The sequence below is a fragment of the Candidatus Finniella inopinata genome (genome assembly GCF_004210305.1).
Classification (GTDB): domain Bacteria; phylum Pseudomonadota; class Alphaproteobacteria; order Paracaedibacterales; family CAIULA01; genus Finniella; species Finniella inopinata_A.
Genome location: NZ_SCFB01000004.1, coordinates 57,672 through 105,000, shown reverse-complemented (window position 1 = coordinate 105,000; position 47,329 = coordinate 57,672). Strand labels below are relative to the sequence as shown.

The following is a 47,329-nucleotide window of genomic DNA, read 5'->3' as shown; positions in this document are numbered from 1 at the left end:
ACGGGGCGTCGGGCGATAACCTTCTGGATTTGTCTTACCATTGGCAAGATTCTCTGCCGAATGCCTTTTTTGCGGCCCCCAATGCGCCCGAAACTTGCGAAGTTAATCCCTTTGGTTATCAGTGGTTTGGCCTGCCTGACCTGTCGCCTGTAAATATACGCCTGGGCCTTGATCGCGCGACGCCGGTGTTACAAAATTACCTGCAACAGCTGATGACGACATATCAGTTGGCCCCGCAAGATGTGGCGGTTGTTGGATTTTCCCAAGGGGCAATGATTGCCCTTGATATGATGTTTTTAATGCCAACTTTGGCGGGCGTTATAGGGTATTCGGGTGTGTTTTTGCCCCCAAAGCGTCCTTCCTCTCCCCCCCAAACCAAGGCGTTATTGGTTCACGGCACCCTTGATATGGTTGTGCCTTATTCTGCGCTTATCCAATCGCAATCGGCTTTGAAAGACTATGGTGTTTCTTTTGAAACCCACACGTGTCACGGGCTTGACCACAGTATCAGCCCTGATGGCATTCAGGTGGGGCGAGCCTTTCTAAACCAAGTTCTATACCCAGCAAAAGGAGCAATGTATGCGTAAAAAAATTGGTCTGATTGGCGGCGGCAATATTGGCGCCACGTTGGCTCATCTTATTCTTCAACGGAACTTGGGGGATGTGGTGTTGGTTGATATTGCTGAGGGGGTAACGCAAGGCAAAGCCCTTGATCTTTATCAAGCCGCAGCCATTGATGACCTGAACGGGCATATTGTAGGCACCCAAGATTACAGCGCCCTGAAGGGGGCTGATGCTGTTGTGGTAACGGCTGGCGTTCCCCGTAAACCAGGGATGAGTCGGGATGATTTACTTCAAATCAACAGCCAAATCATCAAAGAAATTGGTCAACAGATCCGTCAGCATTGCCCCAAGGCGTTTGTTGTGGTGGTGACGAATCCTTTAGATGCGATGGTGTGGCTGATGCAAAAAAGCAGTGGTCTGCCCACCCATCAGGTGGTTGGGATGGCGGGAATTTTGGACAGCGGTCGGTTTCGACATTTTCTGGCCGTGGCTTTAGGGGTAGCGGTTCAAGATGTGAAAACCTTTGTGCTGGGTGGGCATGGGGACAACATGGTGGCCTTGCCTCGACATACAACCGTTGCGGGCATCCCTTTGCAGACATGGATTGATCAAGGGAAACTGTCGTCACAACAGTTAGACGACATGATCAAACGTACTCAAAATGGCGGTGCTGAAATCGTGAACCTAATGAAAACAGGCTCGGCCTATTACGCGCCTGCCAGCGCCGCATTGCAAATGGTGGAGGCTTACCTGTTTGATGAAAAAAGGATTTTGCCTTGTGCTGCGTTTTTAAACGGCGAATATGGCGTAAAAGATATTTACGCGGGCGTGCCTGTTATGATTGGAGCCGGCGGTGCCGAAAAAGTGATTGAACTGGATCTGAACGCGGTTGAGAAACAACAATTCGAAGCCTCTGTGTCGTCGGTGCAAAAACTTGTTGATGACCTTAAAGCATTGGGCTTTTAATGAATTTACACGAATACCAGGCCAAGCAAATATTGGCCGACTTTGGCGTTCCCATACTTTTCGGGAAGGTCGCATACACCCCCGACCAGGCGGTTGAAGTTGCCCAAACTCTGGGTGGAGACCTGTGGGTTGTAAAGGCCCAGATTCATGCCGGAGGACGGGGGAAGGCAGGGGGGGTGCTTTTGGCCCATTCTTTGGCCGAAGTTAAAGACTCTGCCCACACCCTTTTAAACCGTTCCTTGGTGACAGCCCAAACCGGCCCGCAGGGCGAATTGGTTGAATGTGTTTATGTGGAGCAAGGATGCGCCATTGAACGGGAACTTTATGTAAGCCTGAGTCTGAACCGACGTGCTGGCCAATTATGCCTGGTCGCCTCGGCATCTGGGGGGGTTGCCATTGAAGAGGTTGCCCATAAAAATCCCGAGGCCATTGATCAAATTCTGATTGATCCGTTTTTGGGGATACAGCCCTATCACTTGCAACGGTTGGGGAAAAGTTTAAGCTTGCCGACTGACATTCTTGAACCCTTCCTTAAAAGTTTGTATCAAGCGTATATCCAATTTGATGCCAGCCTTATAGAAATTAATCCGTTGGCCGCCACCAAGCAGGGAAAGCTGGTGGCCCTGGACGCCAAGATGGCCATAGACGATAATGCGGCCTATCGCCAACCGTTTATTAAGGAATGGGAGCGGACTAACCCCTTACCAGCTGAGGAACAAAAAGCGCAAGACTATGGGCTCAGCTATGTCAAGCTTTACGGGGATATTGCCTGCATGGTGAATGGTGCTGGGCTTGCCATGGCAACCCTTGATTTGATACAAGGCCATGGCGGTAAGCCGGCGAATTTTCTGGACATTGGGGGCAGTGCTGACCAGGAACGTGTTGAGGTTGCTTTTCAACTGATCACAGCCGATCCAAAAGTTAAGGTGGTCTTTATCAATATTTTTGGAGGCATTATTCAGTGCGACATGATTGCAAACAGCATCGTGGCGGCGGCTCAACAAAAGGCATTCGATAGGCCGATTGTTGTGCGATTGGAAGGGGCGCATTCTGTGGAGGCCAGGCAGATTTTAGCGACGTCAGGACTTGCGATCGTCCCCGTAAGTAATTTGGAAGAGGCCGCCCAAGAAATCATGCGGGCCACAAAGGAGCACCCATAATGGCTATTCTTGTTGATCACAACACGCGGGTTATTTGCCAAGGGTTTACAGGCAAAAACGGCACTTTCCATTCTAAGCAGGCCTTAGACTATGGTACCAAACTGGTGGGGGGAGTCTCGCCCGGCAAGGGTGGACAGGTCCATTTGGGATTGCCAGTTTTTGACACGGTTTACGATGCCGTTAAAGCCACCCAGGCGGAAGCCAGCGTCATTTATGTGCCGGCAGCTTATGCGGCCCAGGCGATTTATGAGGCGGCGGAGGCTGGTATTAAGCTGATTGTCTGCATTACGGAAGGCATTCCAACCTTGGACATGATATCCGTCAAACGGTTTTTAAAGGGCACCCAATCACGACTGATAGGGCCCAATTGTCCCGGTATTATCACGCCAAATGCCTGCAAGATCGGCATTATGCCGGGATCCATCCATCAGCCTGGCTCGATTGGGGTAGTGTCCCGTTCTGGGACCTTAACGTACGAGGCTGTTTGGCAAACAACCCAGGTTGGATTGGGTCAAAGCACCTGTGTTGGCATCGGTGGCGACCCTGTCAAAGGTACAAGTTTTGTGGATGTCTTAGAGCTGTTTTGGCAAGACCCTGACACGAAAGGGATCCTGATGATCGGGGAAATTGGGGGTGACGAGGAACAACAGGCAGCCAAGTTTATCAGTCATCAACGAAGCCACGGTCGTTCTAAACCGGTGGCTGCCTTTATCGCTGGTGTGACGGCGCCGCCGGGGAAACGCATGGGTCATGCTGGCGCGATCACAGCGGGAGACCAAGACACGGCCGCGGCAAAGATTGAGGCGTTGAGACAACATGGTGTTCTGATCGCCGAGACCCCGGCTTTACTGGGACAAACCATGCTGACAGCGATGAAGGGATAAAGATGGATTTCGATCGATACCGCCCGGAAACTTTGTTGACCCAGACTAATCGTGATTATTTAATCGGTTTGTATCAAGAGTATAAAAAAGACCCTGCGTCGGTTTCCAAGGAATGGCAACAATGGTTTCAAGAGTTTCCTTTGGAGGATATCGTATCGGAACAACTGCCAACCTGGCCAAAACTGCCAGACGCTTCTATTTCAGATGACCATGCCACTTATGCTTATCGTCAATGGGGTCATATCCTTGCCAAGCTGGACCCTTTGGGGTTAGAAAATCCTAAGTGTTTGCCCGATCTGCAAACGCCCCACAACTTAGAAAAAATATACAGCCAAACCATTGGCCTGGAATTTATGCACGTTGAGAACAAGGCGGAGCGCCTGTGGCTGCAAGATCAGTTCGAAAACAGGATGGTTTCTTTTACCGACTCTCAAAAACTGGGATTCTTTGATCAGTTGCAAAAAACAGAACTGTTGGAAAAGTTTCTGCAAACGAAGTTTCCTGGGGCCAAACGATTTAGCATCGAAGGGAACGATACGCTTATTCCTGCCCTTGAACATAGTCTAGGTCTGGTTACTCAGCGCGGTACAAAAACGGTTGTCATCGGCATGGCCCATCGGGGGCGTTTGTCAGTGATGGCCCATATTCTTAAGAAACCCCTTCCTCTTATTTTTGGCACTTTCAATGATCGCAGTCCCCATGATGACTTTCCAGGCAGCGGCGATGTTAAATATCATCAAGGGTATCAATCGCAGCGTGATGTTAATGGCCAACCCTTAGACTTAACCATTCTGTCCAATCCGTCTCATCTGGAATCCATTGTGCCCATCGCCATGGGTCGCGCCCGTTCTTTGCAAGGCCAAAATAATAATGCTCTGGCCATTTTGATCCATGGCGATGGGGCATTTTCAGGGCAGGGAATTGTTTATGAGTCACTGCAATTATCACAATTGCCGGGGTATCAGGTGGGTGGCAGCTTGCACATCATTTTGAACAACCAAATTGGTTTTACGACAACGGCGCAAGAGGGGCGATCGACGCGATACTGCACAGATGTTGCCAAAGCCATGGGATGTCCCATTGTGCATGTGAATGCCGATGATGTGGAAATGGTGGTTTGGGCGTTTGAGATGGCGATTCAGTATCGTTATCAATTCCACAAAGATATTGTGATCGATTTGGTGGGGTATCGCCGCCATGGTCATAACGAGGGGGATGAACCCAGTTACACTCAGCCGGTGATGTATAAGGCGATTGCTGAAAAACTCACGGTTTCCAGCCTGTATGGACAGCAGTTGAAAGATCAAGGTCTTTCAATACCCGATCAGGAGGCTTATCGTAAAACTTTGCAAGAAGGTTTAAAGGAAAAACCTGATTGGAAGTTACCTTCATTGCCACTGCAGGCGCAATTGCGTGATGTTGATTTAACCACACTAAAAAAACTCGGTTTGGTAATTCATACAGTTCCAAATAATTTCCAATGTCATTCCAAACTGGAACGGATCCTGGTCAAGCGACGTGAACAGATTGAAAATGAAAAACCCCTGGATTGGGCAACGGCTGAAAGTTTAGCGTTTGCCAGTTTATTAGACCAGGGGAACCCCGTGAGGTTGGTGGGGCAAGACACCAAACGAGGTACATTTTCCCAGCGGCACGGGGAATGGGTGGATATGCAAACCAACGCTCCCTATATCCCCCTGAAATCGTTAGGGGCCTTTGAGTGTATCAACAGCCCCCTGTCAGAGGCCGCTGCGCTTGGGTTTGAATATGGGTACAGCCTGGCCCTGAAGGGTTTGAAAATCTGGGAGGCTCAATTTGGTGATTTCGTGAATGGAGCACAGGTTATCATTGATCAATACATATCGGCCGCCTATGGCAAATGGTTGCAGCCGTCAAATTTAGTTTTGTTATTACCCCATGGTTATGAGGGGCAGGGGCCTGAGCATTCCTCGACACGTCTGGAACGGTTTTTACAACTTAGCGCTGAAGAAAATTGGCGAGTGGCTGTTTGCTCAACGCCAGCTAACTATTTCCACCTGTTAAGGCAGCAGGTTGAAAGCCAGAGACCCTTAATCGCGTTGACACCAAAGTCATTATTGCGCAACCCCGAAACTGTCTCGTTGTGGAACGACTTTGGTGATATTTTTCACCCTGTGATAGATGACCCGTTTTTGCCGGCGGCTCAGGCTGAGAAAATTATATTTTGCACGGGAAAAGTTTATTACGATTTGGCCGCCCATCGCCAACAACGCCAGGACACAAAAACAGCCATCGTTCGCCTGGAACAGCTTTATCCCTTTCCTGGACAAGAGTTGGCGGACTTGTTGAGAAATAGTCAGGCCAAAACTTGGGTTTGGTGCCAAGAGGAGCCGCAGAATATGGGAGCCTGGTCATTTGTTGCACCCTTGTTAAAAGCCCTAAATCCTGATGTTACCTACGCCGGTCGCCCATCCGCTGCCTCTCCTGCCACAGGCTTCGCCGGTCGCCATGCCAGGGAACAGGCGCAACTTGTTGAGGCGGCTTTTAACTGAGTTGGCTGTAAAACTTGGCTAGCTGCCGATAGTGATCAAGGGTCAGGTTTTCAGGGCGTTCTTGAGGCGGGACGTTAATAAGGGCCAGGACCTCTTCTAATTTTTCCTCTCCAAACAACGGCTTTAAACTTTTACGAATCATTTTGCGCCGTTGGCCAAAGGCCCCCATCGTTACCTTTTCCAAATAGGGCACCAAACTTTTGGCCTCGTCTGACAACACCTTTGGATGAAGGTGCACAACAGATGAAAAGACTTTGGGGGGAGGCGTAAAGGATTGAGGCGATAAATCAAACAGCCTCTCAGCCTCACAAAGATATTGGCATAAAATTGACAAACGACCGTAATCGCCGCTGCCTGGGGGCGCCACAATTCGTAAGGCAACCTCTCTTTGAAACATCAGAGTTAGAGAATGCAAGCCGGCTAGATTTTTAAGCCAATTCAACAATAATTGTGTGCCGACATTATAAGGCAAATTGGCGATTATCTTAAGGGGAGAGGGGGTTAATGTTTGGGGGACGACTTTTAAGGCATCGGCTTGTACCAGGGTCAATCTGCCCTGGCTGGCCTCAAGCAATGGTTGCAGGGCCGCTACACAGTTTCGGTCGCGCTCGACGGCATATACGTGATCAGCACCCGCTTTTAACAACGATCGTGTTAAACCGCCCGGTCCTGGACCTATCTCGATCACATGAAAACCTGTCAGAACCCCCGCAGCCTTCGCAATGCGATCGGTAATGGACGGGTCCAATAGAAAATTCTGGCCCAATCGTTTTGATAGCTTTTTATCCCCCAACAAGCCGTGATCCTTGATGACTTGGCTTAGAGAGGGAAGAGTGTCGATTTTCACTTTATCTACGTCTTATCCTCTATAAACGCGATACTGTGAATTTTATTAAATTCCCGCGCCGCTATTTTGCCGAATTTTTCCTGTTCCAACATATTCCTAATGTCATCGGTCGTCGGCAATTTGAATGTGGGCGCCGTTTTGCTGCAAACCATGGTCACGATCAAATGTTCAGGGGTGCGAATCGGCTGCAAGCATTGACCAACGGGGGCTTGGTGAAACAGTTTTTGTAAAGGTGCCGGTAAAGACTTCATGGGCATTTGCGGTGACGTTTCACATTGATACTCATATTCCTGGGCTTTTTCCTCTAATTTCTTATGGTCCTTAATTTCCTTCATCTCTGCAACACGCGTTTCAACCAGCTGATAGTCTTCCTCGGTAATGTTGTCGTGATAAGGAATCAAAACCTGCTTATAGGTGATTTGTGTTTGTCCAATCGGGGCCTGGTTCGGTTTTTTCATGTCTTTCAACAAAATAATTTTATAACCCATACTGGTACGTATGGGAGACGTAAACTCCCCTGGTTTTAATTTGACAACATGGGGTTCAAGGGCTGGATCCATCTGTCCACCCGCAAACCACCCCATGTAGCCTCCGGAAGCTGATGTTGTGCTTTCCGAGAATTGCTGCGCCATAACATGGAAATGAGCCCCATGTTGCAGCTGTTGGTGAAGCTTAGCTGCTTCTTGAGCAATGGCACTTTGCTTCGCGGGGGAATCTACGCTTAAGGAAATTTCCATTAACTCAAACTGTTCCTTGTTTTCATTATCTTCCAATTGTTTCAGTTTATTTTGAATCTCAGCATCGCTGATTTGGACAACACCACCAAAGGCCTCACGAATGGTCCGCGCCCAAGAAATTTGCGCCCGCAAACGATCCTTTAAGGTTTGTATGTTGACCCCTTTGTCTTTAAACATCTGGGTCATTTCTTCGAGGGTCATGTTGTTTTCTTTGGCAATATTTTTAAGCGCATGCTCTACCTCAGCGTCAGATATAAAAACCTTTTGCAATTTGGCGGCTTGCAGTTGAATCTTTTCATCAATCAAGCTTTTCTTAACTTGATTCTCGACCGTTTTAAGCATTTCAGGAGTGTTCTCAACACCAGACGTCATAAGGACCAAGCGTGCGCGATCTTGTATGTCTTGAAATGTGATGACGTCTTTGTTAACTATAATTGCAATTCTAGCCCCGTCTTGATCAGTTGGGCCCTTCTGTTTTTTGCTGGGAGGCTGCGTCGTTTCTTGGGTCTGACTGTCAGGCGCCTTTCTTTTTTCTGCTTGGGACTCACCAATTAAGGTTAAGGCCGAAAAAATACTGAAAACTGTTAAAATTTTATAATGCATGGGGATCCTAAGTTGTCGTATACAAGCTAATGTTCCTATTTTCTGGTTGACTTCTTATAACAGAAATCGTCCTATAAATTCCAACACTTTATTGGTTTGAACTATTTAATGAATATATTATTTAGGTATATTTTTAAAAAACTTTTTAATGTCACCATAGGTTTAAGTTTTATTTTAATTGGAATTGTCTGGTTAACGCAGTCCCTTCGCTTTATTGAAATTATTGTTAATCACAATATATCGCTTAAAACTTACCTCTCTTTAATTATTTGTTTGATCCCTGATTTGTTGTCAACCATTTTGCCCATTTGTCTGTTGATTTCAGGCCTTTATACCTACCACAAATTAAAATCAGATCACGAATTGCACGTTTTTTACGCCATTGGTTTAAGTCCCTCCCAAGTTGCACGCCCCTTATTGCTATTGGCTTTTCTTTTGATGACATCGGTTTTTGTGATCAATATTTTCGTCGCGCCCCTTTCTTTTCAACATTTTCGCCGCCAAGAATTTCAAATTCGCAATCAATTTTCTTTATCTTGGATTCGCGAGGGGACTTTTAATCAGGTCAAGGGTATCACCACCTATGTACGGGAACACACAAGGAATGGGGAGCTGAAGGGGGTTTTTATCTATAACCCTCAAAATCAAAAAACCACGCTGCAATCGAACAAAGGGGTTCCCTACACGATTATTGCGGAATCAGGGGCTGTTGAAAAAAATAAAGACGGGTTGTTTCTTATTTTAAAAAAAGGAATCCGACAAGAGCTGAATCCTGTAACGCAAAAAATCGCGCTGTTTTCTTTTGATACTTTGAAATATCACGTTCCGACTGATCAGGATGCCAACGCTGTTCGTCTAGCAAAACCTTATGAAAAGCCATTGGCAGAGCTTTTTAATCCCCCAGAAAATACAGACCCGCGAAGCGTCGCCAAAATGCGTGTAGAGGGTCATCAGCGGCTTTTGCTGCCATGGATTACTATTATGAATGCCTTTATAGCAGGGGCATTCACGTTGTTAGGCAGCTTCAATCGACGAAAGGGCCGCTATAAAATCTTTTTGGCCGCAACCGTTTCCTTGTTGATTCACACAACTGTTGTGACGCTTTTGAACCTTAGCGTTGATCACCTTTACACTATAAAACTTGCCTATGGTGCTATTGCCCTTTCTATCATTGTGTTTATGGTCATCTTGAAGGTTAATTTTTCTGGATTGTTGAGGGGGCGGAATAAATGATTTTATTTTTGATCTCCACTCTTAATCGATATTTTTGTCGATATTTTCTTTTTTGGTTTGTTGTTTGTTTGTCGGTCATTTTATGCATTGTCAGTCTATTTGAAAGCATTGAACTTTTAAGACGTGCGATGGCAAAGCCTGATGTTCCATTGTCCCTGATCATTGAGATGGTGGTTTTAAAAGTCCCTTCTCACATCAATACTCTGTTACCCTTTGTTAGTTTTTTTGCCGTCATCTTAAGTTTGTGGCGATTAAACCAGAATCAAGAATTGCTGGTAGCAAGGGCGGCAGGGTTGTCGATATGGCAACTGATTATTGGGCTTAATATTGCTGTCATATTCCTTCATATTACCTATTTATTTATTGTTAATCCCGTCGGTGCTGCTATGGCTGGTCGTTATAACAGATTAGAGGAAACGTATTTTTCCAAAGGGAATAACTCGCTTACCGTTTCATCGAATGGTCTGTGGCTTTGTGAAAATAATGATCAGGAGAAAACCATTATTCACACCCAACATTTTGACCTTGCTGAAAACTGGTTTGAAAATGTTACGTTCTATGTTTTCAATAAAAACGAACAATTCATCGGTCGCTACGATGCAAAAAAAGCCATCTTGGAAGATGGTGAATGGAAACTAACAGGGGTTTCTTATTGGTCAAAAGAAAATGAACAAAGCCAATTTTACCCTTCTTTGTCTCGTCCTGCCACAGTATCCCTTGATAGAATTGAGGAGAATTATGCGGCCCCTGAAACTTTATCTTTTTGGCAGATTCCAGATTTTATTAAAACCCTTAAGAAAACGGGGTTATCAGTGCGTCGTTATGAATTGTATTGGCACAAACAAATTGCCAAAGGTGGCCTGATGGTGGCCTTAACTTTCTTGGCTGTTTTGTTTTGTCTTTACCCAAAGCGATATCGACAAGGATCATCTTTGCTGGGTTTGGGTATTTTATGTGGTTTCGTGATTTATTTTTTAAGCGATATTGTTTACGCTTTAGGAATGGCTGAAAAGATTCCTATGATTTTGTCTGTATGGTTAGTTCCCCTGGTGACAAGTATGTTAAGTATTGCCTGGCTGTTGCGCGTTGAGCATGGCTCATGAGTATACCCCTTCGTACACTCCGGGCGCTGACCCCTTATTTTCGCATTCAGATTCTGAAATTCATTGGGTGTGGCTGGTTGTTTTTTGTTTGGATAGGCTTCAACATTGCTGTTGCAAAAGAACCCATTAATCAGATGCCTTTGTATCTAGACGCCGAAAAAATTGTCTATTCCCAAAAAAAAAATACAGTCACAGCCACAGGCAAAGTTCATATTCGCCAATATGTTCCCGATGCTAAAACCTGGCGTCACATTTATGCTGAAAACCTTTCCTATCAAAAATCTTTTCTGACCCCTGGAAAGATTTCTGCCTGGGGCAAGGTATGGTTGTATGAGCCCAATGGGGATGTGTGGCAAACAGATTCCCTTGAATTTACCGATCGATTTGATGAAGGTTTAACAAAGAACTTAAAACTTCTGACCCAAGACCAAAGCCGTTTATCCGCTTCAAAAAGTCATCGATCTGGTCCTGAAACGCATTTTGAGGATGTGGACTATTCCCCCTGTAAAGTTTGTGCCTTGGACCATTGTCAACCTGAACAGACGAAAACACCTTTATGGCAATTAAGGGCTGCTGAAGTTACCCATGATCAGGAAAGCCAAACAGTAACTTACCGCCATGCCCGACTTGAAGTTAAGGGTGTACCTGTTCTGTATTCCCCTTATTTTTCCCACCCAGATCCCAAAGTTAAACGCAAATCAGGGTTATTATTTCCCGTTTATGGTGTCAGCAAGGATTTGGGTATGATGCTAAGCGTTCCTGTTTACTACGTTATTGCGCCGAACAGAGATCTAACCATTACACCCATCTTTACCAGCAAACAAAGTGGCATCATCGCTGCTGAATACCGGCATCGTTTTCACGATGGTGAGGCTAAATTTGCGGGCAGCTATACACGTACACAGAACTTACCGAAGGTCATCAATCCACCGCTTAACGCGCCAAGACCTCCCAAACCAGATCGTTGGCACATCGCCGGAAAAACCCGTTACGATATGAATGAACGACAAAGGCTAGGACTTGATATTAACCGTGCCAGCGACACGACGTATCTTAGCCGCTATCCCATTAATCGACAGACGCCAAATTTTATCCAGAATAAAAACCTAACCTCATCGCTGACTTTTGAACAGTTTGAAACCAATACTTATTTTGGGGTCAGGAACTATATGTTCCAAACTGATACCCCAAAAACGACACCCTTTGTGGCCCCTATGGCCAACTTCCACCATCAGACTACCCCTGATAAAATAGGTGGTGCTCTCTCTGTTGAGGGGAATTTTTTATCCGTATCTCGTCAGTCACCTGTCCCAGGACAGCAGGCGACCCAGATGCAACGGATGTCCGCTGGCGTCTATTGGAAGCTGCCTTACATAACAGAGGGCGGGCACCTTATCACGACAAAATTGGGGACACGTGGGGATGGTTATTACACCCGCCATTATCAATCAAATAAGAGTGTCATAGGCAATGTTCCGCAAGAAAAAACTACAGGGCGCCTTCTTCCTCAGGCCAGCCTGGATTGGCGTTATCCGCTTACCACTACGGTGAATCAAGTCAATTGGTTGGTGCAACCTATGGCGGCGATCTTGGCTAGCCCAATTAGTAAAAGCACTAAAAACATTCCAAATGAGGATTCCACAATTTTTGAACTTGATGATACCAATTTGTTTCAGGCCAATCGCTTTAATGGAATTGACCGAACAGATTCGGGGTATCGGGCGGTATATGGATTGGACAATGAATTGCTGTTCACCCAACAGCGAAGTATATCCCTGTTTATGGGCCACAGTCGTCGTCTTGATAGACGCCAAGTGGTGCCTGTTAGTATGGGGGAGGACAAGAAGCAATCGGATTTTATTGGCTGTCTAAGAGTGAAGCCTGTTTCGTGGTTGATGGCACGTTACCGGTTAGCGTTGAATCCAAAGCTGCATCGGACCCGGTATTCAGAATTGGGTTTAAGTGTGGGAAATCGCCTTTTAAAGTTGGATATAGGACATGCCTTTTTAAACAAAACGGCCACCTTGAATGGTAGGGAACTTTCTCAGATCAATTGGCAGCTCAGTACTCAGGTTTTGGATAATTGGGCGCTGTCCTTTGCGCAGATTAAAAACTTGAAAAAAGGGCAGGGTGGAAATGCGCTGGCCAGTTTCGTTTTTGCCAGTTATAAAGATGAATGCTTCCAATTGAATGCGGGTGTTTACAAAACATCTTATGTGGATCGGGATATTCGTCCCGACTCTGGGTTTTTGTTGCAACTGGTTTTCAGAAATTTAGGGTCCTTTACACCCATGACAGCGCCCAAGTATCCGGGATCGATGCTAACGGCATTCTAAAAAACATCTTTTGAAACTCTACTCCACTGGACAATTGCTGCGTCACTCCGCTACTCGAATGCTCATGTACCCTTATTACACTCCGCTTCTGCGTTGCGTATGATCCTTGCACTTGCCTCACTGGAGCGAGTTTCGAAAGATGTCTGATTCTGTAGCTAATTCAAATGATTTTGCGAGTTTTTCTGTTGGATCTTTTTTTCATGAACGGCGCTTTAAAATCCTTCCGTAGCTGGCTATGCGCGGATTCTTCACCTTGTTTCTGTACAAAAACTCTTCCATAAAATTCCCGCAAAATCATTTGAAAGTGGTATAGTCTTTAAAAGTTTGAATACTGGGGCCAGTTTAAATGGTAACCAAAAGATTATGATGGCTGTAGCATTAGTGGAATCACCTCTGGAATCACCGACTCTCTCTTATTTGCAAATTGGCAAAGATGTGATCACGGCCGAGGCTGATGCCTTGCACGATTTGGCGAAGTCGTTGGATCGTTCTTTTGAACAGGCGATTACTTTGATGGCCAAAACCCAAGGTCGTTTGATCGTCAGTGGTATTGGCAAAAGTGGCCACATTGGCCGTAAAATAACCGCGACCTTCGCCTCCACCGGTCAGCCAGCCTTGTTCGTGCACCCAGCAGAGGCAAGTCACGGTGATTTGGGTATGATTGCCAAAGGCGACGTTTTGCTATTGATTTCTTATTCTGGTGAATCGAAAGAATTAACCACGATTGTCGATTATTGCCGTCGGTTGTCATTGCCGATCATTTCGATTACGGGGGGAGAACAATCAACCCTGGCTCGTTTTTCGTCGGTTTCCCTTGTGTTGCCAAAAGTATCAGAGGCGTGCCCGATGGGATTGGCGCCTACCACGTCAACCACAGTAACCCTTGCCTTGGGGGATGCTTTGGCTGTTGCTTTGCTGCGGCGCCGTGGGTTTTCAAAACAACAGTTTCATGCTTTTCACCCCGGGGGCAGCCTGGGGCAACAGCTGCGTCGCATTGCTGACTGTATGCATCAAGGGGCCAAGATTCCTTTGTTGCACGTATCGACATTAATGGACGAATGTTTGGTTAAAATGACGGCCCATGGGTTTGGATGTGTCGGTATTGTGGATGATCAGGAACATTTGGTTGGTATCATTACTGATGGTGACTTGCGCCGTCATATGAATCCGGGGTTGTTGACGCAAACCGTTGATCAAATTATGACCAAAAACCCCCTGACCATTTCCCCCGATTGCTTGGTGGTCGATGCCTTGGCCATTTTTGAACAAAAATCCATCACCAGCTTGTTCGTTTTGGATGATACGAAAACAATCGTGGGAATTGTGCACCTGCACGATTGTTTGCGAAGCCATGCGGCGTGATGGTTTAAGCCGGACCTAAATTTATTTTTTTTCTGCTTTGCCTTCTTTCTCAACGCTAAGTTGTTGGACAGCTTCTGTTGGGGCTTGGATTAGGCTCGTCATGCTCTTGGCAAATTCTTGTTCAAGAGATTCTGAACTTACACTTGTATCTTTATATAGTTCTCGGCTTGTAGCTAAAAAGAAATCGATGTTGTTTGTCAAAGAACTTCTAACAAGTTGAAGGCTTTTTATGGCAGTTGCTCGGCCTTCTGTGGGGTCGAGCGTAAGTGCCTCAAAGCTAAGGTTTGAACCTGCCCAGCGAAGCAACTTCAGGTTATCGCAAGCATTTTTATATTTGTGGTGAAGGGTTGGGAATGAATAATGCCAGCTTTCCCCTCTTTTGGAGGTTACGATAACATCGGTAAAGCGAGGGGTAGGTTTAACAATCGCCCTTTTAACGTCTTCTTTCGTAAATGTGCCAGACATATAGTGATTCAAAAAGGGTTTGGCATTCTCTGGTTTATCAACGATCTCTGTGATGATCTCGTCATTTGTCCTAAATGGTTTTCCATCTATTGGAGACGTGCAAAATGGGTCAAATTCGTTCTCCCACGACTCAATATCGCTTAAACTGTCCTTAGCATTCTTAGCCATTTGGGCTAAAAGGTCAGGTAGGATCTTTTTTTCAAAACATCCTGTCCAAGCGGTAGGTGTTTCACGGACCATCCAAAACAGAGCACTTAAGTTCCTATAATAGTCGTTTTGTGCCATAGGGGCAGTCTCTGAAATAGCTCGTCGATCCAAAGCCCTTAACAAAGATCTAAAACTGTTCGTCACAAGTTTATAATGGCCGGCCACTTGTTGCACAACAATGGGCATTGCTTCTTCATAATCGGCCCCTTTTGACACGGCTTCATCTAACAGGGTTCTTGCATATTGCCTTAAAGCACGACGCCGACCGTCGATAAGAAAATGCAAGTAGTCATGAACCGTAAAGGTTATGGGCGCCATTTTTACGCCATGGGCGCTTGTGGATTGGTCTGGTTTTGGAAGGGCAATGGGGAAATGGTCATCAAATTGGCAATCTAACAAGTAATGGATACCTAAATAGTTTTCGCCGGGAAGGGGAATATAATGTTGGATGGGTAAAATTTGCTCTAATTGTGTATGGAGTGTTTTATAAACCTCACTTGCTAAATTTGGCTGATAATAATCGTCATCATAAGCCTTTTTATATTGAATTTGATTTTTGTATTTCTCAATTTGTTTGACTGTCTGCATGTCAGATTTCCAGGCTTGGCCTAGCATGACTCCCTCGATCAATTCTTCAGCCGGCTTATAAAGATGTTTATATAAGTCCTTTTCATCATCACTGGGGGTGCTTTGAGCACCTTGTATCCTTAAGGCTAGCATGAGAAGCTCATTAGCTGAAACTGCGTTTTTGGCAATATATCTTTCCAGGTCTTTTAGAATAATATCTTTTCCATCAAACTTTAGAGAACCCACGTATGTCTGGAAAGCCTGAGCATAAGCGATTAGAAATCCATATGGATTGCTCTCCAAAAAGTCTGGTTGTGAAATAGTTGAAGGTTTTTTTCTTTCATCTTCTAAAAAAGCACACAAAGATTTTTGTGCTGCTCCTGGGATAGAAGGATTATTTTCCCCTGTGAAAAGCTTAGGGTGCATCGCTCGAATTCTCACCTCAATTTGCGTTAATGGCCTACTTGAGCAAGAGGATACACCAGAAGAACCATTAACATCATCAACAGCAGAACTAAAGCACGGTGTAAGAGATGTTGCCAAAAGAGCAATGGCTAGAAAAGAATGTTTTTGCGATAATGAAAACATAAGGATACTCCAAAAATACCATAATTATAGACGCTAACATGCTATCTGATGTCGCGCCAAGATCATTTCAAGGTCAATTTTCGGATTTTTTATATTTGTATAAAAGACGTTTTTCGTTTATTCATTGACTGTTTAAATTTTATCCCTATATTTGGGCCTTAGTGAAACAAAAAAATAATTGTTAGAAGCCTGATTGTTAGGTTTCCTTCGGCTAGTGATGGTTATGATTAAACCCCCCGCAAATAATATTGATAAAGTCAAATTAAAGGACAAGCGTGAACGCACAGCGTCGTCTCGTCAGTGGTTGTTGCGCCAATTAAACGACCCTTATGTTCACAAGGCAAAACACATGGGCTATCGCTCACGCGCGGCCTTTAAATTGCTGGAAATTGATCAAAAATTCAAACTGTTGAAGCCCGGCATAACCGTCATCGATTTGGGTGCGGCACCTGGTGGGTGGGCCCAGGTCGCCACACAAAAAGTCATAACGACTAAAAAACGGGGGCTTATTGTGGCCATCGATTTGCAAGATATCAAACCCCTAACCGATATTACATTTTTACAGGGGGATTTTTTGGATGAAGCGGTTCAGGCCCAGTTGCAAACCCTTTTGCCCGATAAAGCCGATGTGGTGCTCAGTGACATGGCAGCCCCTGCCTGTGGCATGACGGATGTGGATCATATAAGAATTATGGATTTATTGGAAAACGTTTATGAATTTTGTTTGGTCAGTTTGAAGCCGGGTGGGGCCATGGTGGCGAAGGTTTTGCGCGGCGGGGCTGAGAATGTTCTGCTGCAAAAATTGAAGAAAAGCTTTACCAAGGTCGTGCACTTCAAGCCCCCTGCCAGCCGCCAACATTCGTCAGAGATGTATGTGGTTTGTTTGGGGTTTAGGGGCGCTGCCTGAATGATCAAAGTTTTTAGGATGGGTTTGGCAATTGTGGCATTTTCCCCCATTGGTTGTTTTGCGGAAATCATACGGACTAACGATTTTTCTGTCGTAGAAAAGACCATGCAGTGCGCTGACCAAGAGACCCTGGTTATCTTTGATGTGGGTGAAGTGTTGATTGTGCCAACAGATGCCGCGCTTCATCCAAAGCATCGCCCCTATTTAAGGCAAAAAATTGATGAGGCAAGTGACTGTGGAAAAGATGCTGAAAAAGATGCCCTTTTGTGGAGTTATATCCAAAGAGATCAAAAACCAAAATTAGTCGATTTGCAAATGCCCCTACTAATTAAAGGTTTGCAGGCGAAAGGCATTCAAACCATCGCATTAACGAGTATGGTAGGCGGGGCTTTCGGCGTAATTGCTTCTATGGAAGAGTGGCGTTACCAACAACTCAAATCATTTGGCATTCAGTTTGAGAAGACTTGGCAAGGTCGTGACCAAATTTCCTTGGGTTTGGATGGCGTCAATTTTTATAAAGGCATTATTGTGGCTTGGTTTCACAAAAAAGGTGACGTCCTTAAAGAATTCTTAAAACATCACAACTTCAAGAAGATCATTTTCATTGATGATAATGTTAATCAAATTGAATCAGTTGCCGCCATTGAAAAAGAATTGGGTTTGAATATGACTTGTATCCATTATACAGCCGTTATGGATAGGCCTTCTGAGGTTCTCAATCAAAACCGTGCAGCATTTCAATTTGAAACTTTATTGAAAGAGAAGAAGTGGCTTTCTGATAAACAAGCAGATGAACGAATGAAATTTTTAGAAAGATGAAAAGAATTTAAGGGAAAAGCTTAGTGTGCTGACCAAGTTATCAAAATCCCACAAATTTGTAATGAAGCCAAATCGTCTTTGGTATAATCGTTTTACACTATCCATTAGGTCCAATCAGAAAAATTAGGTAAAAATCGGTAACAATAAATCTAACACGCTATGATTACAGAAATGACAAAGAGAGAGATGGCAAACTGAATGTGTCAGGGACATTCGCCTGAATCTTCTTTTTCTTGAAAAATCCAACTTATAATTTAACATCTTTTGAATAATCTAATTTTGGATTTGTTTTTATAATGCTCAGTATTCTGGTATTAATATCTTTGTTACCATTTCTTTGCGACATTGCAGACCAAAGTACAACTTTACAAGATATTAGTCTTTCTAAAGAAATAGATCTATCTTTTTTGGATAATTGGTTTGAACACTCCACAATATCCTTATAATCAGGAGGTGAATCCTTTTCGTCTGTCAGTTTACCCAAAATATCAGCTATTGTGTCACGATTAATCATTTCAAATGCAAGAGTCCTAATTTCCAAAGGCTCTGAAGCTAAATACGTTAAAATGTTAATGAGATATTTATCGTCCCCAGTTCCTTCAAAAGCTGCCCACAAATAATCCGTATTATCTGGTATTGGTTTAAAATCTCCTTTTTTTGCAAAATCAACGAGACTTATTTTATCAATGTCGATAATAGATAACGCCTTTTTTGGGGATGAAAAATTATAATTAAGCTCCTTTAATACGTCTTTGCCTCTTATTGTTACCAAAGCATTGGCTAATATCAATTTAACATCTTGAGAATATCTGTTGAATTGTATGATAATTTTTTCTATATGGGTCGGGTTTCTTTGTAAAAAGGCGGTCAGAAGAATATTCGTTATATTATCAATATGATCTTTTCCGTTTTGATCCCTTATCTTATTATTTTTTGTTTGCGCTATTTCCAAAACTAACTTTTCGAATTCAATGAAGGATGGTTTCAGGTAAAGAGATAGTTCAGCTGCGTAAAGTGATATAGTAAACAATGCGCACGTTACTAAAGTGGATAAGAATTTAAGCATAACGCCCGATCAGAATATAATTAAAATACGACTCACATTATAAAATTAGTGTACGGCGGTCAAATGTTGTTTCTTTTTTGTTAGGGCCACACCTTGGAGTTTTAGGGAAGGAAGAGAAAAGAAATTTGGAGGGCTTAATAAAAAGAGTAAATTTTATTTGGAACAAACCAAAAACTTAAACGAATTTTATGAACCTTTAATCTCCTCTATTTTTTTTGGTAATGCTTTTTCGTGACACCCAGCAAGGATAAAAACAATGGTTGTTATTTTAATGTAACAATAAGTTACTTCCAGTAAGTTTTCTCCCAAATCGTTTGACAGATACGCTGCCTAAGAACTAGACTTAAACCATGACATTATTTTTCATCATTCTCTCTTCTCTACGACTAGGCGGCTGCTGCCGTCATACATAGTTTATACCCTTTATTCCCATATCCTTTTTTTAATATTTACGACGAGTAGGTGATGTATGTCTAAACAGTTAGCCCGTACAGTCATTACCAGCATGACTGGTAATTTGTTCGAATGGTACGATTTCGCTTTATTTGGTTATTTTGCCCCTATTATTGGCAAACTTTTTTTCCCCAGTTTTGATCCGATCAGCCAGTTACTGTCTGCCTATGGTGCCTTTGCCGCTGGCTATTTAGCGCGGCCTTTGGGCGGGTTATTCTTCGGTTATATTGGCGACCGTCATGGCCGAAAAAAGGCATTGGTCTTAACAATTCTTTTTATGGCGGTGCCCACAGCTTTGATCGGTGTTTTGCCAACCTATGAGCACATTGGGGGCGCAGCGCCTGTTATTTTGATTCTTTTTCGCTTGCTTCAAGGCATATCCATGGGTGGTAACTACGCAGGCTCGATCACCTTTACAACCGAACACAGCACCAAAAACCGCCGTGGATTGGTTGGCAGTTTCACCGTTACCAGTTGTTTGTTGGGGTTGATGTTGGGGTCGGCAATGGCCGCCTTATTTTCCAGCATTTTAACCGATGCCCAAATGGAAGCCTGGGGATGGCGGTTGCCCTTTTTGGCCGGTATCTCTATTTGTGTGGTTGGATATTATTTACGTCGTAGTGTGGCAGAATCCCCTGTATATGAACAGGCCGAGAAAACCGGAAATCTGAGTCAAACGCCGGTTAGGGATGTATTCAAAAAACATGGCAGCAGTTTGTTGACGCTGGTTCTGGTGGTGATGTTGCACGACCTTAGCTTTTATATTTTGTTTGTTTACATGACAACCCATTTGACGGAATTTTTGCACCTCAGCAAAAGTATGGCCTTTACGATTAATACCATCAATATGGTTTTTGTCAGTTTGATTACCATCGGGTCTGCCTGGTTATCGGACATATATGGTCGGAAAATTGTGATGGGAACGGCCGCTGTTTTATTTATTGCGGGCACCATCCCTTTGATGATGGTCGTAAACCAAAGCGATCAGATGCTGTATATTTTCTTGGCTCAGGCACTGATGGCGGTGGGAGTCGGGGGATATTTTGGGCCGTTGCCCGCATTGATGGTTGAAACGTTTCCGACGGCCGTTCGAAATTCAGCCGTCTCGTTAACAACCAACATCAGTGGGCCTTTGTTCGGTGGGACAGCGCCGCAAATAGTCATTGTTTTCATTACTCTGACGGGGTCTAACCTGGTTCCAGCCTTTTATTTAACAGCGGGGGCGGTTGTTGCATTGATTGCTCTGACCCGGTTAAAATCCGTTTACACTGATTAGGTTGTGTGACTCATTAATGTTGGAGAAAAATCATTCCCTTAACCATTTTTTAACCATTTACATAGTAATCTGGTTTTGGTGGTTAGTTACACCTGAGATTGGTCGGGTGCGCGAGGGGATATATAAAATCCTTTTCTTGTTATTAAAAGCAAGGGAATTGCCTGGGATAAAGTCTTGGAACCGGTTTCGAGACTTTAGCCGAATTCTCACAGGTTTGGAAGCCTGTGGGAAGATATGCCCAAAGGTCGACAGATTTTGGGGCACAGGGAGAGTCGTGTCGTGGTTGAGTGGCGGGGCGGGCGCTGCGGAATTTTGGGGCGGGCCCCTTCTTGGGCGCAGTACGTTCGCGGTTTGGTTAAACGCTTTACCAGCAATTTTCATTGTCGGGTCTTCTGAAAATGTCGAATAAGAAAATCCTTTACCTTGTCGCGGACGATCGCTATTTCTGCAGCCATCGTCTGCCCTTGGCATTAAAGGCTCAGCAACAAGGTTATCAAATTAGTGTTGCAACCCCCGCAAAAGGTGATCACCTGGAAATTCAAAAGGCTGGGTTAGATTTTTACCCGATTCCTTTTGATCGAGGGGGGCTGAACCCCTTGCGTGAACTGAAAACTTTGGGACAGATTTTTAAACTGTACCGTCAGCTTCGCCCCGATATTGTCCACCTGGTGGCTTTAAAGCCGGTTCTTTATGGCACGCTGGTTGCTTTATTTGCGGGCGTTCCCAGAATCATTGCCGCGGTGGCTGGATTGGGTGCAATTTTTAGTCAAAAACACTGGCTACAAAAACCGGTTAAGCTGACTCTGCGTTGGTTATTGCGCTGGTCGCGTGTGCGCGTGATTGTTCAAAACCCAGAGGATGCAGAGGTGATTCAAAGTCTTGATCCACGCGTCCAAGTTCACCTTATTTTGGGGGCCGGCGTTGATACGTCGGTTTTTTTTCCCGTAAGTGAACCAGCTGAACCCGTTACGGTCGTTCATGTATCGCGGTTGCTTTGGACAAAAGGTGTGGGGGAGTTTGTAGCAGCGGCCCGGTTATTAAAAGAACAGGGGCATCATCTACATTTTCGATTGGTGGGTGAACCTGATCTTGAAAATCCTGATGCCATTCCGCTTTCTGTTTTGCAAGGATGGAACAGGGAAGGCATCGTTGAATGGTTGGGGTATCAAAAGGATGTTCCCAAACTATACCAGCAAAGTCACATCGCCGTCATGGCCAGCTATTATCGTGAGGGCATCCCAAAATCGCTGATAGAGGCGGCGGCGTGCGGCAAACCCATTATTACGTGCGATATGCCTGGTTGCCGTATCATCGTGAAAGATGGTGTGAATGGATACCTAGTCCCTCCAAAAGATTCCGAAGCATTAGCCGCGAAGATTTTAGATTTGGCCTTAAACTCTGATCGTCGGTTGGCGTTTGGAAAGGCAAGCCGCGATTTTGTCATGCAACACTTTAACCAAGACCTTGTTTGCCAGCAGACGCTGGAATTATACCCTGCTAATTCTTGAATATGTCCTTATTTTATATAATAAGCGGCATCAATATTAACTAAATATTAATACAGTATACTTCATAATACTCCTCATAATAATACATATTAATGGGTGTAAAAATGAAAAAAATATTGTGTTTTTTTTGTGTGTTTCTTTTATCGGTTGATCTTCATGCTTCTTCAAGTTCTTCGTCTTCAGGTTACGTTGGACCGTTTTTAAATTTCATTGATGCAGGTGCTGGTAACGACCAATGGAACGTTAGTGCTTTGGTTGTTGCTCCCACATCTATTCCTAACAGCGATCTTTCTTTGAATATTGGGGGTAGTAAGAATCCTATTTCACCCCAGCTAATTGATACCATAAATGGACAACAATTTTGGCGGTATCGATTGTCTTTTCCAAGGGATAATATTTCTGCAAAGGTAACTTACCAGATAGGCAGTGGTACAGCCTTTACTGTTGATATCCCTGCAAGAAAGACGGATCCCCATGTGTTTTTTGGGACGTGTAATGAATATTCAAAGCCGACTTCAATATGGCAAAAAATTAACAAAACTCATGATGAAAAGCCTTTTCATCTGGGCATTTTAGACGGTGATCAAGTCTATCTTGATATGGGGTGGGGTAATCATAACGCCGGTGTTTTTGGTTTGGAGAGTGTAAAACAGGTGATGATTGCGTATTCCGGTCTAAACCGAACAGTGATTCCGGTCTAAACCGAACAGTGATTCCGGCTCAAATCGAACAGTGATTCTGGTTTAAATCGAATAACGATTCCAAGACGAAGCGATGGCCTTTGACCTCCTGTATCAAGGAGACCTTTGGTTATAAAACGCGTTTTATGAACGCTGTATCCTTTTTTTGTTCAACAAAACATGAAAGGAACAGCCCATGTCACGGAGTCACATATCAATGAGAAAGATCAGAGAAATCTTACGTTTACGGTACAGCTGTGGATGTAGTTACCAGGAGATAGCCAAGAGCATTGGCATTAGCGCGAGTACGGCGGTTGAAGGCGTCAAGAGGGCAAAAGCAGTTAACTTAAGCTGGCCTGTGCCCGACAATCTAGGCGACGAAGAGTTGGAGATCAAGCTGTATCCGCCTGCTCAAAAAATCAATAAAGAACAACGGGGAGAGATTGATTGCATTTATATTCATAAAGAACTCAAGTGCAAGCATGTTACGTTACAATTATTATGGAGTGAGTATAAAGAAAAGTACCCCCAAGGGATTAGCTACAGCCAGTTCTGCGACGTTTACCGAGGATGGCGTAATTCAACACTTGATGTCTGGATGCACCAGACCCACAAAGCAGGAGAGAGACTTTTTGTGGATTATGCCGGTCAAACGATGTCCGTTGTAACGGATACGTCGACAGGGGAAGTCGGTGAAGCACAGATTTTTGTAGCTGCGCTTGGTGCGTCCAGTTTTACCTACGTGGAGGCCACATGGACCCAAACGCTTGCAGACTGGATCAAGTCTCACGTGAATGCGTTTGAATATTATGGTGGCTGTCCAGAGATTGTTGTGCCAGACAATTTAAAGAGTGGGGTCCATAAGGCGCATCTTTACGAACCTGATATCAACCCAACCTATCAAGATATGGCCTCTTATTACGGCGTCGCAATTATTCCAACAAGGTCAAGAAGTCCGAAGGATAAAGCTAAAGTTGAGAATGCAGTCCAACAAGTCGAGAGACAAATTCTGGCCAAGCTTCGTAACCGTACCTTTTTTAGCTTGAGCGAGTTAAACCAAGCTATTCAGCCACTTTTGGATGTCTTAAACCGACGTCCTTTCCAAAAACTGCCAGGATCCCGTTTAAGCCACTTTCAAGACCTTGAGAAACAGGCATTAAAATCCCTTCCAACAACTCGGTATGAGTACGCCGAGTGGAAAAAAGTTAAAGCCGGCTTCAACTACCATATTGAGTTAGACAAGCATTTTTACAGTGTTCCCTATGCCTTGGCAAAGGAATCTCTCTATGTTCGCTATGGACCGACGATTGTTGAAATTTTTTGTCAGAATAAATGTGTCGCGACCCATGTCAGAAGTTATGGTGCCAACGGATATACGACAAATACTCTGCACATGCCAAAAGCTCATCAAGCACAGGTGGAATGGACACCCGAACGAATTGTTTCTTGGGCCAAGAAAACGGGGGAAGCAACGGCAAAATTGATAGAAGTCATCATGGCTTCACGCGCCCATCCTCAACAGGGGTTTCGCACGTGTCTTGGGATTTTAAGGCTCGGCAAGAGTTACGGTGAAGACCGTTTAGAGCTGGCTTGTAAAAGGGCTTTAGAGATAGGAGGCCACAGTTACAAAAATGTTGAATCTATTTTGAAGAACAAGATGGATCAACAGTCTTTATCCTCGTCCTCAGAAGTCAATAGCCTCTCTGATTCTCACGAATATATTCGTGGCCAAAAATACTTTAAATAATCTAAAAAAGGAGACCCTTTCATGTTACTGAATCCAATTGTTTACAACCTTCAAAAACTTCGTCTTCATTCTATGGCAAAAGCCTTTAAAGAACAGCTGGAGCAACCAACCATAACGCAGCTGAGCTTTGAAGAACGTCTTGGCTTGTTGGTTGATACAGAAGTCATCGCCCGGGAAAACAGGCAATTACAGGCACGCTTGCGCAGTGCCAAACTACAGCAGACGGCCTGCCTTGAAGATATTGACCATTCATGTCAGCGTAACCTAGACAAATCTTTGTTGGCCACACTTTCTCAATGCCAATGGGTTGCTTCTCATCATAATATTTTGATTGTTGGGCCGTGTGGCACGGGGAAAACATTCTTGGCTTGTGCTCTGGCCCACAAGGCTTGCCTTCAAGGTTATAAAGTTCATTACTGCCGCCTCAGTCGCTTGCTTAGCGAATTGCAGCTTGGAAAGGGGGATGGGAGTTATGGAAAAAGAATGAGTGAACTTGCTAAAACGGAGGTTTTAATTTTAGATGATTTTGGATTGTCTATTCTGACAGATGAGCAACGCCGTGACTTATTGGAGGTTTTGGATGACCGACATGATAAACGCTCTACGATTGTCACCAGTCAGATTCCTGTCAAACTCTGGCACGAAACCATAGGAAATGAGACGTTAGCGGATGCTATCCTCGATAGGTTGGTTCATAATTCTTATAGGCTTGAAATTAAAGGGGAATCTATGAGAAAAGTGAGGAGTAAAGAAAAGGATCAGGAAAACACCAAACAAAAAAACATCGAGGGTCCTTTGCATGACACAACGGAAATCACAAACAATGAAGGGGTGAAAAAATGAGATAAAATCGGAGAGTTCGCTTCTCTTTGATTCGTATTCGAATTAAACCAGAATCCGCGTTCGGATAAAACCGGATTCACCGTTCGAATTAAACCGGAACGGCCATTCGGATAAAACCAGAATTGCCGTTCGAATTCGCCGGAATACGCAGATGATGGCAGATACGCAAACCAGAATGGCACCTTTATCTGATGACAAAGCACAGCAGGTAGAAAATGACCTGACTACCGCTCTTCTTCAGTACTATAGTGCACATTATTGCAAACCAGGGTTTAAGGAATTTTTAGCAACAGTTCCCAGTAAATCACTTTCCAGTGACCACGAGTATTTTAATGGTAAAGGGTCTTACGTTGACCTTCCGCCGGTTATGGCAAAAATAGAGCAAGTTGCAGAACGTTTTTACATGCTTTTCCAGCATCACACAACAAAGACAAGGCCCAGCGATACGGGGTTAATAGGGGTCATTAAGGGCGCTTCTTTGTTATCATACAATTACCTTTTGCAATTTGAAACTATGGCTTTCTATGGTCTTGATACACGAACAGAAAGAACGGTGAATCAAATCAGTTCACCTGAATCGCTGAACTTTATGTTTAATAAACTAAATGCCGTCAATCAAACAAATCTTTTCTTTGTGACTGAGATACCAGTGGTTTATCAAAATCTTAATCCGTTTACTAAAATGTTACAGTTTTTTAATAAACATACATGTTTGAAATCTTTGTATCAAAAGATTGAGAAAGACCCTATTGAACAAAGTAACACAGATTTAAGTACGGATGGCGTTGATGAATGGTCATACACAACGCATGTCGCTGAGCGGAATCACATTATACAAAAGTTTGTGGCAAATTTTGTAAAATCCAAGGGGAAAAAGGTTATTTTCTTGGGTGGCGATGTGCACAGTGCCGGTGCAGGAGAGGTGATTGATAGCTCAACCGGAGAAACGCAAATTTTCCAACTGACGTCTTCCGCGCTTACAAGTTCCCCTGTTCCTGGTTTTATTGTGGGATTAAAAAGGGTAATTTCTTGGTTTCAGAAGCAAGAACAGTTTGGGGCAGGTTTGGTTGATAAGATAACTGGTTATAAAAAGGTTTCTGATGGAAAGGAAAGTCGTGAAATTGCCCTTAATAATTGGCTGGAGCTTGAATCGGTTGCAGGGCAAATTTATCCAAGCTTGTGGTGTCTTCCTTCAGAAAACGCGAGCCTAGAAAGGTGGCTTCCAAAGGGCTGGGTCAGCCTTTTGGATGATATGCCGTTAGTGGTTAGAAGTTAAAATTGGCTTTTTAAAAGTTTTTGGCTAAGGCAAATAATTATTAGGAGGCGAATTATTCTTCGCCTCCTTCGCTATTATCATCTTCGGCAGAATCCTCGTCTTCAGCTGGTGCTTCTTCTGCGTCATCAGAAGAGTTACCGTTATCTGCTATCCCCAAAGCCCCATCCGCTTGCTCTTTTAAATGATCAGCCTTTTCTTTCAGATTCAAAGCCTTTTGGCCGAGTGAGGAATTAGAAACCTTTTCAAGGGCTTTTGCTTTAGCAGCTTCCTCATATTCAGCGGCTTTCTCAGCGGCTTTTTCCTTGAGAGCTTGCCCTATTTCAGAATCTGCAGCTTGCTGAGCGGCTTCTTTTGCTTTTTCCTTTGCACTATCCAGGAATCCGCTAAACCTAGAAGCTTTTGATTTAGAGCTCCCACTTTTATTTTTCGTTTTCTTATCATTATCAGCTTTCTTCTTGGTATCAGCTTTCTTTTTGGCATCAGCTTCTGCTTTTTGGGCTTTCTTTTCATCATTTAATGCATCTTTTTCTGCCTTTTCCGCGTTCTTCTCTTCTTTTTGAGCATCCTTTTCTTCTTTTTGATCGGCTTTTTCTTCTTTCTGCGCATCTTTTAAGGCTTTTTGAGCATCCTTTATTGCCTTTTGAGCTGCCTTTTCTTTATCTTTAGCTTTTTTCTCTTTAGCTTTTGCGGCTTTCTCTTTATTTTTAGCTTTCTTTTCCTTATCTTTGGCAGATTTTTCCTTGTTTTTAGCTGCCGTTTCTTTCTTCTTAGCCGAAGCTTCATCACTGGCATGGGCATAATCGGTCGAAACAGATGAAAGAATAAATAAGCTGAACGTAACGGTTAAAAATTTTTTTAGCATGTTATTCTGCGCAGTTTTTAATCTCATATTTCTAATGTGGCATGAAAGCATTAAATTAAGCTTAATAATATATAAAATTTAAACTAATTATTTTTAACCTCACCATGCTTATCAAGTAAAAACTCTCTAATCAATCTCGTGGCTGATTTTCTGTTTAATCTGGCTAATCGCTTTGGCTGGGTTTAAGCCTTTAGGACAGGTTTTCGCACAATTCATGATGGTGTGGCACCGGTACAATTTCATCTCGTCGTTTAGTTGTTCAAGGCGTTCTTGGCGGCCTTCGTCCCGACTGTCTTCTATCCATCGAAAGCTTTGTAAAAGAACGGCCGGGCCCAAAAACTGATCACCATTCCACCAGTAACTGGGGCAGGCAGTCGAACAACAAAAACAGAGGACACAATCCCATAGGCCGTCTAGTTTGGCTCGATCCGTTGGACTTTGTTTATGTTCTTGGTTTATGGGGGCGGGTGACGATATTTTTAACCAGGGCTCAATGGATGCATACTGAGCATAGGCGTGTTTTAAATCGGGGACCAAGTCTTTGATCACCGGCATGTGAGGCAGTGGAGTAATTTTAATTGTTCCCTCTACCTCGGAAATTGGCTTGATGCAGGCCAACGTATTTGTCCCGTCAATGTTCATGGCACAACTTCCGCAAACGCCCTCTCGGCATGATCGGCGAAAGGTTAGACTTGGGTCTAGATTGTTTTTGATGGAAATCAACGCGTCCAGAACCATCGGTCCGCATTGATTAATATTCAGGGTGAATTGATCGTATCTTGGAAGGTTAGGTGCTTCAGATTGAAAAAGGTCAGAAGTGGGCGTCCAACGGTAAATTTGAAACGTACGGTTGGATACTTCTTTTTCGGTAATCACGTCACCAGGGCTTTTGATAGCGCGCCCTGGTTTAATGCGTGAGTTCTTCGGAAGTCTTAATCTTACCACATTATTTTGCCACGTTAATTAGGCGGCTGAGGCAGCAGCATTGGCGGCAGCGCGAGCATTTGCCTGTGCTTGTTGTGCCTGCTGCATAGCAATCGCAGCATTTATGTTAGACTCTGGATTGTGCAGTTCTCCTGCTTGACCGCTTGCAATTGCAAGTTCTAAGCCCAATGCAGCTTGGCTTTTAGAAATTTGGCTTGTGCAACCGTCTTCATAAGGTTTCATCATGCATCTTACGCTAATTTCGGATGCGTTTTGCTCCGAAGAGACGTTTTGTACAGAAGATGCGGTCGCAGCCTGAAAGAAAATCAAGGTTGATACGGCGATGTATACAGGAATAAAAGGAATGAAAGGTATGCGCATGCTGGCTCCAGAAAAAATGTTTCTTAACATCCTTCATAGTAGTGCATAAACGTTAATTTTTGGTTAACTTTTTAAAAATTTAGTATGTTTTAGTTAAAATTAAGTCTTTTGACGATACCCCAACGTTTCAGCAATATGATGCTTCCGAATGGATTGGCTCTCTTCCAGGTCGGCGATGGTTCGGCTTACCCGCAAAATACGATGATAGCTCCGAGCTGATAATCTCAATTTTTCAACGGCTTTTCCTAACAGCGCTTTACCTTCCTCGTCCAATTCAGCAATCTGCTTTAGGTGATCACCATCAATGGTTGCATTTAACCAGCTGTAAAGATTTTGATGACGGTGTTGTTGACGTTTTCTGGCCTTTCTTACCCGGTTTGCCACAACGTGGCTGGGTTCGGATTCATGCTGACTTAATAATTCATCAGCATTCAAGGCCTGCACATGAAACAATAAATCGAATCGATCCAATAAAGGGCCCGAGATTTTATTTTGATAGTCATTGGCGCAAACGGGGGCGCGATGACATTGACGTTCTAAATCGCCAAAATACCCACACCGACAGGGGTTCATGGCAGCAACCAGTTGGATTCGGGCAGGATAGGTCGCATGGTTGTTGGCTCTTGCGACAACAATTTTCCCCGTTTCTAAAGGTTGACGCAAAGATTCCAGAGTTGGGCGCGAAAATTCGGGCAATTCGTCTAAAAACAACACCCCTTGGTGGGCCAGGGATATTTCCCCCGGCTTGACACGATTCCCACCCCCGACCAGCGAGACCAAAGATGCCGAATGATGTGGGTCGCGAAAGGGGCGTTGATGAATCAAGCCGCTTTCGGGCAACAAACCAGCCAGACTATGAATCATGGTGACTTCCAAAGCTTCGGCTGGTTCCAGCGGAGGAAGCAGACTTGGCAAACAACGTGCCAACATGGATTTTCCAGCACCAGGGGGCCCCATCATCAAGATATTGTGACCACCAGCGGCTGCAATTTCCAAGGCTCGTTTCGCCAAGGATTGCCCCTTAATATCTTTTAAATCAACGGTTTGACCATTAGACAACGATGCTGGGGCTAGTTCAGCAACGGGGGGGCGAAGCACTTGTGTGCCCTTGAAATGATTCATAAGGGCTAATAAATTAGGGGCGGCTAAGATTTTTAAATCACCAGCCCAGGCGGCTTCGCGACTGCTGACCTCTGGGCAGATTAACCCCCGATGATGCATCAAAGCGTTCATGGCAGCTGGCAAAACACCCACCACGGCTGCCAATCGACCATCCAATCCCAGTTCGCCAAGGGCCGTGTACTGGCTCAGTTCAACACCATCCATGGCGGCCATCAAGCCCAAGGCGATGGGTAGATCGTAATGGGACCCTTCTTTTTGGATATCTGCAGGGGCTAAATTGACGGTAATTCTTTTTGGGGGAAGGCTTAGGCCCAAATCATGGCGATTGCACTGAAAATTAGTTTAGTATTCTAAAAATTATTTCCTAATTTTTTATTCGGCTTTTCTGCTGTTCTATCCGTTGTTATTATTCTTTTTTCTCAATAAAGAAAAAGGAAACAGGGATGCAGTTATCAGATACTTTCCTCAAACATTTTGAACCTCTTGCCGATCCTCGTATTGATAACCACAACAAGCTTCACAAATTGCACGATATCTTGGTAATAACAATATTGGCCACAATTTGTGGCGCTGATAACTGGGTTGATATTAGTGAATTTGGCAAAGCCAAATACGATTGGTTATCAACATTTCTCGAGCTGCCTAATGGTGTGCCATCTCATGATACTTTTGGCCGTGTGTTTTCCATACTTGACCCAGAGCAATTTGAATCCTGCTTTTATGCATGGATCAAGTCACTCTCTATCGATGTTAATTCTGAGATTATTGCTATTGATGGAAAAACGCTACGGGGTTCTGGCAACAGAAGAAAAGAGAAAAAAGCCCTACACATTGTAAGTGCCTGGGCAAGCAATCAAAGTCTTCTTTTAGGGCAAGTTAAAACGGATGAAAAATCCAATGAAATTACAGCCATTCCAAAATTACTCAAGATGATTGATGTTACTGGTAGTACAGTCACCATTGACGCCATGGGTTGTCAGCAGTCAATTGCTGAAGAGATCTTAATTCAAGGTGCAGACTACGTATTAGCTCTAAAAGATAATCAACCGAAGCTTCATGAAATGGTCAAGGCAATTTTCCATATAGGAGAATCACGTCAGTACAAGAAGATGCTTAATCGACGGAAAGTAGAGAAGATCCATGATCATGGTCGCATAGAAACACGTCGCTATACATTAGTATCAGCACGCGATCCGGCAGTATTTCAACTTCGTTGGCCTGGGTTAAAGGGTGTTGGCATGCTTGAAACAACACGCACAACTAATAATCAGGTTGAGCGTAGTACCCGCTACTTTCTAACAAGTTTAGCCTATGAAAATATTGATCAGTTTATGGTTGCTGTCAGAAAACACTGGAACATAGAAATTAACCTGCACTGGTCTTTGGATGTAGGTTTTAGGGAAGACCATAACCAGGTGCATGTTGGCCACGCGGCCAAGAATTTGGCTGTCATGAGACGTATTGCTTTGAATCTACTCAAGCAAGAAAAAACGAATAAACGAGGGGTGAGCTGTCGACGGAAGGTAGCAGGCTGGGACAACAAATACTTATTGAAAATTCTAACCGCTGACCACAATTTAAAGCGCGTTTGAGCGGATTGACTGATATAAACGGTAAGTCTTTTAAAGGGGAGGATAGTGTCTAAAAATAAAAAAAACAGGAAGTAGATCTCTCAAAACCTACAAAATCAAATCAATCTACAAAAGTTTGGGAAATAGCAGAAACCGTAATTTTAAAAACTAGGCTGAGGAGATGTCAGTGCAATCGCCATGGGTTGATAGGCAAAGCTAACCTTGTCAAAAATAACTTTACCTCCCTTAAAGGCAAGTGGCCGAGCATTGGGTATATCCTTAATGTCCTGCGGTTCATCCAACAAATGGAACATTTCTTCTAAGTTGACCAGGGCCAGCTTAATTTCACGGTAGGCAAAACCTAAGTTAAACAAAGGAATGGCCAACTGAATCAGGAAAAGGTTGACGGCAATTAAATCACCTGTGGTCATTGTGTTTTGAGTAATGCCCAGGCTCGCCAATACCATCACAGCAATCAGCCCTAAAGACATAATCACAGCTTGCCCAATGTTTAGGTACGATAAACTGATTTTGCCTTGCAAAGCAGCGATTTCATACTGCCGCAAAGCCGCATCAAATCGATTTTTCTCGTGCACCTCATTGGAAAAGTATTTTACTGTTTCGTAATTTAACAAACTATCTATGGCCTTGGTCTGGGCCAAATTATCACTGGCGTTCATGGAACGCACATAATGAATGCGCCACTCGGTCAGCTTTAGGGTGTAAAATATGTAGGCAGCCATGGTGACCAAAATTACCATCGAAAAGCTGATACCATAAAACCACCACAAAGCCCCACAGACCAAAATGATTTCAACGATAGTGGGTAAAATGCTAAATGTCAGAAATGTCAATAAAGTTTCAATCGACTTGGTTCCTCGTTCAATAATGCGGGTGATTCCCCCTGTTTGGCGGTCAAGGTGGAACCGTAAACTTAAATGGTGCAAATGTTCAAAGACCTTAACCCCGATTTGGCGTAAAGCACGCTGGGCAACTTGCGCAAAGACGGCGTCTCGAACCTCTGAAAATAAGGACGACGCCAGACGAGCCGCCCCATAAAAGATAATTAAGGAATAGGGTATAATCTTAGGGTTATGCATCAGGTGATCTACAGCATATTTCCAAGTTAAGGGCGTGGCCAACAAAGCGATTTTTGATAAAATTAATGCGGCCGAGGCAATAACAACACGCACCCTAACGCCCGGCATGCATTGCGGCCATAAAGATGGCCATAATTTTCGAAAGGTGCTTAATTTTGGTGTTGACATAGTAACCCGTGATTCCCACTTAATGTTCAGTAGTAATAAGATTGCTGATTTAAGCAAAATTTGCTATACCTCTTTCAAATGATTTGCAAGTTTTTTCTCGTCCCTTTAACGTTCCAGATGTCATTCCCGCGCAAGCGGGAATCTAGATAATAATACAACTGGACCCCCGCCTTCGCGGGGGTGACAAATGGGATGCAAGGGAGACGGAAGCTTCTGAAAAATTGTTTAAGAGAGGTATCTAGACAAATTGGGCATTTTATAAAGGTTATGCGCATGTCAATTGGTTCTAAACCAGCTTTGTTGGGCGATAGAAAGCCGCCTCGCCGTCGTCATCTTTATGAAGGCCGCACCAAGACTTTGTTTGACGGGCCTGATCCGGGTACCTTCGTTTTGTATTTTAAAGATAACTGCAAAAAACAAGACGGCGTTTCCGTGATTGGGAAGGGTGTTATTAACAATCGTCTATCGGAAATGTTTATGGTGCGTCTGAATGAGATTGGTGTGCAGACGCATTTAATACGTCGCCTTAACATGCGCGAGCAATTGGTGCGGGCTACACAGAATTTGCCCTGTCATGTGATTGTCCATAACTTAGCCATTGATAATTTTGCGAAACGTCTGGGTCTTGAAGAGGGGATGCTGCTGCCTGAAGCTATTCCAGAGTTTCACGTTAAAAGTAAGGATTATGCGGAATCTGTTATTTCAGAACGTCATATCACGGCATTGGGCTGGGCGGATGAAGATGAATTGGACTGCATCAAAGAAATGACGCAGAGGATTAATGACTTTTTGTGTGGTCAGTTTATTGCTCTTGGCTTACGCCTTATACGGTATCAGTTGGAGTTTGGTAGGGTTTATCTTTCTGATTACATGGGCGACACGCAAATTGTTCTGATTGACGAGATTAGTGCCGACAGTTGTTGCGTTTTGGACATTGAATCGGGGGAGCGCCTTGACATTGATTCCTTAAGCGGTGAAGATCTTGGTCATTGTGATCAGCGGTCACGGTACCAAAAATTGGCAGAGAAATTTGGGCTTTTAAAGGCGGGTGGGCCGGCTGATTTGTTGATTCGAGAGGAAATTCTTTAATGCCTCTGCCAAGTAATGTTTTGGAAAAGTTGCTTCGCGACTGTTTCCAAGATGGTGTCATTGAAATACAAGATTTAGCTGGTGATAATGACCATTACCAAGTAACAGTTTTAAGCGATGATTTTATTGGAAAAACAAGGGTGCAGCAGCACCAAATGGTCTATCAGGCGCTAAACGGTAAAATGGGCGGGGACCTACACGCCATGGCACTTAAAACGGGCGTTTTGCCCCCAGAAACTTCAAAAGGAAATACGTTATGACAATCACTGTGCAAGAACGAATTCAAGATGACCTTACTCAAAATGCCGTTGTTTTGTACGTGAAGGGAACAGCAGAGACTCCCCAGTGCGGTTTTTCCGCCATTGTTATCCAAATTTTAAAGTCGATGGGCATTCCATTCAAGGCGGTTAACGTTTTGGCTGATCCTGAGATTCGCCAGGGGATTAAGGATTATAGCAATTGGCCAACGATTCCGCAGTTGTATCTTCAGGGCGAATTCATTGGTGGGTGTGACATTGTTCGCGAAATGCACCAGGCAGGTGAATTACAAGATTTGTTAAAAGAAAAAGGCATTGTTGCGGCTTGAGGGCGTTTTCAAAGGATTTGCAGACCCTTATCAGCCAACTCCAGGCGGCCGGGATAGACAACCCAAGGCGTGAACTGACGCTTTTAATCGCCTTCCTTCAAAATCGATCTTATACAGATGTTTTTTTTGAGCCTGCCATCAGCGGCGAAGATTTTGACCGGTTGGTCCCTTTAGTCCAGCGCCGTTGCAATAACGAACCCTTGTCAAAAATTATAGGGCAGCGGGAATTTTGGAGTCTACCGTTTAAGGTGACGGCCGATACCCTGGATCCCAGGCCCGACAGCGAGACTTTGATTCAGGCTGTCTTGGAACATTTTCCTGATCACGATATACCATTAACCATAATTGATTTTGGCACAGGGACGGGGTGTCTGTTTCTAAGCTTATTATCGGAATATCCCAACAGTTTAGGGGTGGGGGTCGATATCAGCGATGCTGCCCTGGCCGTGGCCCAACAGAATGCTGGGCGGCTGGGTTTGGATCAACGGGCCTCTTTTATCAAGGGCAACTGGGCAGAGGGGATGCAGGGGACATTCGACGTATTGATCAGCAACCCCCCCTATATTGGGTTGAACGATCTGCTGGAGGATTCGGTGAAACAGTATGATCCCCATCAGGCTTTATATGCCGGGGAGGATGGTCTGGCAGCTTATCGGGCCCTGTTGCCTCAGCTTCCTGCTTTAATGCACCCCTATAGTCTAGCCTTTTTGGAGATTGGCCTGGGGCAGGGGGATACGGTTCGGTGGGTGGCAAAACAGGCAGGGTTGGTTTTTCTGGCCACCTACCCTGACCTGTCAGGCATTGAAAGGGTGGTGGTGTTTGGGAAAAGCGGCCCCGGGCATTAACCACCTCTGTATTTCTAGCTTCCACCGTGATCGTGCCGCTCGTTCTGTATCCATGACCTTACCATTACCAGGTATCGTTTGTCGTTGCGGCGCCGGTTGGAATAGTTAAATCATTTCCTGGGTACCAAGTTATTGCGGCGCCATTTTTTTGGATATACTTATAAGGCACCGAAGCATATGGTGTGTTGAATTTCACAGACATACTTAATGCAGAAGAACCAGACATGGGGATAGCATTCGCCGTATTCCAATTGCCCAACTCCGTAGCACCTCCAACCAAATAGACATTTGACTTTGTGGTACGTAACGAAAAGACAGTTGTGAAGCTATCATAAGTAAAGTATTTGACATTTCTAGAATAAGCTGTGGCGCTGAAGCTACTTGAACTCTTTGTGTAAGAAGCCCCAGCTTCATCCTTATATACTCCGTTGGGGATGTTAACATTGGAGTCCTTTTTGAGGTCGTTCGAAGTAATGGAGCGATTATTTGGCCCTACATTAATCACGGCAAACCCAAACTGACGAGCAATTAACAATGTGTTGTCATCAAGTTTCACCATGTATTCGTATTGGGCATTTTTGTCATCCATTGCTTTTCTGAAGGCAAGAGCATTTTTTATGATATCAGCAAAGTCACCGGTGGCGACTTGTATCTTTTGTTTGGTGTAAGGCGACACAGCGGATACAGGTTGGGAGCCAACCTCATCTTCAAAGCGCATAATAAGGGGTGATCCATCGCGTTTAGCCAACAGGTAGGCGTTAGCTAGTTGTGAATTGATAATAAATGCGGGGTTTGTTCGTTCCTCTGCGCAAATTATACAGATACTAGGATTCCCTGGCAGTGTTTGTTTAGGATCGGTGCCACCATTAGCGTTATGTACCATACCCAGAGAGTCATAAGTGTGCATTCCACTGTTGTAAAACCCATTCCTGCTACCTCCTATGTTGGGAAACATGTCGTGGTTAACGGAAAATGTTGCTCCCGATTGAGCATTGCCAAGGGCTGCTGGCATGATAAGTTTCCCAATGCTGCCATTGTTTGAATTGGCAATACATGATTTTGCCAGACTGTTTTGTAAGATGAAATCCTCCATTGGTGTCACTTGAGCATAGGGGGTGACTGTAGAAAGACTATAATCATAAGCTTCTCCATATCCACGATCAAAGGTGATGCCTTTATTCTTTGCTTTTTGAAAAATAGACTGCCAATTACTTGGGCTGGTTGCCTTTGAATTATCTATACGGATTCCGGCAACCCCAATGTCACGAAGAATTCTTAAGTAGCCAACAATCATGTCTTGTACATACGAATTGCCTAAATTCAACTGGGGACCGAATCCCTCCCAACTGGACTGTGACTTGAAAAAGCCATCAGGAAAGGTCTTGAAGTCTTGTGCAACATTCAAACCAGCAATTTTCATGGGGTGCAAAACAGCCTTATTAGTTGCATCCTGCATATCAAAAGTAACGTGGGCGAAGACCACGTCAACAATAACACCAACTGATGGGGTTACGTTTTTTGCTGCTTGAATAAAGGTCGTCAAGTCCGTAATGCCGCCATATAACCTGCTTTGTGGCATGTACCCGACAGTAATATTTTTCTTTGAGTTTTGAGCCGTTGAAGTGCTGTCCGGAATAGAAACTCCATAACTGGTAAGATCGGACAAGGTATTTGCTATTGAGGTGCTTGCTGGTCCTGAAGCTTTTAAGGCAGGTACTACCCCATTGACGAGGATGCAATTGGCAGAATCAAACACAGCAGGACTTTCCCAGGGAGCATTGTACTTCCAAAAGCCGCATTGGTACCCCCCGTAAGATGGTTCGTTGAATGGTCGTGGGTAGTAAGGTGCATATGGCGCCACTGGGAGCGCTGTAGGTTTTGATTGAGTTGTGGGTTGTTGAGTAAGATTCTGATCGTTCAGAATCATGATATAAGGCTGATAAGCCGAATTCCATGTGTTCAAAAGAGCTGGTGCATATTGCATAGGGGAAATTTGGATATGTGAATACCCCCTTTGGCTGGCACGTATCAATATACGATTGATTGAGAGGGCTCATGTTAGCAGTTTTATAAATTGGAAAGTAACTAAAATCAAACGTTGGATATCTTTCAATGGGAACTAACGACAGATCGAACGCATGCAAAATGGCCCGAGGCCGGGGGGGATTCGCTGCTCCACCGCTGCCATCAAGAGGGCCATTTCCTTTAAACAAGAACATCGGTCCGCTGACTGATTGTGCCCCTGTTGCATACGCAGAGGTACCAAGAGCCGATACTAAAAGTAAGCCCTGTATAATTTTATTAATACGCATGTTTTTCTACCAATATTAATTTAATAAATATCAATATATTATGAATGTAAGTTGTTAACATGTGGTTAATAATGTTTAAAAATGGATCTTGTTACAAAATATAAATTTAATCTGAAACAAAAAAATTCTATTAAATTAATCTAAAAACAATGATATCATGCTAAAAGTTGTAGTAATTTTTTTGGAAATTGTATATGTGCTCGAACCTGTCTAAATATTTTGCAGAATTTATAGGAACATTGCTTTTGATCGTTATGGGGGTGGGGGCGGCTGTGTTGGCTGGTTCGTCCATCGGTTTTTTGGGTGTCTCTCTGGCGTTGGGGCTTACGTTGATGCTGTTGGCGTATACCCTTGGGCCTGTCTCAGGCTGTCACATTAATCCGGCGGTAACACTGGGGCTTTGTTTTTCGGGGAAATTTTAGGCGCGTCAGGTGGTGCCGTACATTGTGATGCAAGTGGCAGGCGCCCTTGTGGGGGCGTCTATCCGTTTATATGATCGCCTCTGGCAAGGCTGGCGGGGACAACGGCTGCCCCTACCCAGCCTGTTTTGCTAACTTAGCTTCCGTAGTTGCGCCACTCATACTGAAGATCTGATCCTGCATTAACATTTAAGGTCCGATTATTACCTGGTTCCCATTCATTTATTGTACGTTGTTGATTATCATCCACAGTTCCCTTCGCAAATTTATAGGAAACAGAATATTCTGATGGAAAGCTGATGGGGATGGTTTGCCATTTTGGATACATATTGCCTGTGGAGCTTAAATTCATCATGATATTCAAAAAGTCAGGACGGGCTGACCAATTGCCCAACAATGGATGATTACCCAAAACAAATAATTGTTGCCCAAAACTAGATGTATTAGCGTTCTTTGCCTCGAACACCACTGACCTTGAACTCATAGATGTTGGCGGGTTTTGCAAGACGAAGTATTTAACATTTCTTGAAGAGGCTGTTGCGTTGGTTGCGCCAGTTTTAAATCCGGATGAAGTTTTTGTATACTTTGCAGGCGGCGTGTTTGTGTCTGCTAGGTCTATGTAATAGGAACCTGTGGTATTAGCGGATGTGTAGCTAGTGTCGGGTATATACGCTGAGGGGACCTTTTGAAGGTCACTCAAAGCGATGGTGCGGTTATTTAAACCCACATTAATGACCGCAAAACCAAACTGCCGGGCAATTAGTAATGTTTTTCTATCAAGAGCTACCATGTACTCGTGTGGAGCGTTTTTGGCATCCATGGCTGTTCTGAAGGCAAGAGCGTTTTTTATGATATCAGCAAAGTCACCAGTTGCTGTTGCTGAAGTGCCAGACAAATTACCTGCTTCATCTTCAAACCGTATGATGAGGGGCGATCCATCACGTTTTGCTAGCAGGTAAGCGTTACCTAACTGTGAATTGATAATCAATGCGGGATTGGTTCTCTGGGCGGCACAAATTGTGCAGCTGCTAACATTGGTTGGGTTCGGTACGTGTATCATATTTTTATCGGAAGTGTAAGAATGATTGCTATCTTGTCCCTGCTGGTTAAATCCCCCGTAAAACCAAAACCTGCTTCCCCCTATGTTTGGGAACATGTCATGTATTACGGTAAAGTTAACGGCTGATTGAGTGTTGCCAAGAGCATTCGGCATGACAAGGCTACTGATACTACCATTATTCAAATTATTAATGCAGGATGTTCCTAGGCTGTTTTGTTGTAAGGTAAAGTCTTCCAATGGCATGATTTGAGCGTAGGGACTAATACTTGGAAGCCAAGAATCGAATTTTTCTCCGTATCCAAGATTAAAAGTGACTCCTTTGTTGTATGCTTTTTGCAAAATTATTTGCCAATTGCCTGGACTGGTTGCAGACAGATAATCTATACGAATTCCTGCAATACCAATGTCATAAAGGAACTGTAGGTAACCAACGATCATATCCTGCACATACGAATTGCTTAAGTTAAATTGGGGACCATAGTTCCAGGATGATGATGATGATGGAGTAAAAAAACCATTACCCTTTGCATCAGTTGGAAAGACCCTGGTCGTATCAAGTTGTGGCGTGTAACCATTTATATAAGCTGGCCTCAAAGTAAATAACGAAGTCGAAGGTTTGCTTTTATCTTTTAGTTCTTTCATAAAGTCATCAACTTGGTTAAACACAACGTCTGCGACAAAGCCAATATTCTTGGCTTTTGCGTAATTAATGAGAGGTAATAAGTCTGTGAGCCCACCATATAGTGCACTTTGCAGCATATACCCAACAGTAATATACTTGCCACTATTAGCCGTATCTGGAATAGTAGCCCCATATTTCTTTAGATCAATTAAGTTAGAGGTTGAACCACTCGCGCTCGTTAAAGCATCCTTAACGGTGTTTAAATAAGCTTGCCGAGAGTTATAGGAAGGGGATGTTGATGTTGCTTGTGGGTCATCAAGAATCATAACAAGAGGTCTATAGGCTTCGCTCCAGACGTTATAAACGGTGGGATTATACTGCGTAGCGGATATTTGGATGTGTGAATACCCTCTGTTTGAGGCACGGTCTATGAAACTATTGCTAATTGGGTCCATCTTAGAAGCCGTGAACGCTGAGGGGGTTGAATCGTCGGGTTTAAAGGTTTCAGGTCTTGTAATAGTCGTAAGCGACAAATCAAACGCATGCAAAATGGCGCGGGGTCGTGGCGGATTCGCTGCCCCTCCGCTGCCATCAAGGGGGCCGTTTCCTTTAAACAGGAAGGTAGGTCCACTCACCGATTGTGCCCCTGTTGCATACGCAGACGCACCAAGAGCCGATACTAAAAGTAAGTTCTGTATAATTTTATTAATAAACATCTTTTATTCCAAATATTAATTTTATGATTGTAAATTCATTGTATGTTTATATTGTTAATATATATTTAATGATATTTATAAATGGATCTTATTGCATAATATATGTTTAGCTTAAAAACAAAAAATCGTTTTAAATTAATCTAAAAACAATGATATCATGTTAAAAGTTGTAGTAATTTTTTTGGAAATTGTATATGTGCTCGAACCTGCCTAAATATTTTGCAGAATTTATAGGGACATTGCTCTTGGTTGTCATGGGGGTGGGGGCGGCTGTGCTGGCTGGTTCGTCCATCGGCTTTTTGGGCGTCTCACTGGCTTTTGGGCTAACGTTGATGCTGTTGGCGTACACCATTGGGCCCGTCTCGGGATGTCATATCAACCCGGCGGTAACTTTAGCACTTTGCTTTGCTGGGAAATTTCAGGCGCGTCACGTGATTCCGTATATTATCATGCAAGTAGCAGGGGCTCTTGTGGGAGCCGCCATCGTTTACGTGATCGCCTCTGGCAAGGCTGGCTTTGATGTTCATGCGGGGTTTGCCTCTAACGGATTTGGCGCTCATTCACCTATGGGATATACGTGTATGGCGGCAGCCATCATAGAAGTTGTTACGACAGCGGTCTTGGTGTTCGCGGTTTTATGTACAACCAGGAATAATTTTCCGGCGGGCTTCGGCGGACTTTTGGTTGGCATAACATTGGTTGCCATTCACCTGGTCAGCATTCCTGTCACAAACACGTCCGCGAACTTTGCAAGGTCTTTTGCGACGGCTGTTTTTGCAGGTCGAATCTTTTTAGATCAATTGTGGCTTTTTGGGGCGGCGCACATCATCGCATCTATCGCGGCCGTTACTGTTTTTCGGATTCTGTATTGCAAGGACTAAAGAAAATTATGGCGGCACTTAAAATAAAGTGCCACCGGTTTATCTCAATAACTCTAGCTATTCTTAGAATCTAGCAACTTATTACCTTCTGATTCTATCGTTTTAATAGCGTCTTCTGCACTAATTTCTCCCTTAATGCATTTCTCCATTTGTTGGACTTCAATTTTGCGAATGCCGGGAAAACTGTCCAATAAGATGCCCCGACTGAATGTACCGGGTTGGTTGGTTGTAAAGGAATCATAGGCTATTTTAGCGGCTTGGACGCCTAAATCTGTGGAATCAAAAAAACCTTCCTTTACGTTAATCTCGTAGGCTTTTTTTACGACGGGAACATAACCCGTCATGCGCTGCCATTGGGCTTGAACTTCAGGTGTGACCAAATAGTTTAGAAATTGTGCAATAACTTTCATTCGTTCACACGATTGGGGTTTATTCGCCACCCAAAATGACCCGCCACCAGAGATAGTATTAAAAGGACTGCCAGCTTGTCTCCAGTATGGAAAAGCAGTCACGCCAATTTCGAACTTACCATTGACAAGTTTTGCAATGTCAGAATGGCGATTCCCGCCGTTCGTTAAATAAACGATCTTGCGGTCTGCAAAGGCTTGTTCGGCCTTTGGACCTTGTTCCAGAGAAAACCACCCCTTTTTAGACCAGTCCCGTAAAGCCTTAAAATGAAACGTGAAAAATCGGTCAAAGAATAAACGCGCATCTGGGCTATCAACCCCGTTACCGTATGTGGCAATTTGTTTGTTATGTCGCCCGCCAATTTGATCAATTTGGTGTCCTGATAGCCACCCAGCGCCCATACCTGCAGGTTCACCGGCACTTTTTAATTTTTCCATTTGTTCATCAAATTCCTCAAATGTAATAATCGGTTTGAGTTTTGTATTATTTAATGCTGTTTTATTGTAGTATAAGACAACTGTGGAAATATTAAACGGAACAGAAACAAACTGCGCTCCTCCAGCTTTGTAAAATAAAATAACCTGAGTCAGAAAGCTATCTTCGTCTAATACAAGTCCAGCATGTTGCATGATCTGCCGGATGGGTATGTATACGGCATGTCCGGCCGGATCCTTAGCTCCAAGCATACTGCGCGTTGCCATCTCATAGGCCTGAACAATATCGGGCCTAGTTTCCTTGGACGCACTCAAATAGGATTTTACCACATCATCGTAACTTCCCTTTAACTCCACCTCGATTTCAAAGGCGCTTCCTTCTCTCTTTAATGATTGATTGAAGACGTCTATGATTTTTTGAAAATGAATACCCAATTCACCCGCAAATCCATGCCAGACTGTTATCTTTTCAGAATTGCAGTTTTGGATGGTGACCAAGCACAATAATGCAGTCATAAAGAAAGGTTTTATAAACATGGTAAGTGTCCCATTCGATTATTACATGATCAATTTGCTTCTATCATCATCTACTGGATGTGCGCAATGAAATTGGATTAAATCTGCTGCTGAAAGAAACTAATTTTTTCAGCCATTTCATATGTTTCCATGCTGAACACTTGCAGGCTTGTCACCCCCGCAAGAATAAGGATTAAAAGGATGATGCCTTCGTTGAAAAAATTTCGCTTTTCTGAAAATTTTTCAACAGGTATTAATTGAACATGTCTGGGTGCAAGTCTACGGTAGTCTTTCAAATGAATAATGGAATTTCTGCGGCGTGTCATGGTTTTTTTTCCATCTTTTGATTTTTGTAACTTTAATCATAGTGGTAATTTAAAAGTTGTCAAATCGTTTTTTCTTTTAACAGCCGACCCTAAAGCTGCAGGGTAATTTTTTTAAAATGAGCATTGAATCTATGAATAAAAATCATTCTCTCCGTCTTGAATCTCTCCGGCAGTTAATATCTTCCTTTAAAGGTTGGGGATTTTTGGTTCCCTACAGCAACTGCTTTCAAAACGAATACATGGCCGATTGCGACCATCGCCTACAATGGTTGACGGGATTTAAAGGGTCGGCGGGATTGGTAATTGTCTTGGCAAATCATGCGGCCCTGTTCGTTGATGGTCGTTACACAGTACAAGCTCCACAAGAAGTTGAGACCCGAAATTTTTCCGTTGAGCCTTATTCTGTTGATTCCATTGAGAAATGGTTGAGTCAGCATTCTCCTGCTGGTCAGGTTTTGCTTTACGATTCTTGGCTGTACACGGTTCAACAAATATCTTCATACAAAAAACATTTGGACCCTTTAGGAATTACTTTAGAACCCTGCGATGACAATTTAATTGATGCAGTCTGGGTCGATAGACCGGTTCGACCGTGTGAACCTTTTGTGCCACATCCAGATGAATTCAGTGGTAAAAGTTTTAAGAATAAACTGGAGCCCATCTTGGCGAGTATGAAACTGAAAAGCCTAGATTACATGATTATGACTAACCCAGAGTCCATTTCCTGGCTTTTAAACATGCGGAGCAATGACACACCCTTTACCCCCTCTTGTCAGGCATTTTTGATAATTGATCATGGAGGAGGGGTGCAAGCATTTACAGATTTAAAGAAAGTGACTCAGGACGTCCGCAACCATAGTGGAGATCCAGTGTCTTGGTGTGAATTTAAACAATTTTTAGACGTTGTTTCGTCATTTTCAACCAAGAAGGTTAGGGTCGATTTTGGTCAGCTTCCTCAAAAAATTTTGGATTGTCTAAGACACGCAAAAGCTGAAGTGCTTCACGAGACGGACCCCTGTATCTTGGGGCGGGCCTTAAAAAATGACGTGGAGCAAGCGGGTGCTATAGCTGCACAAGAGCGAGACAGCATCGCTGTGATCAATTTTTTGGCATGGCTTGAACGATCCTATCAAAACAAAAAAATAACTGAATTAGATACTGTTGCGGAGCTTCTAAAACAACGCCAAAAACAAACGTATTTCCAAGGGGAAAGTTTCTCCACTATTTCTGCGGTGGGGCCTCATGCTGCAATTGTTCATTATCATCCCGACCCTTTAACAAACACGATTCTTTCTGAAGACGCCATTTATCTGCTTGATTCTGGGGGGCAATATCTGGATGGCACAACTGACACAACGCGGACAATTGCCCTTGGACAACCGACTGATGAACAGAAAGATCGATTTACGCGAGTCCTAAAAGGTCATATTGCCTTGGCATCAATCATTTTCCCAGATGGCACGACTGGTCAACAATTGGACGTTCTGGCGCGTCAATTTCTTTGGCACGTTGGTTTAGATTATGAACACAGTACGGGGCATGGAATAGGCAGTTATCTGAATGTACATGAAGGGCCCCAGCGAATTGGAAAGGGTGGGCACGGAGCCGTTCTACAACCTGGTATGCTTGTCACGAACGAACCCGGATATTACAAAGCTGGCGAATATGGCATTCGTATAGAATCAGTTTTATTGGTTATTCCATTAAACAGTAACTTTTTAGGTTTTAAGACCCTAACGCTGATTCCTATCGATCGTATGTTGATGGATGTTTCGCTTCTAACGAAGCAAGAAATCGAATGGATTAATGCTTATCACGATAAAATTTTTACAAAACTTTCCAGTAAGGTCGACGAACAATCCACAGGATGGCTGCAGGAAGCGACGAAACCTATTAAATTTTCTGAATCAAGCTTAAAGAATGGTTGACAGTTTCGAAGAAAATCTCCTAAATCATAATATCGAGGAAGGATGGCCGAGTGGTTAAAGGCAGCAGACTGTAAATCTGCCGACGTTAGTCTACGCAGGTTCAAATCCTGCTCCTTCCACCAGAAATATGCGGGTGTAGCTTAGTGGTAAAGCCCCAGCCTTCCAAGCTGGCCATGTGGGTTCGATTCCCATCACCCGCTCCATTTTTATTAAGACCAGGTAAAAAAGATTTAAAAGAAGATAACCAGCATAATTTAGGGACGATTAGATATGGCGAAGGCAAAGTTTGAGCGGACAAAGCCGCATTGCAACATAGGGACGGTTGGGCACGTTGACCACGGTAAGACGAGTTTGACAGCAGCAATTACAAAGATATTGGCAGAGACTGGTGGGGCCACTTTTACGGCATACGACCAGATCGATAAGGCTCCAGAAGAGCGGGCTCGAGGTATTACGATTTCCACCGCTCACGTGGAATATGAGACGGCGAACCGTCACTATGCTCACGTTGACTGTCCTGGACATGCTGACTATGTAAAGAACATGATCACTGGTGCGGCTCAGATGGACGGCGGGATTTTGGTTGTAAGCGCTGCTGATGGTCCGATGCCTCAGACACGTGAACATATTTTGTTAGCGCGTCAGGTTGGTGTTCCGGCTTTGGTCGTATTTATGAACAAGATCGACATGGTTGATGATGCAGAATTAGCCGACTTGGTTGAGCTTGAAATTCGTGAACTATTGACAAGCTATGGGTTCCCTGGTGACGACATTCCTGTGATTCGTGGATCAGCGTTGTGTGCTTTGGAAGATCGGAATCCCGAGATGGGTCGTGAAGCGATATTGAAATTGATGGAAGCAGTGGATTCATTTATTCCGCAGCCAGAACGGGCGAAGGATCGTCCATTCTTGATGCCGATTGAAGATGTTTTTTCGATTTCTGGTCGTGGGACTGTTGTGACAGGTCGTGTTGAACGGGGCGTGATTAAGGTTGGTGAAGAAGCTGAGATTGTTGGCATGAAGCCGACAGTGAAGACGGTTGTGACTGGCGTTGAGATGTTCCGTAAACTGTTGGATCAGGGTGAAGCTGGAGACAACATTGGTGCTTTGTTACGCGGTACGAAACGTGAAGATGTGGAACGGGGTCAAGTTTTGGCAGCGCCTGGATCGATCACGCCGCACACGAACTTTAAGGCCGAGGCATATATTTTGACAAAAGAAGAGGGTGGTCGTCATACACCATTCTTTACGAACTATCGTCCGCAGTTTTACTTCAGGACAACGGATGTAACGGGCATGGTATATTTGCCAGAAGGTGTTGAAATGGTAATGCCTGGTGATAACATTGCGATGACTGTTGAATTGATTGCCCCGATTGCGATGGATGAAGGCTTACGCTTTGCCATTCGTGAAGGTGGTCGTACTGTTGGTGCGGGCGTCGTCTCTCAAATCGTGAAATAAGAAGACAACACTCATTATTAAGTTTTGAAGGCACCCTGATGAAAGTCAGGGTGCTTTTTTTGTATGTGGATGAAACAAGTAGAAAGATTTTTTATGATTCAATCTGAATTTTATGTTCCCTCTTCGCTTCAAAAAGGTGGCTATATTCACGTGCGCTGCGTGATACCCGAGAACGCATCCCCCACGACGCCCAGCGTGATTTGCCTGCATGGGGCGGTCATGCATAATATTATTTTTGATGTTTGCGTTGATGAAGGCCAGCCGACTTTTTTGGAATACTTGGCTCAGAAAGGTTTTGCGGCTTTTGCTATAAGTTATCGTGGGTATGGTGAATCGAGCAAACCTGAGGAAATGGATGCTAGCCCGTTTCCCTTGCGGCCTATTATGCGGTATGACGACGCCCGTCAAGATGTTCTTGATGTGTTAAAGTATCTGCAAACTCGCAAGGGGACGGAAAGTTTTCATATTTGCGGATTATCGTGGGGGTCCGTTGTTGCGGGTTCTTTGGCGACAAAACATCCCGACTTGGTTGATAAACTTGTTTTGTTAGGGGCTGTTTATTCTTATCCTAACCCGTCATGGGCGGCTATATTGAACCCTGAAAACCCAAATCAGTTAAACCCAGGTATGGGAAGTTATCGGGTTGTCACAAAAAACATGATAACGGCGGCATGGGATGCAGAAATCCCAGGTTCTGATAAATCAACTTGGCGGAATTCCCCAGCTGTTGAGCTTATCGTCAACGATATGTTTGCGGGCGACAAAATATGGGCCGAACAGCAATCTACCTCGCCATGTTTCAGAATTCCCACTGGGGTCAGCCTAGACGTGTTAGAAATCTACAACCAACGCCCTTTGTATGATGCTTCT

Annotated in this window: 40 protein-coding genes and 2 tRNA genes (2 of these 42 only partly in view); 30 read left to right on the top strand and 12 right to left on the bottom strand. The window is 44.0% G+C overall.

Annotation, left to right across the window (positions count from 1 at the left end; genetic code table 11):
* The 5 genes in view from EQU50_RS02355 to EQU50_RS02335 are tightly spaced (at most 2 nt apart) and all read left to right on the top strand, a layout consistent with a single transcriptional unit that may run on beyond the window.
* Positions 1 to 587, top strand: the 3' portion of a protein-coding gene (locus EQU50_RS02355) for an alpha/beta hydrolase (RefSeq protein WP_130153556.1). Its footprint begins 103 nt before the window's first position; 587 of the gene's 690 nt are visible here — the last part of the coding sequence; the start codon falls outside the window, past its left edge; its stop codon occupies positions 585 to 587.
* Positions 580 to 1,530: a malate dehydrogenase gene (gene mdh / locus EQU50_RS02350; protein WP_130153555.1), complete on the top strand. Its 951-nt coding sequence runs from the start codon at positions 580 to 582 to the stop codon at positions 1,528 to 1,530. The genes EQU50_RS02355 and mdh overlap by 8 nt, the downstream gene beginning before the upstream one ends.
* Entirely contained in the window at positions 1,530 to 2,690 is a 1,161-nt protein-coding gene (gene sucC / locus EQU50_RS02345) for an ADP-forming succinate--CoA ligase subunit beta (RefSeq protein WP_130153554.1), read from the top strand. The genes mdh and sucC overlap by 1 nt, the downstream gene beginning before the upstream one ends.
* On the top strand, positions 2,690 to 3,574 hold the full coding sequence (gene sucD / locus EQU50_RS02340; protein ID WP_130153553.1) for a succinate--CoA ligase subunit alpha: 885 nt from the start codon (positions 2,690 to 2,692) through the stop codon (positions 3,572 to 3,574). Before sucC ends, sucD begins: the two co-directional genes overlap by 1 nt.
* 2 nt (positions 3,575 to 3,576) lie before the next feature.
* The gene (locus EQU50_RS02335; protein WP_130153552.1) at positions 3,577 to 6,105 is read left to right on the top strand and encodes a 2-oxoglutarate dehydrogenase E1 component; all 2,529 of its coding nucleotides are present in this window, start codon (positions 3,577 to 3,579) and stop codon (positions 6,103 to 6,105) included.
* On the opposite strand, the gene rsmA is transcribed toward EQU50_RS02335, so the two are convergent.
* Both rsmA and EQU50_RS02325 read right to left on the bottom strand, forming a co-directional pair.
* Complete coding sequence (rsmA, locus tag EQU50_RS02330) at positions 6,098 to 6,952, bottom strand: 16S rRNA (adenine(1518)-N(6)/adenine(1519)-N(6))-dimethyltransferase RsmA (RefSeq protein ID WP_207216294.1); 855 nt, start codon at positions 6,950 to 6,952, stop codon at positions 6,098 to 6,100. The genes EQU50_RS02335 and rsmA overlap by 8 nt on opposite strands.
* Positions 6,953 to 6,957: 5 nt before the next feature.
* A complete protein-coding gene (locus EQU50_RS02325; RefSeq protein WP_130153551.1) occupies positions 6,958 to 8,292 on the bottom strand; it encodes a peptidylprolyl isomerase in 1,335 nt (444 codons plus the stop codon).
* Positions 8,293 to 8,400: 108 nt separating this feature from the next.
* Between EQU50_RS02325 and EQU50_RS02320 the strand changes: the two genes are divergently transcribed.
* The 4 genes from EQU50_RS02320 (at position 8,401) to EQU50_RS02305 (ending at position 14,326) form a co-directional block, all read left to right on the top strand.
* Positions 8,401 to 9,525 (top strand): LptF/LptG family permease, encoded by a 1,125-nt coding sequence (locus tag EQU50_RS02320; RefSeq protein WP_130153550.1) that lies wholly within the window; start codon positions 8,401 to 8,403, stop codon positions 9,523 to 9,525.
* Positions 9,522 to 10,628, top strand: coding sequence for an LptF/LptG family permease (locus tag EQU50_RS02315; RefSeq protein ID WP_130153549.1), 1,107 nt, complete (start codon positions 9,522 to 9,524; stop codon positions 10,626 to 10,628). The genes EQU50_RS02320 and EQU50_RS02315 overlap by 4 nt, the downstream gene beginning before the upstream one ends.
* Positions 10,625 to 12,964, top strand: a complete 2,340-nt coding sequence (locus EQU50_RS02310; RefSeq protein WP_130153548.1) for an LPS-assembly protein LptD — start codon at positions 10,625 to 10,627, stop codon at positions 12,962 to 12,964. Before EQU50_RS02315 ends, EQU50_RS02310 begins: the two co-directional genes overlap by 4 nt.
* 363 nt (positions 12,965 to 13,327) lie before the next feature.
* Positions 13,328 to 14,326, top strand: a complete 999-nt coding sequence (locus EQU50_RS02305) for a KpsF/GutQ family sugar-phosphate isomerase (RefSeq protein ID WP_242508807.1) — start codon at positions 13,328 to 13,330, stop codon at positions 14,324 to 14,326.
* 21 nt (positions 14,327 to 14,347) lie between these two features.
* Here EQU50_RS02305 and EQU50_RS02300 read toward each other — a convergent pair whose 3' ends face one another.
* Positions 14,348 to 16,153 (bottom strand): hypothetical protein, encoded by a 1,806-nt coding sequence (locus tag EQU50_RS02300; RefSeq protein ID WP_130153547.1) that lies wholly within the window; start codon positions 16,151 to 16,153, stop codon positions 14,348 to 14,350.
* 223 nt (positions 16,154 to 16,376) lie between these two features.
* Between EQU50_RS02300 and EQU50_RS02295 the strand changes: the two genes are divergently transcribed.
* Together EQU50_RS02295 and EQU50_RS02290 are read left to right on the top strand one after the other, a co-directional pair.
* Entirely contained in the window at positions 16,377 to 17,060 is a 684-nt protein-coding gene (locus EQU50_RS02295; protein WP_207216293.1) for an RlmE family RNA methyltransferase, read from the top strand.
* Positions 17,061 to 17,879 (top strand): DUF2608 domain-containing protein, encoded by an 819-nt coding sequence (locus EQU50_RS02290; protein ID WP_130153545.1) that lies wholly within the window; start codon positions 17,061 to 17,063, stop codon positions 17,877 to 17,879.
* A gap of 247 nt (positions 17,880 to 18,126) precedes the next feature.
* Here EQU50_RS02290 and EQU50_RS02285 read toward each other — a convergent pair whose 3' ends face one another.
* Positions 18,127 to 18,945, bottom strand: coding sequence for a hypothetical protein (locus EQU50_RS02285; RefSeq protein WP_130153544.1), 819 nt, complete (start codon positions 18,943 to 18,945; stop codon positions 18,127 to 18,129).
* A gap of 469 nt (positions 18,946 to 19,414) precedes the next feature.
* On the opposite strand from EQU50_RS02285, the gene EQU50_RS02280 reads away from it, so the two are divergent.
* From EQU50_RS02280 to EQU50_RS02255, 6 genes are all read left to right on the top strand, one after another.
* Positions 19,415 to 20,674, top strand: coding sequence for an MFS transporter (locus EQU50_RS02280; protein WP_130153543.1), 1,260 nt, complete (start codon positions 19,415 to 19,417; stop codon positions 20,672 to 20,674).
* Positions 20,675 to 21,072: 398 nt separating this feature from the next.
* Positions 21,073 to 22,182 (top strand): glycosyltransferase family 4 protein, encoded by a 1,110-nt coding sequence (locus tag EQU50_RS02275; protein WP_130153542.1) that lies wholly within the window; start codon positions 21,073 to 21,075, stop codon positions 22,180 to 22,182.
* Between the two features lie 104 nt (positions 22,183 to 22,286).
* Complete coding sequence (locus tag EQU50_RS02270) at positions 22,287 to 22,883, top strand: hypothetical protein (protein ID WP_130153541.1); 597 nt, start codon at positions 22,287 to 22,289, stop codon at positions 22,881 to 22,883.
* Between the two features lie 196 nt (positions 22,884 to 23,079).
* Positions 23,080 to 24,609, top strand: coding sequence for an IS21 family transposase (istA, locus tag EQU50_RS02265; RefSeq protein ID WP_420886594.1), 1,530 nt, complete (start codon positions 23,080 to 23,082; stop codon positions 24,607 to 24,609).
* 21 nt (positions 24,610 to 24,630) lie between these two features.
* Positions 24,631 to 25,452 (top strand): IS21-like element helper ATPase IstB, encoded by an 822-nt coding sequence (istB, locus tag EQU50_RS02260; RefSeq protein ID WP_130153461.1) that lies wholly within the window; start codon positions 24,631 to 24,633, stop codon positions 25,450 to 25,452.
* Positions 25,453 to 25,603: 151 nt separating this feature from the next.
* On the top strand, positions 25,604 to 26,728 hold the full coding sequence (locus EQU50_RS02255) for an alkaline phosphatase D family protein (protein WP_130153540.1): 1,125 nt from the start codon (positions 25,604 to 25,606) through the stop codon (positions 26,726 to 26,728).
* Positions 26,729 to 26,780: 52 nt separating this feature from the next.
* Here the strand turns inward: EQU50_RS02255 and EQU50_RS02250 are convergent, their stop codons facing one another.
* The 4 genes from EQU50_RS02250 to EQU50_RS02235 form a co-directional block, all read right to left on the bottom strand.
* Positions 26,781 to 27,590 carry a hypothetical protein gene (locus tag EQU50_RS02250; protein ID WP_130153539.1) on the bottom strand — a complete coding sequence of 270 codons (810 nt, stop codon included), beginning with the start codon at positions 27,588 to 27,590 and terminating at the stop codon, positions 26,781 to 26,783.
* 126 nt (positions 27,591 to 27,716) lie between these two features.
* Positions 27,717 to 28,535 (bottom strand): succinate dehydrogenase iron-sulfur subunit, encoded by an 819-nt coding sequence (locus EQU50_RS02245; RefSeq protein WP_130153538.1) that lies wholly within the window; start codon positions 28,533 to 28,535, stop codon positions 27,717 to 27,719.
* An 18-nt stretch (positions 28,536 to 28,553) separates the two neighbouring features.
* Positions 28,554 to 28,760: a hypothetical protein gene (locus tag EQU50_RS02240; protein WP_130153537.1), complete on the bottom strand. Its 207-nt coding sequence runs from the start codon at positions 28,758 to 28,760 to the stop codon at positions 28,554 to 28,556.
* Between the two features lie 234 nt (positions 28,761 to 28,994).
* Positions 28,995 to 30,332, bottom strand: a complete 1,338-nt coding sequence (locus EQU50_RS02235; RefSeq protein WP_130153536.1) for a YifB family Mg chelatase-like AAA ATPase — start codon at positions 30,330 to 30,332, stop codon at positions 28,995 to 28,997.
* 128 nt (positions 30,333 to 30,460) lie between these two features.
* Here EQU50_RS02235 and EQU50_RS02230 point away from each other — a divergent pair, with 128 nt between their 5' ends.
* Positions 30,461 to 31,609, top strand: coding sequence for an ISAs1 family transposase (locus tag EQU50_RS02230; protein ID WP_130153184.1), 1,149 nt, complete (start codon positions 30,461 to 30,463; stop codon positions 31,607 to 31,609).
* A 140-nt stretch (positions 31,610 to 31,749) separates the two neighbouring features.
* Here the strand turns inward: EQU50_RS02230 and EQU50_RS02225 are convergent, their stop codons facing one another.
* The gene (locus tag EQU50_RS02225) at positions 31,750 to 32,856 is read right to left on the bottom strand and encodes an ABC transporter transmembrane domain-containing protein (RefSeq protein ID WP_130153535.1); all 1,107 of its coding nucleotides are present in this window, start codon (positions 32,854 to 32,856) and stop codon (positions 31,750 to 31,752) included.
* Positions 32,857 to 33,129: 273 nt separating this feature from the next.
* Here EQU50_RS02225 and EQU50_RS02220 point away from each other — a divergent pair, with 273 nt between their 5' ends.
* From EQU50_RS02220 to prmC, 4 genes are read left to right on the top strand one after another with little or no spacing between them, the layout of a single operon-like run.
* Entirely contained in the window at positions 33,130 to 33,945 is an 816-nt protein-coding gene (locus EQU50_RS02220) for a phosphoribosylaminoimidazolesuccinocarboxamide synthase (protein ID WP_130153534.1), read from the top strand.
* Positions 33,945 to 34,205, top strand: a complete 261-nt coding sequence (locus EQU50_RS02215; RefSeq protein ID WP_130153533.1) for a BolA/IbaG family iron-sulfur metabolism protein — start codon at positions 33,945 to 33,947, stop codon at positions 34,203 to 34,205. The genes EQU50_RS02220 and EQU50_RS02215 overlap by 1 nt, the downstream gene beginning before the upstream one ends.
* Complete coding sequence (grxD, locus tag EQU50_RS02210; RefSeq protein WP_130153532.1) at positions 34,202 to 34,531, top strand: Grx4 family monothiol glutaredoxin; 330 nt, start codon at positions 34,202 to 34,204, stop codon at positions 34,529 to 34,531. The genes EQU50_RS02215 and grxD overlap by 4 nt, the downstream gene beginning before the upstream one ends.
* Positions 34,528 to 35,376, top strand: a complete 849-nt coding sequence (prmC, locus tag EQU50_RS02205; RefSeq protein WP_165380303.1) for a peptide chain release factor N(5)-glutamine methyltransferase — start codon at positions 34,528 to 34,530, stop codon at positions 35,374 to 35,376. The genes grxD and prmC overlap by 4 nt, the downstream gene beginning before the upstream one ends.
* A gap of 64 nt (positions 35,377 to 35,440) precedes the next feature.
* Here prmC and EQU50_RS02200 read toward each other — a convergent pair whose 3' ends face one another.
* Positions 35,441 to 37,360: a carbohydrate-binding module family 20 domain-containing protein gene (locus EQU50_RS02200; protein WP_130153530.1), complete on the bottom strand. Its 1,920-nt coding sequence runs from the start codon at positions 37,358 to 37,360 to the stop codon at positions 35,441 to 35,443.
* A 522-nt stretch (positions 37,361 to 37,882) separates the two neighbouring features.
* Here EQU50_RS02200 and EQU50_RS02195 point away from each other — a divergent pair.
* Positions 37,883 to 38,110 carry an aquaporin gene (locus EQU50_RS02195; protein ID WP_130153529.1) on the top strand — a complete coding sequence of 76 codons (228 nt, stop codon included), beginning with the start codon at positions 37,883 to 37,885 and terminating at the stop codon, positions 38,108 to 38,110.
* Positions 38,111 to 38,119: 9 nt separating this feature from the next.
* On the top strand, positions 38,120 to 38,242 hold the full coding sequence (locus EQU50_RS08565; RefSeq protein ID WP_277986308.1) for a hypothetical protein: 123 nt from the start codon (positions 38,120 to 38,122) through the stop codon (positions 38,240 to 38,242).
* Position 38,243: 1 nt separating this feature from the next.
* Here the strand turns inward: EQU50_RS08565 and EQU50_RS02190 are convergent, their stop codons facing one another.
* Complete coding sequence (locus EQU50_RS02190; RefSeq protein WP_130153528.1) at positions 38,244 to 40,505, bottom strand: carbohydrate-binding module family 20 domain-containing protein; 2,262 nt, start codon at positions 40,503 to 40,505, stop codon at positions 38,244 to 38,246.
* A 206-nt stretch (positions 40,506 to 40,711) separates the two neighbouring features.
* Between EQU50_RS02190 and EQU50_RS02185 the strand changes: the two genes are divergently transcribed.
* A complete protein-coding gene (locus EQU50_RS02185) occupies positions 40,712 to 41,386 on the top strand; it encodes an aquaporin (protein ID WP_130153782.1) in 675 nt (224 codons plus the stop codon).
* Between the two features lie 53 nt (positions 41,387 to 41,439).
* Here the strand turns inward: EQU50_RS02185 and EQU50_RS02180 are convergent, their stop codons facing one another.
* Complete coding sequence (locus EQU50_RS02180) at positions 41,440 to 42,765, bottom strand: extracellular solute-binding protein (RefSeq protein ID WP_130153527.1); 1,326 nt, start codon at positions 42,763 to 42,765, stop codon at positions 41,440 to 41,442.
* A 436-nt stretch (positions 42,766 to 43,201) separates the two neighbouring features.
* Between EQU50_RS02180 and EQU50_RS02175 the strand changes: the two genes are divergently transcribed.
* The 5 genes from EQU50_RS02175 to EQU50_RS02155 form a co-directional block, all read left to right on the top strand.
* A complete protein-coding gene (locus tag EQU50_RS02175) occupies positions 43,202 to 44,998 on the top strand; it encodes an aminopeptidase P family protein (RefSeq protein ID WP_165380302.1) in 1,797 nt (598 codons plus the stop codon).
* 36 nt (positions 44,999 to 45,034) lie between these two features.
* A tRNA-Tyr gene (locus EQU50_RS02170) sits at positions 45,035 to 45,120 on the top strand.
* Between the two features lie 7 nt (positions 45,121 to 45,127).
* Positions 45,128 to 45,201: transfer RNA gene (locus EQU50_RS02165), tRNA-Gly, on the top strand.
* 67 nt (positions 45,202 to 45,268) lie between these two features.
* Entirely contained in the window at positions 45,269 to 46,459 is a 1,191-nt protein-coding gene (gene tuf, locus EQU50_RS02160) for an elongation factor Tu (RefSeq protein WP_130153525.1), read from the top strand.
* Positions 46,460 to 46,552: 93 nt separating this feature from the next.
* Positions 46,553 to 47,329, top strand: the 5' portion of a protein-coding gene (locus EQU50_RS02155) for an alpha/beta hydrolase (RefSeq protein WP_165380301.1). 201 nt of this gene lie beyond the right edge of the window; the window shows 777 of its 978 coding nt (coding positions 1–777); the start codon lies at positions 46,553 to 46,555; the stop codon falls past the right edge of the window.

Excerpts from the sequence above, each read along its gene's own strand:
- EQU50_RS02270 (WP_130153541.1), top strand. The coding sequence starts at position 22,287 with ATGAAAAAAATATTGTGTTTTTTTTGTGTGTTTCTTTTATCGGTTGAT.
- istA (WP_420886594.1), top strand. The coding sequence starts at position 23,080 with ATGAGAAAGATCAGAGAAATCTTACGTTTACGGTACAGCTGTGGATGT.
- EQU50_RS02305 (WP_242508807.1), top strand. The coding sequence starts at position 13,328 with ATGATGGCTGTAGCATTAGTGGAATCACCTCTGGAATCACCGACTCTC.
- EQU50_RS02300 (WP_130153547.1), bottom strand. The coding sequence starts at position 16,153 with ATGTTTTCATTATCGCAAAAACATTCTTTTCTAGCCATTGCTCTTTTG.
- EQU50_RS02220 (WP_130153534.1), top strand. The coding sequence starts at position 33,130 with ATGTCAATTGGTTCTAAACCAGCTTTGTTGGGCGATAGAAAGCCGCCT.
- EQU50_RS02250 (WP_130153539.1), bottom strand. The coding sequence starts at position 27,590 with ATGCTAAAAAAATTTTTAACCGTTACGTTCAGCTTATTTATTCTTTCA.
- EQU50_RS02275 (WP_130153542.1), top strand. The coding sequence starts at position 21,073 with ATGTCGAATAAGAAAATCCTTTACCTTGTCGCGGACGATCGCTATTTC.
- EQU50_RS02215 (WP_130153533.1), top strand. The coding sequence starts at position 33,945 with ATGCCTCTGCCAAGTAATGTTTTGGAAAAGTTGCTTCGCGACTGTTTC.
- EQU50_RS02290 (WP_130153545.1), top strand. The coding sequence starts at position 17,061 with ATGATCAAAGTTTTTAGGATGGGTTTGGCAATTGTGGCATTTTCCCCC.
- EQU50_RS02190 (WP_130153528.1), bottom strand. The coding sequence starts at position 40,505 with ATGTTTATTAATAAAATTATACAGAACTTACTTTTAGTATCGGCTCTT.
- EQU50_RS02180 (WP_130153527.1), bottom strand. The coding sequence starts at position 42,765 with ATGTTTATAAAACCTTTCTTTATGACTGCATTATTGTGCTTGGTCACC.
- tuf (WP_130153525.1), top strand. The coding sequence starts at position 45,269 with ATGGCGAAGGCAAAGTTTGAGCGGACAAAGCCGCATTGCAACATAGGG.
- grxD (WP_130153532.1), top strand. The coding sequence starts at position 34,202 with ATGACAATCACTGTGCAAGAACGAATTCAAGATGACCTTACTCAAAAT.
- EQU50_RS02280 (WP_130153543.1), top strand. The coding sequence starts at position 19,415 with ATGTCTAAACAGTTAGCCCGTACAGTCATTACCAGCATGACTGGTAAT.
- istB (WP_130153461.1), top strand. The coding sequence starts at position 24,631 with ATGTTACTGAATCCAATTGTTTACAACCTTCAAAAACTTCGTCTTCAT.
- EQU50_RS02225 (WP_130153535.1), bottom strand. The coding sequence starts at position 32,856 with ATGTCAACACCAAAATTAAGCACCTTTCGAAAATTATGGCCATCTTTA.
- EQU50_RS02240 (WP_130153537.1), bottom strand. The coding sequence starts at position 28,760 with ATGATGAAACCTTATGAAGACGGTTGCACAAGCCAAATTTCTAAAAGC.
- EQU50_RS02195 (WP_130153529.1), top strand. The coding sequence starts at position 37,883 with ATGTGCTCGAACCTGTCTAAATATTTTGCAGAATTTATAGGAACATTG.
- EQU50_RS02175 (WP_165380302.1), top strand. The coding sequence starts at position 43,202 with ATGAATAAAAATCATTCTCTCCGTCTTGAATCTCTCCGGCAGTTAATA.
- EQU50_RS02310 (WP_130153548.1), top strand. The coding sequence starts at position 10,625 with ATGAGTATACCCCTTCGTACACTCCGGGCGCTGACCCCTTATTTTCGC.
- EQU50_RS02200 (WP_130153530.1), bottom strand. The coding sequence starts at position 37,360 with ATGCAATATGCACCAGCTCTTTTGAACACATGGAATTCGGCTTATCAG.
- EQU50_RS02255 (WP_130153540.1), top strand. The coding sequence starts at position 25,604 with ATGATGGCAGATACGCAAACCAGAATGGCACCTTTATCTGATGACAAA.
- EQU50_RS02295 (WP_207216293.1), top strand. The coding sequence starts at position 16,377 with ATGATTAAACCCCCCGCAAATAATATTGATAAAGTCAAATTAAAGGAC.
- EQU50_RS02335 (WP_130153552.1), top strand. The coding sequence starts at position 3,577 with ATGGATTTCGATCGATACCGCCCGGAAACTTTGTTGACCCAGACTAAT.
- sucD (WP_130153553.1), top strand. The coding sequence starts at position 2,690 with ATGGCTATTCTTGTTGATCACAACACGCGGGTTATTTGCCAAGGGTTT.
- EQU50_RS02325 (WP_130153551.1), bottom strand. The coding sequence starts at position 8,292 with ATGCATTATAAAATTTTAACAGTTTTCAGTATTTTTTCGGCCTTAACC.
- sucC (WP_130153554.1), top strand. The coding sequence starts at position 1,530 with ATGAATTTACACGAATACCAGGCCAAGCAAATATTGGCCGACTTTGGC.
- EQU50_RS02320 (WP_130153550.1), top strand. The coding sequence starts at position 8,401 with ATGAATATATTATTTAGGTATATTTTTAAAAAACTTTTTAATGTCACC.
- EQU50_RS02230 (WP_130153184.1), top strand. The coding sequence starts at position 30,461 with ATGCAGTTATCAGATACTTTCCTCAAACATTTTGAACCTCTTGCCGAT.
- EQU50_RS02315 (WP_130153549.1), top strand. The coding sequence starts at position 9,522 with ATGATTTTATTTTTGATCTCCACTCTTAATCGATATTTTTGTCGATAT.
- mdh (WP_130153555.1), top strand. The coding sequence starts at position 580 with ATGCGTAAAAAAATTGGTCTGATTGGCGGCGGCAATATTGGCGCCACG.
- EQU50_RS02285 (WP_130153544.1), bottom strand. The coding sequence starts at position 18,945 with ATGCTTAAATTCTTATCCACTTTAGTAACGTGCGCATTGTTTACTATA.